Origin of the sequence: Microbacterium sp. J1-1, from assembly GCF_024498615.1 — a bacterium.
In the GTDB taxonomy this organism is placed as follows: Bacteria; Actinomycetota; Actinomycetes; order Actinomycetales; family Microbacteriaceae; genus Microbacterium; species Microbacterium aurugineum.
Map to the genome: position 1 here is coordinate 1,640,936 of NZ_CP089590.1, position 56,821 is coordinate 1,697,756.

Here is a 56,821-nt window from a genome sequence, read left to right on the forward strand (position 1 = left end):
TCGACGACAAGGCGTTCGTCGACGCGTCCACGTGGTACGCCGAGCTCGTGACGGAGAAGAAGGTCGCCGCCCCCGTGGCATCCGCTTCCGACACCGGCTGGGGTGAGAACCAGTACACGGGTGGCAACGCCGCCATGGCGGTCGACGGCACGTGGAACGCCGTCAGCTACCTGAACAACGAGTCCGGCTTCGCGGCCGGTATGGTCCCGCTGCCCGCTGGTGTCGACGGCAACCCCGGCCCGATCCTCGGCTCCGGCTACGGCATCTCGGCGAACTGCGAGAACCCGGAGGCGGCGCTCAAGGTCATGGGCTCGCTGCTCGGCGAGGACGCTCAGGACTACATCGCATCGTCCGGCCGCTCGTACCCGGCACGCACGTCGTCGCAGCCGCTGTACTTCGAGTCCATCGATGAGGAGTACCGCGAGCAGGTGCAGTCGGTCTTCGAGGCGGCCTTCGATGACACCGTCCCGCTGTACATGACCAAGAACTGGCAGAAGCTCGACAGCTACATCCAGCCCAACCTCGTCAGCGTCTACAACGGCCAGATGACGATGGACGAGCTGCTGTCGAACGCCCAGGCCCAGTTCGGCGAGTGATCCGGCTTCGGCCGTCAGTGGTGACAAAGAAAGAAATATGAGATGACGATCACGACGAGACGTCGACGATCGCTCGCCAAGGTCGAGGCCGGTCAGGCGCTGGGGTTCGCAAGCCCCGCCCTGATCGGGCTCGCCCTGTTCACGATCGTGCCCGTGGGCCTTTCGATCGTGATGAGCGTCTTCGACTGGCCGACCTTCGGCGAGCGGAACTTCAACGGGGTGGACAACTACGTCAAGCTGTTCACCAGCAGCCCGGACTTCTGGCCTGCGCTGCGCAACTCGGCGGTGTACACGCTGCTGTATGTGCCGTTGAGTGTCGCTCTCTCGCTCGTGCTCGCTCTCGGCCTCGGGTCTCGGATCCGCGGGCGAGGTGCCCTGCGCGTCCTCTTCTTCATCCCGGTCGTGACCCCGATGGTCGCGAACGTGCTGGTGTGGAAGATGATGCTGCAGCCACAGGGGCTCTTCAACGGCCTCTCGCAGACGTGGTTCGGCATCGAGCTGCCGAACTTCCTGGCCGACCCGGCGTGGGCGATGATCATGGTCGTCGTGATGAGCGTCTGGCAAGGGCTCGGCTACAACATGCTGATCTTCTCGGCCGCACTCGAGCAGCTCCCCGAGAGTGTGCTGGAGGCGGCGAGCATCGACGGCGCCCGAGGACTCCGACGGGTGTGGAGCATCATCATCCCGATGATCTCGCCCTCGATCTTCTTCGCCACCATCATGACGATGATCACGTCCCTGCAGGTGTTCGTACAGCCGCAGATGCTCACGGGCGGCGGCCCCGGCAACGCCACCAAGCCGCTCGTCATGTACATCTGGGAGCAGGGATTCACCTTCGGCGACCTCGGCCTCGCCGCCGCGGCAGCCTGGATACTCTTCGCGATCATCATCGCGATCACCGGTCTCCAGTTCGCCGCGCAGAAGAAGTGGGTGCACTATGAGCACTGAGACCCTCGTCCGCCCGACAGGCCGCGCCGGCCGCTCGGACCGCGAGCGCGCACGTGGTGCCGCGACCACACCGGCGTCGCGTGTGCGGCTGATCCTCGCGCACGTCGCGATCTACGTCGCCGCGCTGATCTTCATCTCCCCGCTCGTCTACGCGTTCTTCTCGGCGCTCAAGCCGAATTCGGAGATGTTCTCCATGCCGCCGACCCTGGTCGGGTCGGAGCTTCGCTGGAGCAACTTCGTCGACGTCTTCGCGTACGGCCCGTTCCTCACTTACATCATGAACTCGTTCATCGTCGCGATCCTCGGCACGCTCGTCGTGCTGATCGTGTCGACCACGGCCGGGTACGCCTTCGGGCGGTTGCGCTGGAAGGGACGGGACGCCGTGTTCGTGCTGTTCCTCGCGACCCTCATGGTGCCCGCCGAGGTGCTCGTGATCCCGATGTTCCAGGTGATGCAGTGGTTCAACTGGGTCGACACCTATCAGGCGCTCGTGCTCCCGTTCGCGTTCGGTGCGTTCGGCACGTTCCTGATGCGGCAGTTCTTCCGTGGCATCCCGTATGAGCTGGAGGAGGCCGCGCGCGTCGACGGCGCCGGGCCCGTGCGCTCGTTCCTGCAGATCATCCTGCCGCTGTCGAAGTCGGCGGTCGCGGTGCTCGCTGTGTTCACCTTCCTGTCCTTCTGGAACAGCTACCTGTGGCCGCTCATCGTGACGGTCGACTACAACGCGCACGGCACCCTCCCCGTTGGTCTCGCGAGCTTCGCCGGACTCACCGGGACGCGCTGGGACCTGCAGATGGCTGCGGCGATCATCTCGATGGTGCCGACGACGATTCTCGTGATCGCGCTGCAGAAGCACCTGGTCAAGGGCATCGCGATGGCAGGACTGGGCGGCCGCTGAGCATGATCGGTCAGGAACAGGGGACCACCATGCCCGTCACGCGTTCGAGCCCATCCGGATCGGGAGTCGTCGGTATCGACATCGGAGGCACCAAGATCGCTGCGCTCCTCGTGAGCAGCGAGGGGACGGTGCTGGCGCGGGGGAGCGTCGGCGCCCCCGCAGCGCAGGGCGGTGCGGCGATGGCCGATGCAGCCGCGGGTCTCGCCGCCTCTCTCGCCGCCGAGGCCGGTGTCTCGCTCGCGGCAGCCGGTGTCGGCGCTGCCGGCGTGATCGACCACGAGAGCGGCACGATCCGCGCAGCCTCGGCGACCTTCGTCGGGTGGGCGGGCTTCCCGCTCGCCGAGGAGCTGGAAGCGCGACTGGGGGTGCCGGTGCGTGTGGAGAACGACGTCAACGCGTTCCTCCTGGGCGAAGCCGCCGCCGCCGGCCGCGAGGACCGCGACGTGCTGGGTGTGATGCTCGGCACCGGGGTCGGAGGCGCGCTCCTCATCGACGGTGAGCTCCACCACGGACCGCACGGTGCCGCGGGAGAGATCGGGCACACACCCGGCTACAGCGAGCTGGTCTGCACCTGCGGGCAGGTCGGGCACCTCGAGACACTGGCGTCCGGTACGTCGATCGCGATGCGGTACCAGGAGCGCACCGGCGACATCGTCCGCGACGCGAGAGTCGTCGCGGATCGCGCACGAGCGGGTGATGTGCAGGCGATCGCGGTGTTCGACGCCGCCGGCCGCGCACTCGCCCTCGCCTGCGCCAGCGCAGCGACGATCCTCGACCTGCCGTGCGCCATCGTCGGAGGAGGCGTGACGTCGGCCTGGGATCTTCTGGAGCCCGCGATCACGCGTACTCTGCACACGGATTCCCCGGTGTCCGGGATCCCTCTGCGCATCGTCCCCGCCGTCCTCGGTTCCGATGCCGTCGCTCTCGGCGCCATCGAGACCGCCCGCCGGGCTCTGGTCCCGGCGGGAGCACACTGAGCCCGACCTCCCGCACCGACAAGGAGCACATCACGTGACCGTACGTCCCGAAGCCCACGAGATCTGGATGGGTCCGCTTCCGACCGTCGCCGACGGGGGGCTCGCGCAGCCCCGGATCGGTATCGCCGGGATCTCCATCGAGTCGAGCACGTTCTCCCCGCACATCTCCGGCGACGAAGCCTTCACGGTTCGCACCGGTAACGCTCTGCGCAGCTACTACCCGTTCCTCGACGACGGGCGCGAGCTCGCTGCGGCCGCCGAGTGGGTGCCCCTCACCCATGGTCGCTCGCTGCCCGGTGGTGCCGTCGCGCCCGAGACCTACCGTCGGATGAAAGACGCCATCGTCGAGGGCATCCGCGAGCAGGGCCCCTTCGACGGCTTCTTCTTCGACATCCACGGAGCGATGAGCGTCGTCGGGCTCGACGACGCCGAAGGCGACCTCGCGCTCGCGGTGCGGGCGGCACTGGGGCCGGACACGCTCGTCTCGACATCGATGGATCTGCACGGCAACGTCTCCGAGGTGCTGCGCGACGCCGTCGACCTGCTCACGTGCTACCGGATGGCACCGCACGAGGACTGGATGAACACCAAGGAACGGGCGGTGTGGAACCTCCTCGCCCGGCTGCGGGGGCCGCACGGCGCCGACCCGCTGGGCCGTCGGCCGTTCGTGGCGTGGGTGCCGGTCCCGGTCCTGCTCCCCGGCGAGAAGACCAGCACCCGGCTCGAGCCCGCACGCAGCATCTATGCCGAGCTGCCCGAGATCGAGGCTCTTCCGGGCGTCGTCGATGCCTCGGTCTGGATCGGCTACGCCTGGGCCGACGAACCCCGTTGCCAGGCGTACGTCGTGGTCACCGGCGACGATCGAGAGCTGATCGCGCGTGAGGCCGAGCGGGTGGCGCGCATGTTCTGGGAGGCTCGCGAGGACTTCGTGTTCGTCGCTGAGACGGGCACGCTCGATGAGGCGCTCGAGAAGGCACTCGCGCCGGGAGCGCCCCACCCCTACTTGATCTCGGACTCGGGTGACAATCCGACGGCGGGCGGGGCGGGCGATGTGACGTGGACCCTTGCGCACCTCCTCGAGCGTTCCGAACTCACCGGACCCGACCGCACGACCCTGGTGGCGTCGATCTTCGATCCCGAGGCGGTCGCGCAGGCGGTCGAAGCGGGCGTCGGGGCGACGATCACGATCGTGGCGGGTGCCCGGGTCGACGATGGCCCGCACGGCCCTGTGACGATCACCGGGACCGTCTTCTCGACCACCGACGGAGATCCGGACGCAGGCACGCAGGTCGTGGTCGCGGCGGGTGGACTCCACGCCATCATCACGGAGCGTCGCAAGCCGTTCCATCACCTCTCCGACTTCCGGATGCTGGGCCTCGAGCCGACCACCGCGGACATCGTGGTGGTGAAGATCGGCTATCTCGAACCCGAGCTGTACGAACTCGCCGCGGGCTGGACTCTCGCGTTGACTCCCGGAGGTGTCGACCAGGACCTCCTCCGTCTCGGTCACCACCGTCTACGCCCCGGTGTCTACCCCTTCGACCCCGAGGGAAACCCCGATCTGAAAGCCGTGGTCGTCCGCCGCGGCGTCGCAGAGGAGCCGACCGCATGATGAACTTCGAGAAGCGCACCGGGCCGGACCTCGGCGCGGACGCTCCGACATACCCGACGCAGAGCGTGCCCGACTGGTACCGCGACGCGAAGCTCGGCTTCTTCGTGCACTGGGGGCTCTACTCGGTGCCGGCGTGGGCCGTGCAGCACGGCGAGGGCGTGAACATCCCGACCGAAGATGCGTACGCCTGGCATCAGTACGCCGAGTGGTACGGCAACACCGTGCGGATCGCGGGGAGTCCGACCTGGGAGCGTCATCAGCAGCTGTTCGGGCCGGGGACCTCCTACGAGGACCTCGCCGATCGGTGGGACGCCGAGGCGTTCGACGCGGATGCCTTCGTCGGCGAGCTCGTCGGCGCCGGGGCCAGGTACATCATCCCGACCACGAAGCACCACGAGGGCTTCTGTCTGTGGGGCACCGAGACCACCGGCTTCAACGCAGTCGCGCGCGGGCCGCGCCGTGACCTGATCTCCGAGTTCCACGATGCCACCCGGCGCGCGGGCGCGAAGTTCGGCGTGTACTACTCGGGCGCGCTCGACTGGCATGTGAGCGACTTCCCGCCGATCGAGTCCGACACCGATCTGTTCCGGTTCCGCCGCAACGACGCCCATTTCGCGCGGTACTCGGCAGCTCAGCTCGACGAGTTGGTCACGCGCTTCTCACCCGACGTGCTGTGGAACGACATCGAGTGGCCCGACGGCGGCAAGGGGCGCGACGAGTATGCGGTCGCCGCGCTGCTGGAGCGATACTTCGAGGCCGTTCCGGATGGCGTCGTCAACGACCGGTGGGGCGTGCCGTATCACGGCTTCCTCACGCGGGAGTACACGGACATTCCGGAGATCATCCCGGAGCCGTGGGAGTCGACTCGAGGCCTGGGTTACTCCTTCGGGTTCAACCAGGCGGAGGATGAGCGTCATTCGCTGTCGGGAGCCGCCTTGATCCGGCTGCTCGTCGACGTCGTCGCCAAGAACGGCAACCTGCTGATCAACGTGGGTCCCGCCGCCGACGGGTCGATCCCGGAACTTCAGCGGCGCGCGATGCGCGAGCTGGGCGCGTGGCTCGAGACGAACGGCGAGGCGATCTACGGCACCCGTCCGTGGGTTCGGATGGGCGAGCGGACCGGAGCGCCACGGCGGTACACGACCACGGGCGCGACCGTGCATGTGCATGCGCTCGACCCGAGCGTCGGCACGCTGGAGCTGCCCGCGGAGCTCCTGGGCTCCGACCTGCGTTGGGCCGACGGTTCCGTCGCCGAGCGATCCACGGACGACCGCACGGTCGCTGTGATCCCGGCCGGTCTGCGCGAGGAAGCTGTCGCCGTCCTGTCCGCTGGCTGAGACGGACCGGATCGCGACCACGCGAGGGCCCTCCCGATGTCGATTCGGGAGGGCCCTCGCTGTGTGCACCGGGTGTCAGGGCCGGGTGAGCTCCTCGAGGACTTCGATCACGTGGCGGTACGGCCGGCCGGTGGCGCGCGTCATCCCGATCTCGCAGGTACGGTTCGCCGACACGAACGCGTCGAAGTCACCGCGCGTGTTCTCGGCTTCGGCGATCTCCGCGGACTCCTGGGCGGTCGCGCTGGCCGTGAGTTCCGGGTGCAGCATGCCGCGGTCGCCCGCGAAGGCGCAGCAGCCCCATCCCTCGGGGACGAACACGTCGTCGGCGACGGCCGCGGCGATCGCGGTCAGTGCTCCGGTCGCGCCGAGCGCGGTCGTGGAACAAGTCGGATGCACGGCCACCGTGGGGAGCTTGGCCGGCACCGAGACCTTCGGCAGCACCTCGCGTGCCACGAACGTCGTGGCGTCCTCGATCCGCAGGCCTGCGTAGCGCGGGTTCTTCGCGACCGACTGCGCGAGCATCACGTCCAGGCCCTCAGTGCACGACGCCGCGTCGCACACCACCGGAAGCTCCCCGTGCCTGCTGGCTTCCCACAGCGACTCCAGCACCCGGGACGACATCAGGGCGTAACCGTCCAGGTGACCCTTCGACTTCCACGGTGTGCCGCAGCACAGGCCTCCGTTCTCCTCGGGGATCACGACGGCGATACCCGCACGGTCCAGCAGGGCCCGGAGTGCGTCTCGAGAGCCTTCGCCGTCGCCTTCCGCGCCGAACATCGTCCCGATGCAGGCACCGAAGAAGACGGCCTGCGCATCGGCCGGGAACTCCGGGCGCGGCGGCTTCGAACCGCCGTGCGGGAGCCCGCCGTCGTACAGAGGCACGGTGTCGGCACCGAGGACGGCGCGACCGAGATGCGTCACCCCGCGCACGAGCGGCGCAGGGAGGGCATCGGCGACGGTGAGCGCGACTCCACCGGCGCGCGTGACCGTGCCCCAGTGCTTGGCTGCGGTGCCCCACACCGCGCCTTCGACGGAGTTCGACTGCTCCGCTCGAAGCCGACGTACGAGGTCACCGGTGTTGATGTCGACCGGGCAGGCCACACCGCACATGCCGTCGACCGCGCAGGTCTGGACGCCGTCGTAGTCGTAGTCCTTCTGCAGGTCGCGCAGCAGCTCGGTGTCGCCCTGCTCCTGGGCCCACGCCATGTCGCGGCGGATCACGATGCGCTGGCGTGGCGTGAGCGTGATGCTCTTGCTCGGGCAGGTCGGTTCGCAGTAGCCGCACTCGACGCAGCGGTCGACCTCGTTCTCGACCGTCGGCACCCGCTTGAGGTCGTGCAGGTACGAGTCAGGGTCATCGGAGAGGACGACTCCGGGATTCAGGATGCGGTCGGGGTCGAACAGCGCCTTGATCTCCCACATCATGTCGGTGAGCTCATCGCCGTATTGGCGACGCACGAACGGCGCCATGATGCGGCCGGTGCCGTGTTCGGCCTTGAGCGATCCCTGCTGCGCCAGGACGAGTTCGACCAGGTCGTCCGTGAACCGCCGATAGCGCGCGACGCTGTCGGGGTCGTCGAACCGTTCGTTGAGGAGGAAGTGGACGTTGCCGTCCTTGGCGTGCCCGAAGATGACCGAGCCTTCGTAGCCGTGCTCGGCGAACAGCTCGATCAGGCGTTCGCAGGTGGCGAGGAGCCGGGGGACGGGTACCACGATGTCTTCCAGCAGCGCCGTCGTACCGGACGGGCGCGCACCGGCGACCGCGGTGTAGAGCCCCTTGCGCACGTGCCACAGAGCGGCGCGCTCACTCGCATCCGTGGTGAGGCGCGGGGGCACGGCCAGCGGGAGCTGCTCGAAGTGCGACTGCGCCTTCGTGCGCGCCGCGGTGAGAGCGTCCGCGTCGGCGGCATGGACCTCGACCAGGAGAGCGGCGTGACCCTGGACCTCGATCTCGGCGATCGCAGAGGGGACATCGCTCAGTCCCTGAGCGACCCGCAGGGATGCGGCGTCCAGGAGCTCGATGGTGGCCAGACCGAGCCGGGTCAGGTCGGGGAGCGCCGTCATCGCCGTCGAGAGCGTCTCGAACACGAGAAGTCCCGTCGCGATCGACGGTCGCACTTCGATCGTGCGGAATCGAGCCTCCGCGACGAACGCGAGCGTGCCCTCGGACCCGATGATGAGATGCTCCAGGATGCGCACCGGGTCGTCGAAGTCCAGCAGCGCGTTGAGCCCGTAGCCCATGGTGTTCTTCATCGAGAACTGCTGGCGGAGGAAGGCGACGTGCTCGGGGGCGGCGAGCAGGCGTGCTCTCAGGTCGAGCAGGCCCGCGACGATCTCGGGCTCCGCCGCGCGCAGCACCTCGCCGGCATCCGGGCGGCCGGTGTCGAGGATCGTCCCGCTCGGGAGCACGACGGTCATCGACTCGATCGTCTGATACGAGTTCTCGGTGATCCCGCAGGCCATTCCGCTGGAGTTGTTCGCGACGACGCCACCGATCGTGCACGCGATCTCGCTCGCGGGGTCGGGGCCGAGCTTGCGGCGGTAGCGCGACAGGCGTGTGTTGACCTGACGTACGGTGGCACCCGGGCCCACCCGCACCGAGGCCCCGTCGTCCTCCACCCGGATGTCTCGGAAGTTGCTGCGCGTGTCGACGAGGATGTCGCCGCTCACGCTCTGCCCCGAGAGGCTGGTGCCTCCGGACCGGAACGTCATCGTCCGCCCGGCGGCGCGGACTGCTCCGAAGGCGCGTGCCACGCCCTCGGCGTCTGCAGGGGAGAGGACGGCATCCGGGATGAGCAGATAGTGGGACGCGTCGTGGGCCCGTGCGAAGCGGTCGATGGAGCGGGAATGGACCTGCGTCCTGGAACCCAGCAGAGCGGGGTCCAGGGGTTCGGCGAGGGTGGTCGGCACGGTGCTCCTCTGCTCCGTCGAAAGATTGTCAGACAAGTGTACCGATACGTGGATGCTTAGATAGGCTGACCCGCATGACCACCGCTTCGGACGCAACGCTGGGGATCGTCGGCGTCGTGGATGCCGTCACCGCTCAGTTGCGCGGCCGTATCCTCCGTGCCGAGATCCGTTCCGGGGATCCGATCACGGAAGCGGCTGTGTCGCAGTCCTTCGGAGTGGCCCGTCCCAGCGCGAAGGCGGCGATCGAGCAGCTCGTCGCGAGCGGACTCCTGGTGCGCACGGCGCATCGCAGCGCGCGCGTCGTCGGGATCGATTCTGCGACGGTGCGGGATGTCTATCGCACCAGGACGCGGCTCGAGAGCGCCGCCCTTCGCGACCTCGCGGTGACGCGGACGGTGCCACGCGCGGCCGTCGAGGCGAACGCGGAGCTCCTCGCGATGCCGCCGGGGCCGGACCCGGCGACCGTCGCGCCCGACCTGCGATTCCACACCGCTCTCATCGAGGCGCTCGACAGTGAACGCACCGCTCGGATGTACCGCAGCGTCCTCGACGAAGTGCGCTTGTGCATGGCGCAGGTGCAGGGTCGACGATTGCTCGACGCGGCGGTGATCGCGGCGCAGCACAGCGACATCCTGGCTGCGGTCGCCTCAGGAGACGGGGAGCGAGCAGCAGTCCTCCTCGACGCTCACCTGTCATCGGCCGAGGAGCGGCTGGTCGAGGCGCTCGACGCGGACTAGCGTCGCGCCCGTCGTCACTCCGCCGGCGCTTCCTCCACGACGATCGGCGCCTCGGAGGGGTCGGTCCATTCCGGGGCGGGGAGCACGGTGTCGGTCTGGCCGGCCTGGATCGCGCGCAGTGCCTCGGTGATCTCCTCGTCGTTCTCGGGAACGGGGAGTCCGCACGCCCGGAGCTCGGACGTGAACTGGAGCGTCAGCCGGATCTTCCCCGCTTCGACCGCCTGCGCCGTCGTGCCCGTGCGGATCTCGCTCCCGGTCTGGATCGCCGACACCTCATCGCACACGTGGTACACCTTGCCGCCATCGACCCAGACGACCTCGTCCTTGCCGAGGAGCAGGATCACGGCGGACTGGTCGGCCGTGTACTGCTCGACGGACGGCGGATCGAAGTCGACGCCGATGAACACGGCCAGGGCCGCGAGAGCCACGCCGACGATGCCGGCCGTGGTCTTCTGTCCCTTGTCCATGTCCTTGTTGAGGAAGATCAGGATGACCAAGGGCAGGAACGCGACCACCGCGATGATCGCGCCGAGCTGGTTCTGCACGAAGAAACGCGTCTTGTCGGACTTGCGTGCCGGGTCGAGGCGGTTCGCCTTCTTCCACAGCACCGATCCGGTGATGGACAGCGCCGCGATGACGACCAGCAGCACCAGCAGGGCGATGAACGCCCACTGCGGGAACGTCGCGGTGACGCCCTGTTCCTCCAACAGGCCGGTGTCGGGATCGCGGAGCAGAGTGCCGTCCTCGCCGACGAACTCGCGCTGGCGGAGGAGCCAGAAGATGCCGACACCCTCGCCGATGATCGCGACCGCCCAGAGGACCGCGGCGATCCACCGGAAGCGTGTGGCCCTGGCCTTTGCTTCCGCAGTGGGAGTCCAGCCGGAGGGCGGCTCCGGAGTCGCGTTCGTCGCGGACGGTTCGATCCGCGCGTCGGTGTCGTCACTCTCGGCCACGGTGCTCCCTTTCCCCTCCGATGCCCGCCGTTCCGGCTCAAGGCAACCCTGAGCATAGTGGACCGGGTGTCCTACGCTAGAGGGCATGACTTCCGACTCCGACGACGCCCTCACCTGGGATGGCGACGAGGCTTCCGCGCCGAAGGATCCCGCGTTGCCCCCTGGGTGGAACGCCGTCGGGAAAGGCAGTCGCGACGTCGGCACGATCGAGGGGGACGGAACGATCACTCCCGCCCGGTCGGATGAACAGGCCGGCCTGAGCACGCCGATGCTGCTGATCCTCGGCATCGTCGGCGGCGTGTATCTCCTCTACACGGTCGGATGGATTGTCGGCGGGCTACGTCTGCGGCCACTGGCGTCGTTCCTGGTCGCCGATGCGATGTTCCTGCCCTGGTTCGTCCTGGCGATCGCTGCGCCGGCGCTCTGGTTCCTCGCGAGCTGGGTCCTGACCAGGGGGAGGGCTTCGTGGATCCGCGTCGCCGTGCTGCTCGCAGGAGTCGTCCTGCTGGTTCCCTGGCCCTTCGTCACCGTGGGGGTGGTCGGATCATGAGCGCATCCTCGACCACGGAGCCGGTGTCCGCCGGTTCGCCGCGATGGCTCGTCGGCCTGGTCGTCGGCCTGGCCGGACTGTTCTACGCATACGCGGTGTGGAACGCCGTCGCGCATCTGATCACGATGGCGCAGACGGGACTGACCGCCGGCGGGTGGGCGACCTTGCTCTTCGGCGTCGCGTTCCCCGCGATCGTCTTCGTCTTCGCGTACCTGATCGGCCGTCGTCGGCGGGTGGGGGAGCTCCTCCTCGTCTTCCTGGCCGGACTCGGTGTCGTCGCGGTGTTCTGGATGAGCCTGATCGCGCTCAGCCTGACGATGCCGAGCGCCTGAGTCGCGGGCGTCACACGGCACGGAGCGCCCCGAGCCCTCGGGTAGAGTTGACGCGATCGCGCCCCCATGGTGTGCGGCGCATCGGCCCCTCCCGCCTGCCGCGCTGCCCCGAAGGATCCACTGTGCCGAAGCCCGTCGTGCTCATCGCCGAAGTTCTCTCTCCCGCCACGATCGAGGCCCTCGGCCCCGACTTCGACGTCCGCGACGTCGACGGTACCGATCGCGAGGCGCTCTTCGCGGCACTCGCCGACGCTGACGCCGTGCTGGTGCGTTCGGCGACGCGCATCGACGAGGAGGCGCTGGCGCACGCGCCGAAGCTCAAGGTCGTGGCCCGTGCGGGCGTCGGTCTCGACAACGTCGACATCAAGGCAGCCACCGCAGCGGGCGTCATGGTCGTGAACGCGCCGACGTCCAACATCGTCTCCGCGGCGGAACTCACGGTCGGCCACATCCTGAGCCTCGCCCGCCGCATCCCCGCCGCACATGCCTCGCTCTCCGGCGGCGCGTGGAAGCGCAGCTCCTTCACCGGCGCCGAGCTGTTCGAGAAGACGGTCGGCATCGTCGGCCTGGGCCGGATCGGTGCCCTCGTCGCCGCGCGCCTCGCGGCCTTCGACATGCGTGTCGTCGCCTACGACCCCTACGTCACGTCCGCCCGCGCGCAGCAGCTCGGCGTGCAGCTCCTCTCCCTCGACGAGCTCGTGGCCGAGTCGGACTTCCTGACGATCCACATGCCGAAGACGCCGGAGACCACCGGCATGATCGGTGCCGCGCAGTTCCAGGCCATGAAGCCGACGGCGTTCGTGGTCAACGTCGCTCGCGGCGGACTGATCGATGAGGAAGCGCTCCACGCGGCGCTCGTCGCAGGCGAGATCGCCGGCGCCGGGCTCGATGTCTTCACGACCGAGCCTCCCGTGGAAGGCGGAACCGCGCGCCCGCTGCTCGACCTGCCCAACGTGGTCGTCACGCCGCACCTCGGCGCGAGCACCGAGGAGGCGCAGGAGAAGGCAGGCGTCTCGGTCGCCCGCTCGGTGCGTCTCGCACTCGGCGGAGACCTGGTGCCGGACGCGGTGAACGTCGCGGGTGGCGTGATCGACCCGTACGTGCGCCCCGGCATCTCCTTGGTCGAGAAGCTCGGCCAGATCTTCGCCTCGCTGGCGACCTCGCCTCTCACGAGTCTCGACGTCGAGGTGCACGGCGAGCTCAACGACTACGACGTGAGCGTTCTCAAGCTCGCCGCGCTCAAGGGCGTGTTCACGAACATCGTGAGTGAGACCGTCTCGTACGTGAACGCCCCGCTCCTCGCCGAACAGCGCGGGATCGCCGTGCGTCTGATCAAGGACGACGTGAGCGACGAGTACCGCAACGTGATCACGCTCACGGGCGCACTGTCCGACGGGACCCAGCTGTCGGTCTCGGGAACCCTGACGGGGCCGAAGCAGACGGAGAAGCTGGTCGGCATCAACGATCACGCGCTCGAACTGCCGATCGAGCAGCACCACGTCGTGATGCTCTACACCGACCGCCCCGGCATCGTCGCGGTGTACGGGCAGAAGTTCGGCGAAGCAGGCATCAACATCGCCGGCATGCAGATCGCGCGTCAGGCGGCGGGCGCGCAGGCGCTCAGCGTGCTGACGCTCGACTCGCCGGTCTCGGAGGAGCTGCTCGAAGACGTGAGCGCAGCGATCGACGCCGACCTCTTTCGGCAGATCGAGATCACCGAAGTCTGATCACTCGACGCGACAGACGGGAGAGGGCGGGAGCGAGATGCTCCCGCCCTCTCCCGTCTCTCTGACCGTCAGGCCGTGGCTCGGAGCACCAGCGCGATCAGGTCCTTGAGCTCGTCACTTCGGGGAACCAGGCGTTCGGGGCCGTGCACGTCGAGGGAGTTGTTGAAGTACAGGCCGTCGCTGACGAGCATCACGAGGTCGAGGCTCGCGTTGTCGCGCACGTGCGGACGGATCGTCTCAGCCCAACGTCGCCGTGTTTCGCGGAGCATGTCGGCCGCAGCGACCGAGCCGCCCTGCGCGAGCCTCGTCGTCGCGATCAGGACACGGTCGAGGGCGTCGTCTTCCATCACCGAGGTGCGCACATAGTAAGCGACGGGCCCTTCCTCGGCCGCCGTCATCCGCTCGAGGTCCGCTGTCGTGAGGCGGTCGAGGCGCTCGACCAGGCCGATCTCCAACTCTTCCTTCGAACCGAAGTGGTACAGCAGACCGCCCTTGGAGACCCCCGCCGCCTTGGCGGTCGCGTCGAGGGTCGCGGCACGCTCGCCGTCTTCGATGAGGATCGCTTCGAAGGCGTCGAGCACCTTCTCGCGAGCGAGGGGAGGTCGGGGCATCGTGGGTCCTCTGCACAGGGGGAGCGGTCGGAATTCTGTTACTATACCAGCCGGACGGTTCACTAACCGTCGATAAAGATCCTGAGAGGTGTTCCATGACCCGTACTGCGTCGATCCCGACGACAGAGACGGATGCTCCCCGTGTCGGAGCCCGTGGCTGGGCGGCGCTCGTCGTCCTCATGCTGCCGGTGCTTCTGGTGTCGGTGGACAACACGGTGCTGAGCTTCGCGCTCCCCGAGATCTCCATCGCGCTCGCGCCCACCGGTGCGGAGCAGCTGTGGATCATCGATGTGTACCCGCTGGTGCTCGCGGGACTCCTCGTGACGATGGGTACCCTGGGTGACCGGTTCGGACGTCGGAAGATGCTGCTGATCGGGGCGACCGGCTTCGCCGCCGTATCCGCACTCGCCGCCTTCGCGCCCACGGCCGGCTTGCTGATCGCCGCCCGTGCGCTCCTGGGTCTCTTCGGCGCCATGCTGATGCCGTCGACGCTCTCCCTCCTCCGCTCGATCTTCCGCAACCGTGATCAGCGCCGCATGGCGATCGCGGTCTGGGCATCGGCGTTCTCCGCCGGGTCGGCGTTGGGTCCGATCGTGGGCGGCATCCTGCTCGAGCATTTCGCCTGGGGATCGGTCTTCCTGATCGCCGTCCCGGTGCTCATCCCCCTGCTCATCGCCGCACCGCTGCTGGTGCCGGAGAGTCGCGATCCGAACCCGGGTCGCATCGATCTGATCAGCATCGCGCTGTCGATGGCGACCATGATCCCGGTGGTCTACGCGATCAAGTCCCTCGCGGTGGACGGCCCGAGCCTCACCGCCGGCGCCTGGGCTCTGCTCGGCTTCGGCATGGGCTACCTGTTCGTCCGTCGTCAGCTGCGGGCCAAGAGCCCGATGCTCGACATGGCGCTGTTCCGGCGCGGTTCCTTCTCCGGGGCGATCCTGGTGAACCTGCTCAGCGTGGTCGCACTGGTGGGCTTCCTGTACTTCGTGTCGCAGCACCTGCAGCTCGTCCTCGGCCTGTCGCCGATGATGGCCGGCATCGCACTAGTCCCCGGCATGCTCGCGATGATCGTGGCGGGGCTCTCCGTCGTGCCGGTCTCGCGCCGCGTGCCGCCGCACATCGTGGTCCCCGCCGGGCTCGCGTTCTCGGTGGCCGGCTACCTCATCGTGGCGTTCACGACGCATGAGCACGGCGTCCTGCCGCTCGTGGTGGCGTTCGTGGTGCTGGGCATCGGCATCGGCGCGGCGGAGACGATCTCCAACGAGCTGATCCTCTCGAGCGCTCCGGCGGCCAAGGCAGGCGCGGCGAGTGCGGTCTCGGAGACGGCGTACGAGCTCGGGGCGGTGCTCGGCACCGCGGTGCTCGGTGGCATCATCACGGCGTTCTATCGCGGCGCTCTCGTGCTTCCGGCAGGTCTGCCCGCCGATGTCGCCCACGCGGCGGAGGAGACCCTCGCCGGCGCCTACACCGCAGCGCAGGAGCTCCCGGCGCAGCTGGGGACGGCCCTGTGGGACGCGGCGGCCGACGCATTCGGTTCCGGTGTGACGGTGACGTCGCTGATCGGTGCCGGGCTCGTCGTGGTCGCCGGGGTGATCGCCGCCGTCACACTGCGCAAAGCCCCCTCGCACTGACCAGTACGCTGGGAGGATCGGCCCGCCCCGCCCTGCGGCAGGTCTGGGCCGGTCCATCCCCGTGCAGTGCGCAAGGAGTGTCATGTCGCGTGTCGTGAAGCTGGCCGTCATCCCCGGTGACGGCATCGGTCCCGAGGTCATCGCCGAGGCGGAGAAGGTGCTCGACGCCGTGACCGCGGCGAGCGACGTCGTGTTCGAGAAGACCCGCTTCTCGCTCGGCGCCGGCCGCTTCCTGGAGACCGGCGACACGCTCACCGATGACGACCTCGCCGCCATCGCCGCCCACGACGCGATCCTGCTGGGCGCCGTCGGCGGAACGCCGGGGGACCCGCGACTGAAAGACGCGAACATCGAGCGGGGACTCCTGCTCCGGTTGCGCTTCTCGCTCGACCACTACGTGAACCTGCGTCCCTCCAAGCTCTTCGTCGGAGCTCCCGGACCGCTGGCCGCGCCGGGGGAGATCGACTTCGTCGTGGTCCGCGAGGGGACCGAGGGGCCGTACGTCGGCAACGGCGGGGCGATCCGCAAGGGCACCCCGCAGGAGGTCGCGAACGAGACCTCCGTGAACACCGCATTCGGTGTCGAGCGGGTCGTGCGCTACGCCTTCGAGCTCGCGGAGCGTCGCCGCAAGAAGCTCACGCTCGTCCACAAGACCAATGTGCTCGTCCACGCCGGAGCCATCTGGCAGCGCATCGTGAACGAGATCGCGGCCGAGCACCCCGAGGTCACGGTGGACTACCTGCACGTCGACGCGGCCACGATCTTCCTGGTGACCGACCCCTCGCGCTTCGACGTCATCGTCACCGACAACCTGTTCGGCGACATCCTGACCGACCTCGCCGGAGCGGTCACGGGCGGCATCGGCCTCGCCGCCTCGGGCAACATCAATCCCGATGGCGCTTTCCCCTCGATGTTCGAGCCCGTGCACGGCTCCGCCCCCGACATCGCCGGTCAGCAGAAGGCCGACCCGACGGCGGCGATCCTCTCGATCGCGCTGCTGCTCGACCACCTCGGCCTCTCCACCGAATCCGGGCGGGTGAGCGCCGCGGTGGAGGCCGACATCGCCGCCCGGAGCGCGGCGCGCACGACCGCGGAGATCGGCTCTGCGATCACCGCACGACTCTGACCGCAGGCGTAGGCTGAACGGGCGCGAGGATGCGCCCACCCACGAGGAATGGATGATGAGATGACGACCATCGATGCCGAGGCGACCGTGGCTCCCCTGGAGTTCGCCGTCACGAAGAACCTGACCGCCGCGTCGCCCGCACGGCTGGCCGAGGTGCTGGAGAACCCGGGCTTCGGCGTGGTCTTCACCGACCACATGGTCGACATCTGCTGGTCGGTCAAGGGCGGCTGGCACCGGCCCCGCGTGCAGCCGTACGGACCGATCCCGCTCGACCCCGCGGCGTCCGTCCTGCACTACGCACAGGAGATCTTCGAGGGCATCAAGGCCTACCGCCACGCCGACGGCTCGATCCACACCTTCCGCCCCGACCGCAATGCCGCGCGCCTCCAGGCCAGCGCCCGCCGCCTCGCGCTGCCCGAGCTTCCGACCGAATACTTCATCCAGTCGCTGCGCGAGCTGATCGCGGTCGACGGTCGCTGGGTACCCAGCGGGGCCGACCAGAGCCTCTACCTGCGTCCGTTCATGTTCGCCAAGGAGGCCTTCCTCGGCGTCCGCGCCGCGCAGAAGGTCGCCTACTACGTCATCGCCAGCCCCGCGGGCGCCTATTTCTCCGGCGGTGTGAAGCCGGTGCGCATCTGGCTCTCGGAGGAGTACGCCCGTGCGGGCAAGGGCGGCACCGGCAAGGCCAAGACCGGCGGCAACTACGCGTCAAGCCTGCTCGCACAGAGCGAGGCGAGTGCTCAGGGCTGCGACCAGGTCGTGTTCCTGAACGAGAAGCGCGACGTCGAAGAGCTCGGTGGCATGAACGTGGTCTTCGTGTTCAAGGACGGCCGCGTCGTCACCCCCGAGTCGGACAGCATCCTCGAGGGCATCACCCGTGACTCGCTGCTGCAGCTCGCGGAGGACCGCGGATACACGGTCGAGAAGCGTCCGATCTCGATCGACGAGTGGCGTGAAGGCGTGGCCTCCGGTGACATCGTCGAGGTGTTCGCGTGCGGCACGGCCGCCGTCGTCACCCCGATCGGCGCGCTCGTGGGCGACGGCTTCGACGAGCCGCAGCCGCTGGGAGAACTCGCTCTCTCGTTGCGCGAGGAGTTGACCGACATCCAGTACGGACGCCGTGAGGACAAGCACGGCTGGCTCCTGCGCCTCGACGCCTGACGCCGGACACCCGACGCCGAGACCCCGTCCTCTCGCCGAGACCCCGTCGTCTCGGCGCATGCAGGACGGGGTCTCGGCGGCGTTGGGGGGTCTCGGTGCAAGGTGCCGCGCTCGCTAGGCTGGACACCATGAAGATCGCCCGGTTCAGCCACGACGAAGCCATCATGTACGGGATCATCGACGAGCGCGAGCTCGTCGTCCTCGCGGGGGATCCGATGTTCACCGGGTACGAGACGACCGGCGCTCGTGTGCCCCTCGCCGACGCCGCGCTGCTCGCTCCGGTGATCCCGCGGTCGAAGGTCGTCTGCGTCGGGAAGAACTATCACGATCACGCCGCCGAGATGGGGGGAGTGGCCCCGGAGGAACCGCTGCTGTTCCTGAAGCCGAACACGTCCGTGATCGGACCGGGTGATGCGATCGTGCGTCCCTCGCTCTCGGAGCGCACCGAGTATGAGGGTGAGCTCGTCGTGGTGATCGGGAAGATCGCGAAGAACGTGAAGGCCGAGAACGCGCTCGACTACGTGCTCGGATACACGATCGGCAATGACGTGACCGCGCGGGACCTGCAGCGCAAGGACGGCCAGTGGTCGCGGGCCAAGGGATTCGACACCTTCTGCCCGCTGGGACCGGTGATCGAGACGGACTTCGATCTGGCCAACGCGACGATCGAGACGCGGGTGAACGGCGAGGTGCGCCAGCACGCCCCACTCACCGACATGATCCACTCGGTGCCGGCGATCATCGAGTTCGCCACCGCCGTCTTCACCCTGCTCCCCGGCGATGTGATCATGACGGGCACGCCGGCCGGGGTCGGCACGTTCGAGGCGGGTGACGTCGTCGAGGTCGAGATCTCCGGACTCGGCATCCTTCGCAACACCGCGCGCGACGCCGTTCCCGTGCCATGACGACCGTCGCCCTGACGGCGGCGCAGCAGACGGCTGTCCAGCGGCGAACCGTCCTGGTGTTGTCGCTCGGACAGGTCCTTGGCGGCATCGCATTCGGTGCGACGGTCTCCCTCGGCGCGCTCCTGGCCGCGGACATCTCGGGCAACGATGCGCTCTCCGGGCTGGCCACGGCTTCCGTGACGCTCGGAGCGGCCGCGTGCGCGATCCCGCTCGCCCGGCTCGCCGCGCACGTCGGACGGCGTCGGGCGCTCACCCTCGGCAACCTCTTCGCGCTCGTCGGTATCGCGGTCGTCATCCTCGCCGCCTCCCTGCGCGTCTTCCCGCTGCTCCTCGTCGGGATCCTGCTGATCGGGGCGGGCAACGCGGGGAACCTGCAGTCGCGGTTCGCCGCCACCGATCTCGCCGCACCGCAGCATCGTGGTCGTGACCTGTCGATCGTCGTCTGGTCGACGACCATCGGCGGTGTCGCCGGCCCGCTGTTGCTCGGACCGGGCGAGATCGTCGGGCAGGCGGTCGGGATGCCTCCGCAGACGGGCTCCTATCTGTTCTCGTTCGTGGCGCAGTGCGCGGCGCTCGTGCTCTACATCGTCGCGCTGCGGCCCGATCCTCTGCTGGCCGCTCAGCGTCTCGCGAAGGCGTCCGCCGCCGTCGCCGGAACCGTGGTCGCGGACCGGCCTCGGGTCGCGCGCTATGCGATCTTCGCGATCGCGGGGTCTCACGTGGTCATGGCATCGGTCATGGCGATGACCCCCGTTCACTTGTCTCACATGGCGCATGGCGCCGGCGGGATGGCGCCGAGCCCGGCGGATGTCTCCGCGCTGGTCGGTATCACGATCGCGCTCCATGTCGGCGGCATGTACGCGTTGTCGCCCGTCTTCGGGGTGCTCGCCGACAGGTGGGGCCGGCTCCAGGTCGTCCTCCTCGGTCAGGCGCTCCTCGCGGGGGCGCTGGGTTTCGCGGTCTTCACGGGCACCGAGGCCTGGGGCGTGATGGTCGCCCTCATCCTGCTCGGTCTGGGGTGGAGTGCCGCGACGGTGGCCGGTGCCGCGCTCCTCACCGAGGCGTCCGCGCCTGAGCTCCGCACACGCAGGCAGGGTCGCAGCGACTCGTTGATGAGCCTGTCCGCTGCGGCGGGTTCGGTGCTCGCGGGAGTGGTGCTGGCGAACTTCCAGTACGCGGGGCTCGGGGTCGCCGCCTTCGTGCTGGTCATCGCGATCGTGGCGCTGGCTCCGCTGGCGCGTTCCGGAGCACGGTGAAGGACTGGTCCGGCGTCGGCGACGCGTATTCGGCTTCCTACGCTGCGCTCTGCGCGGGAACCTTCTCCGCGATGCGGGAGGTGCTGGGCGAAGGGAACGGTCGCACTCTGGTCGACGTCGGTGCGGGGGACGGCACGCTCGCAGCGAGGTGGGCGGCCGACGGATGGACGGTGACGGCATGTGAGCCGGAACCCACCATGCGCGCGGCGTCCCGCCGGTTGCACCCCCGGATCGAGACGATCGACGGCGCCCTGCCCTCGCTGCCGTTCACGGAGGGAGAGTTCGACGTGGCCGTCGCGAACTTCGTGCTCAATCACGTCGATTCTCCGCGCTCAGCCGCCGCGGAATTGCGACGTGTCACCAGAAGTGCCGTCGTCGCGACGGTCTGGACGCTCTCGCCTTCCTGGCTCTGGGCCGAGATCACCGAGCGTGCCGGGATCGCTCCGTTCGTCGGCGCACGCCTCTCGGATGCGGAGGACTTCAAGCGGACGGCTGACGGATTCGGGCGGATGCTGCAGGAGGCGGGACTCCCGCACCTTGCGGTCACCGAGATCGACTGGATCTGGAACGCGGACCCGGATTCGCTCTGGCTCTCGGTCGACGGGGGAGTGGCCGGTGCGGGTGCTCTCTACGCCGGTCTCGACCAGGCCGAGCGGCAGCGCTTCCGAACCGCGTTCGACACCGTCGTGGAGGAGCGGAGCGTGCGCGGATCGCTGCCGCTGGAACATCGTGCGGCGATCGCGGTGAGCGCCGGTCGCTGAGCGCCGCGACCCGCCGACGGCGCCCAGCCCTGTCCCCGTAGAATCGAAGGGCTATGGCTACCCCTCACCCCCTCACCACGACTGTCAGTGGTGCCGACGTCCGCGTCCGCTTCTGCCCCTCACCGACCGGTCTGCCGCATGTCGGCATGGTCCGCACGGCTCTCTACAACTGGGCCTATGCCCGTCACAACGGCGGGAAGATGGTGTTCCGCATCGAGGACACCGATGCCGCGCGTGACAGCGAGGAGAGCTTCCGCCAGCTGGTCGACGCGCTGACCTGGCTCAAGATCGACTGGGATGAGGGCGTCGAGGTCGGCGGTCCGCATGCGCCCTACCGGCAGTCGGAGCGTCACGACATCTATCGTGAGGTGATCGACAAGCTCATCGCCACGGGAGCCCTCTACGAGAGCTACTCCACGGCGGAGGAGATCGATGCGCGCAACGAGGCCGCCGGTCGCGCCAAGCAGCTCGGCTACGACAACTTCGACCGCGACCTCACCGATGAGCAGAAGGAGGCGTTCCGCGCCGAGGGCCGTCAGCCCGCTCTGCGCCTGCGTGTTCCGGATGAGGACCTCACGTACGTCGACCTGATCCGCGGCGAGGTCACCTTCCCCGCCGGTTCGTTCCCCGACTTCGTGGTCGTGCGTCCGAACGGCGTGCCGCTGTACACGTTCGTGAACCCGGTCGACGATGCGCTGATGGGCATCACCCACGTTCTGCGTGGCGAAGACCTCATGCCCTCGACCGCGCGCCAGCTCTCGCTGTACGCGGCACTGATCGATGCGGGTGTGACGACCTTCGTGCCGCGCTTCGCGCACATGCCCCTGGTGCTGGGGGAGACCGGCAACAAGAAGCTCTCCAAGCGCGACCCGCAGGCGGACCTGTTCCTGCACCGGGAGCGCGGGTTCATCCCCGAGGGGCTGCTCAACTATCTGGCTCTGCTCGGCTGGTCGATCGGTCCCGACCGCGACGTCTTCTCGCTCGATGAGTTCACCGCCGCGTTCGACATCACCGACGTGAACCCCAACCCGGCGCGCTTCGATCAGAAGAAGGCCGAGTCGATCAACGGCGATCACATCCGGATGCTGGGGGAGAAGGACTTCGCCGAGCGGACCGTGCCGTACCTCGCCGCCGCGGGTCTGTTCGATGAGCCCACGCATGAGCAACTGGTGATGGCGTTCCGCGTCGCGCCCCTCGTGCAGGAGCGTGTGCAGTTGCTGGGTGAGGTGCCGGGGATGGTCGGCTTCCTCTTCACGGATGAGGTCTCGTATGCCGAGGACGCGCTCAAGGGCCTTCCGGCGAATGCGGCCGAGGTGCTCGACGCCTGCGTCACCGCGCTCGAACCGGTGACGGATTTCACGCCGGAGAAGATCCAGGAGGCCCTCGCCGCCGAACTCGTCGAGAAGCTCGAGCTCAAGCCGCGCATCGCCTACGGCCCGCCGCGGGTGGCCATCACCGGCCGCCGGGTCTCGCCACCGCTGTTCGAGTCGATGGAGCTGCTGGGCAAGGAGGAGTCCCTGCGTCGCCTGCGGTCGCTCTCCACGTTCCTCGCGGGCTGAACCGCGACGCGCCCGGGCGGCGGCACAGGGCACCGGTTTTGGTGTTCCGCCGCCGCTCGGGTAGGCTTGATTCTCGGTGCGAGGCCCTGGTTTCGCCCTTGGGGTATGGTGTAATTGGCAACACGACGGTTTCTGGTTCCGTTATTCTTGGTTCGAGTCCAGGTACCCCAGCAAGATCAAAACCCCCGCTCAGACGGGGGTTTCTTCGTGTTCGGGCGGTTGTGCTCAGCTGGCCGGTCGTCGCGCGGCATACTCCCGCGTCGCGTCCGAGGAAGACCGACGTCGCGACTAATGTGAATGTGTGACAGGAACACGAGCGGAATCGGCATACTCCCGCGCTGTCACCGCCTTCCGCACTCCGACGCTCGATCTGCTCCACGGTCGGTACGCTCCCTTCGTCGTCGCCTCGCTTTCTCTGCTGTTCACGGCTGACCGGCCGTCGATCCCGATCGCGGATGCCCATGCCGAGCTCTCCGAGATCCTCGAGGAGCTGAGGGGCGCGGACGACGATGACGATGAGCGGCGGACACCGGCGGGGACCGGACGCGATGTCTCGAGGAACTGGGTGCGCCTGGGCTGGCTGGTCCAGCAGATCGATGACGACGTCGAGGTGTATCGGCTCTCCGCGCATGCGGTGGAGGCGCTGGAGATCGCGGGCCGGACGGGCGGTGGACGCACACGCGTCTCGAACTCCCGCGTGCGCACGCTCCTCGAGGCCGTGGAGCACTTGGCGGACAGCGCGGAGGCCGATCCGGAGCGGCGACTCACGCGCCTTCGCGAGGAGCGGACGGCACTCGACGCGGAGATCGCCCGGATCGAGGAATCGGGCAAGGCGGATCCTCTCGATGATGAAGAGCTCTTCGAAGAGGCGGAGAACGTGCTGCATCTGGCTCGCGAGCTCCCGGCGGACTTCACGCGCGTCGCCGAGTCCCTGAAGGTCATGCAGCGCGATGTCGTCGCCCACCTGCGTCGCGACGAGCGTCCGACGGGCGAGGTCCTCCGTGAGTATCTGCAGCGCGCGCAGGACGTCATGAACTCCACCCCCGAAGGGCGCGCGTTCGCCGGGGCGCTGCGGTTGATCGGTGACCCGGAGCGCATCGACGCGCTGTCCGAGCAACTCCACGGCCTGCTCCGGCAGCCGTTCGCACGCAAGCTCGACAGCAACCAGCGCGCCGATCTCGATGCCATCGGACGCCGGGTCGAACTCGGCGTCGAGGAGGTCTTGGCCGCGCAGCGCCGCGCATCGCACGTCATCACCGGGCAGGTGAAGACGCACGATCCGCTGCGGGACCGTCAGATCGACGACCTGCTCCGCGATGTGATCGCCGCCCTCCACGTCTGGGACGGCACGGGCGCGAGCGCAGCGCCGGTGCGCAGCCTCCCGCTCGTCGACCTCGGACACCTCCGCCAAACGGTGAGCAGTATCCGCCCTCCCGCCGCCCCCGCTCCCCTCGCGGACGCCGACGACGTCGAGTTCCTCGACGTCGACAGTCGCGCCTGGGGAGGCCCGAGATACACCGAACTCGAAGAACACGTCTCCGCTCTCGGTGAGGAGTTCGACCTCGCCGCGGCGTTCACGACAGCCGCGGACGACACGCGCCGCCCCGTCGACCTTCTCGGTCTGCTCGAGATCGCACACCGCAACGGCATGACCGAGAGCGACGAGGTGTCGGTGGTCGAAGCCCTGCGTCCGGACGGCTCGACACGACGTTTCGCGTTCGGCGCCGTCACGGCGCGCAACCCGAAGGAAGATGCACATGCCTGAACAGAGCCTCGCGACCGACGCGCCGCTCGATGAGCCGTTCATCGCGCCGGTCCCGATGGAAGACGACATCGAGGAGCACTTCGCAGGTGATCGGGGAACGCTCGATCCGGAGATCCGACGTGTTCTGGTGCACATCCTTCAGCGCCGGTTCATCGCTGCGGAGCGCAACCGTCGGGAGTGGACCCTGCTGCTGGACCATCAGCAGGTGATCGAGTCGCGCTTGAACGACCTGTACCTCCGCCTGGTCATCGATCACGGCCGGGGGTTCGCGTACAAGCAGCAACTCCGCTCCGACGAGATCGACATGCCCGTTCTCCTCAAGGATGCGCCGTACACACGTGCGGAGACACTGGTGCTCGTGCACCTGCGCACCGTCTACCAGCGGGAGTCCGCCGCCGGTGAGGCCTCCGTCCGTATCGACATCGAAGATCTCGAGCAGACGGTGCTGAGCTACTTCACGGATGTCGACGGAGGGACCGCGCGACAGCAGAAGGCGATTCGCAACGCGATGGACCGCCTCGACCGTGAGGGCATCATCCAGGAGGAGACGAGTGGTCGCTATCGGATCACGGCGCTCGTCGAAGTGGTGCTGAGCGCGGAGACGCTCAAGGAGCTCCGGGATTGGCTGCGGTCGCAGGAAGTGGTGCAACGATGACGATGGTCGACACGCTGTTCGGACTCATTCCCTCGGGGTCCCGAGGACAGCAGTGGGTGGCGGAGGAGCTGCAGCTGATCAACTGGGGCGGCTATGACGGCGGCCCTCACCGCGTGCGTTTCTCCCCGGATGCGACCCTGCTCTGCGGCGGTTCGGGGTCGGGGAAGTCCACGCTGATGGACGCGTACATCGCGCTCATGATGCCGCACACGACACCGTTCAACGGCGCGTCCAACGGTGGCGTGACCGGGCGCCCCCGGGGCGAGGAGCAGCGGAACATCCTCTCCTACGGGCGGGGGAAGATCGACGAGTCCCGAACCGAGGACGGCACCAAACTGCGCGTGCTGCGTGGTGACGGTGAGGACACCTGGAGCGCGATCGCCACGACGTGGCTGGATCACGACGGGTCACGGTTCACCGCGGTACGTGCGTGGTACATCCCGGCGGACGCGCGCACTCTGGAAGACACCACCCGGGTGCGGGCGACGGTCGGCGGCGCCTTCGACCTGGGACTGTTGGAGCAGGCAGCCGCGCAGCGCCTGTCCGATGCGGCGGTGCGTGGGACCGGGCTGGAGACGCTCGCCACCGACCGTGAGTTCTCGGCGCGGCTGCAGGCCGTGCTCGGGATCGGTGCCGCGGGCTCCGGCTCGAAGGCCATCAGCCTGCTGGCGCGCATCCAGGCAGGACAGCAGATCACGACGGTCGACGATCTCTACAAGAAGCTCGTCCTGGAAGAGCCCGAGACCATGGCCACCGCAGACGCCGTCGTCGCGCACTTCGACGAGCTCGAGAGCACGCGCACCCGGATGCTGACCGCCAAGCAGCAGGTGAGCGCTCTCGAACCGATCCGGGCGATCAAGGAGCGGATCGCCGCGGCTGCCGAGCGCGTCAGGGTGATCGACGAGGTCGGCGTCTTCACGGATCCGTCCTCGCTCGCCGCTCTATGGAACGCGCAGCGACGTCTGGATCTGCTCCGCGAGGTGGAGGTCGAACTGGGCGACCGTGCGCGTGCCCTGAGCCTCGCCGTCCGCGAGAAGCGTGCGCTCGTCGACGCGGCCGACCTCGAGCGCGAAGGACTCCTCGATGTCCTCCGTCAGTCCGGCGGCGATCGCCTCGAGACCGCGCAGCGCGAGCTCCGCGTCGCCGAACGCCGGCTCGAGGACGTGCGCCGGGAACGGGCGAAGTTCGACGCCATCGTCCGCGAGTTCGGCGCAGAGGTCGAAACCGCGGCGCAGTTCGACGCGTTCGTCTCCCAGGCTCGCGGTGCGTCGGCGAAGTCCGACAACCGCGGGGCACGCGCTGCGTTCGCCGACGCGGAGACGACTCGGAGAGCCGCGGAGACGGAGATGCGCGGTGTTCGGGAGGAACGCGAGCGGACGAGCCGCGTGCGGGGCAGCATCCCGGCGCGTCTCGACGAGTCGCGGGCTCTGCTCGCCGAGGCGGTGGGTCTCTCCCCGTCGGAGCTCCCCTTCGTAGCGGAGCTCATCGAGCTGCGGACCGAGTTCGAGCCCTGGCGTGAGGCTTTCAACCTCGCTCTCGGCGGTTTCGCCCGGACGCTGCTGATCGATGCCGAGCACTTGGCGACGTTCCGCTCCGCCATCAACGCGGTCCGCACTCCCGAGCGCCTGAACTACGAAGGCGTGCACGTCGGACTGTCCGAGATGCGCCCTGCCGATCCGAAGTCGCTTCCCGCCCGGCTCGACTACCTGCCATCGCCCTTCACCGGCTGGTTGCAGCAGAGACTGCAGGAGCGTTACGGGTACGTCTGCGTGGATTCCCCCTCGCAGCTGAGCGAACACCAGAAGGCGCTCACGATCAGCGGTCAGGTATCTCAGGGAAGCCGCGGCGGTCACGGCGGTCAGGGCCGTGCCAATGTGCTCGGCTTCACCAACGAACGCCGGTTGCGGGAACTCGACGAGCAACTCCGCCGACTTGCCGAGCGATACGAGGACGCCGCCGCGGCGGCGCAGGAGGCCGAGGCCGCGCTCGACCGGATCGAGACGACGTCCACCGCGCTCGCGAAGATCGAGGACCTCACCTGGGAGCAGATCGATGTCGTCGCCGTGGAAGCGGAGAAGGAGCGCTGGCTCGCGGTCGAAGCCGAGGTGACGACGGCCAGCCCCGAGATCGCGCCGCTGAAGAGCCAGGCCGAGGAGTTGAGGGCCCGTGCGGGTCGCCTCCGCGACGACGAGGCGCGGCTGGGCAATGAGCTCGCCCAGACGCAGGAGCGGTGGGGGCAGGTGACCGATGACGTCGACGCCTGCCAGACCGTGATCGATGCGGCAGCGTCGTCGGGGACCGTCTTGGAGGAGGGGCACGCGGCCTTCCTGGACGGGCGATTCCTGCATGCGGAGACCGGGGACACACCGGCGGCGGCTCAGAGACTGTCGCATCTCGACACAGCGCTCCGGACCGCCGCGCAGCGCCTCCTCGAGGAGCGCCGCGAAGCCGCCGACGCCCACGAGCAGCAGCGGGAGAGCATGCGTCGACTCATGACCGGGTTCCTCGAACGCTGGGACAGTCTGACGATCCTCCCCGATCCGGATGCCTCGGTCGGCGAGTTCGAGAGCATCCTCGAAGCGCTCCAGACCAACGGGCTGCATGAGCTCGAGACCGAGTGGCGCGACAGTCTCCTCAAGCTGTCCGGAAACGATCTGACGAGCCTCGACTCGACGCTCAGCCGCTCCCTCCGAGAGATCAAGGATCGGATCGATCCCATCAACAGGATCATGGAGGAGCTCCCGTTCTACGACGATGACCATAGGCTGCAGATCACCCCGCGGGAGAACCAGACGGAGGCGCGCAAGCGGTTCCGCAGGGAGCTCCGTGAGGTCCGCGGACTCATCGATGCGGCGTCGACGGATGCAGAGCGTGAGACCGTCTATCGCAAGATGAGCCGGCTGATCGCACGCATGCGTCGCACGGCCCCCGATTTCGCGGAGCTGATCGACGTGAGGAACCATGTGCGGGTGAGTGCGGAGAGAGTGGACGCCGCCACGCGTTCGCATGTCGCGCTCTACGATCACATCGGCGAGAAGTCCGGAGGGGAGTCGCAGGAGCTCGTCGCGTTCATCGTCGGCGCCGCTCTTCGGTACCAGCTCGGAGACGCGGGCGCGGCTCGACCGCGCTACGCCCCGGTCTTCATGGACGAGGCTCTGATCAAGGCGGATGCGCATTTCACGAAGCGCGCGATCGGTGCGTGGAGAGGTCTCGGCTTCCAGTTGGTGATCGGCGCCCCGAACGACAAGTACAGCGCGATCGAGCCTCACGTCGATGTCGAGTACGACATCCTCAAGGACACGCATGGGCGGTCGTGGGCGAAGGCGAAGGTGGGCCTGCCGGACGACGCCGCGATTCGCAACGCCTAGGCTCCAGACATGGCTTTGGAACCCCTCTTCCTCCGTCTCGATCGGATCGCGGGCGGCCGCCACGCCGGCGTCGCCATCAGCGAGGCCGATCGCACCCACCCCCGGACGGTGCGCGCCTTCGCGTGGATCCTCTGGCTTCTCGTCGTCGAGCTCGTGATCGGTGTCGGGGCGGTCGTCGTGGCGCTGGTGCTCGCGGTCGACGGAGAGCCCGTTTCATTCGCGGTGTGGATGCGGACGCTCGTGGTCCTCGCGATGACCGTCACGCTGTTCTACTTCGCGTGGCGAGCGCGGCGCGGGTGGCGCTGGGCGTATCAGCGCCTGCGCCTGTTCGCGCAGATCTTCCCGATCATCACGCTCGTGATGGCCGCCATCCCCGGCCTGTATCCGCTGTGGATGGTCTCCGAGCAGATCATCTTCAGCCTCATCATGATCGGTATCGCCGACTTCCTGACGAGCGACCACATGCGTCGTGCGTTCGCCGCACCTCCCCCCGACGACGAATAGCACGCACGGGGCCGCGACGCCACTCCCTATCGCCGGCCGTGACGAGGCGGCATCCTCGTCTGAGGCGAGAGGGTCGAGGAGGGAGAGCGGATGGCGAGACTGAACCGCGTGGTTCCGGGGGAGGACCCCGGGTTCCGCAGGCGGCGATCCGGATCAGGGTTCCGGTATGCGGGTCCCGGGGGAGAGACCGCCCCGGAAGCTGATCGGCAACGCATCGACGATCTGGTGATTCCGCCGGCCTGGCGCGACGTCTGGATCGCTGCGGATCCGTTGGCGCACATCCAAGCGGTCGGGGTCGACGAGGCGGGCCGCAAACAGTACCTCTACCACCCGCTGTGGCGCGTCAGCCGCGACCGCAAGAAGTTCGTCCGCGCTCTCGAACTCGCCGCTGCGCTTCCCGGTGCCAGAGCACGCGTGACACGGGCTCTCCGCGAGGATGGACAGACGAAGGAGCGCGCGCTGGCGATCGCCTTCCGCCTGCTCGACGATGCGGCACTCCGGATCGGCTCGGAGCGGTACCTGGTGCGTCACGGCAGCCGTGGTCTCACGACCCTGCGGCGTCGTGATGTGCGCGTGTCCGGGAGCGAGGTGGCGTTGTCGTTCCCCGCCAAGAGCGGGCGCACCGCATCGATAGAGATCACCGATGAGGCGCTCGCGGACGCCCTGACCGATTTCGCCGCGGGGAAGTCCGGAGCCTTCCTGCTGGCCTATCGGCGCGGCCGCCGCCGTGTGCGCATCAGCCCGGCCGAAGTGAACGCGTATCTGCGCGAGGTCACCGGCTCCTCCTTCTCAGCGAAGGATTTCCGGACTCTGCACGGGACGATCATCGCCGCCGACGCCCTGGCCCGGATCGGCGAACTCGATCGTCGCAGCGAGCGCAAGCAGGCCGAGCGGCTCGCGGTGCAGGCCGCGGCGACCGCACTCGGCAACACCACCGCCGTCGCACGCGGCAGCTACATCGATCCGAGGGTGTTCACGCAGTATGCGCGGGGGCGCACCCTCGACCTCTCCGTGTCGCCCGAGACGGCCATCCGCCGACTGCTGGGCGGACCGGCGACGTCGCGGAAGAGGACGCGGCGATCCGGATGACAGGATGGATACATGGATACAGCCAACCTCACCCGCGAGGAGACCGCAGCGCGATCCGCAGCGGTCACCGTGCACCGCATTCGCGTCGAGCTCGACCTGACCGGCGCCCCCGAGCGGGCTCGCACCGGGTTCCCGACGGTGACGACGCTCGAATTCGACGCGTCCACCGAGGCGACCTGGCTCGACTTCATCGGTGAGGCAGTCACCCGCGTCGTCCTGAACGGTGTCGAGCAGGAGGTCGTGTACGACGGCGCACGGATCTCCCTCGTCGGGCTGGGCACGTCCAACGTCGTCCGGGTCGAAGCGGTCGGCGCCTATAGCCGTTCGGGCGAAGGACTGCACCGTTTCCACGATCCCGCCGACGACGAGACGTATCTGTACACGCAGTACGAGCCCGCCGACTCGCGCCGGGTCATGGCGTGCTTCGAGCAGCCGGACATGAAGGCGTCCTACATCTTCGTGGTCGACGCGCCGTCCGGGTGGGAGGTGCTCTCGAACCAGTCACCGACGCACACGGACCTCGGCGTCGGCGTGCAGCGCGTCGAGTTCGCCCCGACTCTCCCGATCTCGAGCTACATCACCTCGGTCGCCGCCGGCCCCTATACCCGGGTGGACGGCGAGTGGCAGCGCGGCGAGGAACAGGTCGCCCTCGGAGTCTTCGCCCGCCGCTCCCTGGCCCCGTATCTGGAATCCGAGGAGATCCTCGAGGTGACCCGGCAGGGGCTGGACTTCTTCGCGGAAGCGTTCGCCTACCCGTATCCCTGGGGCAAGTACGACCAGATCTTCGTCCCCGAGTACAACCTCGGAGCGATGGAGAACCCGGGGCTCGTGACGTTCACCGAGGCATACCTGTCCCGAGGGGCGGCCACCGAGGCGCAGCGAGCCGCGCGTGCAAACACGATCCTCCACGAGATGGCCCACATGTGGTTCGGCGACCTCGTGACCATGACTTGGTGGGACGATCTGTGGCTCAAGGAGTCCTTCGCCGACTACATGGGCGCACACGCGTCCGCGGTCGCGACGCGTTTTCATGACGCGTGGGTCAAGTTCGCCGCGAGTCGGAAGGCGTGGGCCTACCAGCAGGATCAGTTGCCGACGACGCACCCGATCGTCGCGGATATCACCGATCTCGAAGCCGCGAAGCTCAACTTCGACGGCATCACCTATGCCAAGGGCGCTGCGGTGCTGAAGCAGCTCGTCGCGTTCGTCGGGGACGAGGCGTTCTTCGAGGGCGCCCGTCGCTACTTCGCGGCGAATGCCTTCGGGAACACGACTCTGGACGACTTCCTCGTGCAACTCAGTGCCGTGTCCGGACGTGACATGAGCGACTGGTCGGCGTCGTGGTTGCAGACCTCCGGCGTGTCGACGATCCGGCTGGAGACCGACGACGACGGGCGCCGTTTCCTCGTACAGACGGATCCGCGCCCGCACCGGCTCCGCATCGGGCTCTACGGGCGCGAGGACGGCCGCATCGTCCGGAAGGACCAGCAGGAACTCGATCTGCTCGGTGAACGGACCGAGGTGGAGCTCGCTGACGCCGATCTGGTGCTGCTCAACGACGACGATCTCACCTATGCGAAGGCGCGACTGGACGGGGCCTCGCTGCGCACCGTCGAGGAGTCCCTCTCGTCGATCGAAGACCCGCTGGCCCGCGCGCTGGTGTGGTCGTCGCTGTGGAACGCCACCCGCGACGGCGAGCTCAGCGCGACACGCTACCTCGCGATCGTGCGCACGCATGCTCCGGCGGAGTCGAACAGCGGACTCCTGTCCAGCGTCCTCGCCAATGCGGTCCACACGATCCGGCACTACGTCGCACCCGCCCGGCGCGACGACGAGCAGCGCACCTGGACCGCAGCCGTGTGGAATGCGCTTCAGGCCGCGGACGCGGGGAGCGATGCGCAGCTCTCGTGGGCGCGGGCTCTGGCGACGGCCTCCGCGTTCGACGATGTGCACAGCGAACGGGTGCGCGCCCTGCTCGACGGGGACGTTCCCGAGGGTCTCGTCGTCGATCCTGACCTGCGCTGGCAGCTCCTCACGGCACTCGTCGCGACGGGGCATGCCGACCTCGCAGACATCGCGGCCGAGGAGGAAGGCGACGACACGGGGAGTGGACGCACGGCGGCGCGGCGCGCACGTGCCTCGCGCCCGGAAACCGCCGTGCGACGCGGCGCGTGGGAGTCGGCGTGGAATGACGAATCGCTCAGCAACGACCACTTGGATGCCGAGATCGACGGCTTCCGCGCCGGGGGACGCCGAGACCTCATCGCGAGCTTCGATGAGGAGTATTTCCGCCGTATCGGTGCGGCATGGAGCGGACGCAGCATCGAGATCGCTCGAAGGCTGGTCCTCGGGTTCTTCCCTGCGAGCGACACCCTCGGCCCCGTCGACGCCTGGCTTGCGGACAACGATGCCGCGCCGGCCGCACTTCGTCGCCTGGTCGTCGAGCAGCGGGATCACCTGCAACGCGACCTCCGGGTACGCGCCGCACAGGACGCGTCCGCCGAGGGCTAAGCCGGGGCGACCTGCATGCCCATGACCGTACGTACGATCCACGGGTGGGCGCGGTCGTCGTCGATGTGCGTCATGCCGAGGTTCTCGGCGACCCCGCGCGACGCGGTGTTGGCGGGGTGGATGATCGCCGTCAGCAGGGTGGGGGCGAGTTCGCGGGCGACGAGTTCGACGCATGCCCTCGCGGCTTCCGTCGCGTAGCCTCGGCGCTGACTCGCGCGACGGACGTGATAGCCGACCTCCAGCACCGGAGCGTCGTTCGCGGACTGCCAGGTCAGACCGCAGTCCCCGATGAACTCACCGTCGTGCGTCTCGATCACCCATAGCCCGTGCCCGTGTTCCCGGTAGCGCTCCTGCATCCGCGCGATCCATTCGGCGCTCTCCGCGCGCGTCTTCACGGCCGGGTAGAAGGCCATGACCTCCGGATCGCCGAGCATCTCGGCGATCTGATCGAGGTCGTCCTCCCTCATCTCGCGGAAGCGGAGGCGGGCGGTCGGCGAGGGGAGAAGGCGGCGTGCTGCGCCGGTCACAGGTCGAGGGTGTCGCCGGGCTCCAGCACGAAGAACTCGCCACCGCCCTGCTCGGTGGCCCATTGCAGGCGCTGTCGGTGCATGTTCTTGCCGATGACCGACAGCGTCATGTCGTGGGTGCCGAAGGCGCGGCGTGGCGCGACGGCGAGCACGTAGTCCATCGCTTCGCCGATCTTCAACCAGGGCGCGCCGAGCGGCGCGGCGAGAGTGCCCACCGAGATGCCTTCGGGGACGGCGTAGGAGTCGCCGGGGTAGTAGAGCTCGTCGTTGACGAGGACGCCGACGTTTTCCACGGTGGGCAGAGATGAGTGGATGACCTCGTGCGTGCCGCCGAAGAAACGCAGAGTGAAACCGCCGACCTCGACGGTGTCACCGGGGGAGACCACGGTGATGTCGTAGCCCTCTGCCGCGCGCGCGACGCCGGCGGGCGCGAAGATCGGGGTGCCGGGCGCCGTGCGCAGCAGACGGTCGAAGTGCTCAGGGGTCCAGTGGTCGGGATGCTCGTGCGTGATCACGATCCCGACGAGATCGCTGAGATCGTTCACGGGTGCCGTGAAGGACCCCGGATCGATCAGGAGGGTCCTGTCGTTCGCATCGAGACGGAGAGCAGCATGTTCGAACTTGGTGACGCGCATGAGATGAGTCAACTCCTTCGTCTGCTCCACGGCAAACGGATTCCGCGCGCCACGCCCGGGGGTCACGAGGAGGCGGCCTCGATTTTGCGGACGGAGAAACGCCGTGGCATACTTGAACGGTTGTCGCGCGACGGAAACGTTTCGCCAGACGGCCCCATCGTATAGCGGCCTAGTACGCTGCCCTCTCACGGCGGTAACGCGGGTTCGAATCCCGCTGGGGTCACACAACACGAGAAAGCCTCCGGTTCGCCGGAGGCTTTCTTGCTTTTCAGAGGCCGTTATTCCGCCGGCCCCGAGCGAAGCGCCATCGTGCGGAATGTCCTGTTGCTCAACGGCAGGATCATCAGCGCCATCATCGCGCCGCCGAACAGGGTGAAGGGCACCCACAGGCTCGTGAGTGAGGCGAGCGCGCCGAACCCCGCCATCGCCAACGGCATCAGGCAGTCGTCTCCCAACCGGGTCAGCGATCCCATCCGGCCGAGATAGGCGGTGTCGACGGTGGCTGAGAAGGTCGCGCTCAGCAGGACCGAGGCGTATCCGGCTGTCGCTCCGATCACGAAGGCGGCCGTCGCCACGGTCCAGGCCGGCCCGAACCCGAGGGCGACGATCCCTGCCCCTTGGACCACCAGGGCCCAGAAGCCACCGCGCGCTTCGTGGCGGGGTCGCCACTTCGCGACCGAGACGGCTCCGATCGCCGCGCCCAGACCGAGGAGGGCTTCGAAGAGGCCGACCGCCTGCGCGCCCCAGCCTTCGGCGTGTGCGCGCAACGCGAGGCCGATCCCGACAGCGGGCCCCACGGCGAGGTTCAGACCCGACAGCGCGATCACGAGGGTGCGCGTGGTCGGATTCGCGGAGAGGTGCGCGAATCCTCGCGCGATGCCGCGCAGCGCCGACTCCTTCTCGGCCCGGGCGAGTCGGAACCGCGGTCGCAACCAGATCGCGATGAAGGCGGCGACGAGCGCGAACGTCAGCGCATTCAGTGAAGCACTGCCGACGAGGCCGGCGTGCGCCACGATGATCCCGCCGATCGCCGCGCCACCCATGGTGCCGAGTCGTGACGCGGTCTGCGCGGCCGCCCCGTACGACGGTAGATCCGTCGGTCGGACCAGCTGTCGCGCGATGGTGCCCGCCGACGGCTCGTAGAACGCGTCGCACACCCCGAACGCGATTGCGGCGAACAGCAGGATCGCCACGGAAGGGGGCGTTGTGAGGACCCACACGGCCACGGCGACGAGCACGCCCACGCGGAGGATGGTGAAGAAGAGCATGATCCGCCGCGCATCGGCACGGTCGGCGATCACGCCGCCGAACAGCAGGATCGCCGCCCGGGGGATGGTCCCGGCTGCGACGATCAGGCCGGCGACGGCCGGCGACGCGATCTGCACGGCTGTCCAGGCGAGTGCGATCGTCCAGAGTGCATCCCCCGCGTCGGAGAGGGCCTTGACGCCGATCCATGCGTGCACGCGGTGATCGCGTCGGAACTCCGGGGGAGTGAGGAGCACCGTCGGCTCGCTGAGGGTGGCCATCACGGCACCGTCGGGAAGGCGTGGGCGAACACGAAGATGGGCGTGCGTGACTGGTCGTCCGCGAGATCGATGCCGTCCTGCCACTCGCGGATCGTCGCCAGGAGTCGAGCGGAAAGATCTCGCAACTCATCGGGAGAAGCCCAGGTCGTGGTCTCGGTGTTGGAGCCGTCGTACCCGACGTAGGCAGGATCGTGTCGGTGCCTGTGCCACTGCTGGAGTCGCTCGATCTGCATCCGGATGCCCTGGCGTTGCGCCTCTCGGGCGAGAAGGGCGTCGGAGGGGGAGTCCGCGTAGTCGTCGGTCGACCAGGTCAACCCTCTCCGTGCGACAGCCCACCAGCTGGTCCGCTTGTCACCGTCCGGGTCGGGAACGCGCTCGACGACCCCCGCTCGCTCGAGCATGCGCAGGTGGTGGCTGATGCTGCCGACCTGGTTCTCGAGTGCGCGGGCAAGCGTCGTCACCTGAGACGTCCCGTACAGGAGGAGGTAGTCGTAGATGCGGCGGCGCAACGGATGGTGCACGGCGGTGATCACGGAGATGTCTTCCACGGGAAAGACGCTAATCCCGCCCGTGCAGACGCACAAGCCTTCTTGTATACCCCGAAAAATCAGGCTTCTTCGGCGTCCGTACGGTCTCCGGCTGCCGCGTGCGCGGCGCGACGGGACCGGTGTGACCGGCGGACCAGCCACACGATCAGGATGACGACTCCGGCGATCGCCAGCCACGGGAGGATGAATCCGACCGCGATCACGAGCGCATTCAGCGAGACCACGAGGCCGTTCCATCCGGCGAGGAGGCCGTCGCTGAATCCCGCGGGGTCAGCAGTGGTGGGAGAGTTCTCCCGTGTCAGCTGCACCTGCAGGGATGACATCGCCACCTGGTCCTGCAGTGCCTCGAGCTGCTGCTCGTACGACTCGAGCTGTGCTTGCCGATCGGTCAGCGCAACTTCCGCCTCGATCAACTCGGAGACGCTGCCCGACTGCGACATCAACTCGGTGAGACGATCGACCGATGCTCTGGTCGAGTCGATCCGCGCCTGCAGATCGATGGAGATCGAGGTCACATCCTGCTTCGACGTCGATGAGGAGAGGACGTCCCCGACGTCGCCGAGCGCGGCGATCACCTCCGGCAGGTCATCGGACGGCACTCGGATGCTGATCCACCCGTACGCGGAGTCGGCCGGCGCCGGCTCGGAGGTACCGTCCATCGCGGCCGCCTTGCCGATCTCCGTGCTCTCCACGTATCCGCCGTTGTCGGCGGCGAGTGCGGCGATGGTCGTCGCGGCTTCGGGAATGCTCGGTACCTGAACCGTGGCCTGTGCGGTGGCGATGATCTCCCGATCACTGTCGACAGCGCCATCGACGGCACCTTCGACGGCACCGCCCGCATCAGCGGTCCCTTCGGCGAGCATCTCCGGAACGCTCTCGGCCATGCGGTCGGGCGCGGAGGAGGAAGCGTCGGTGGCGGCATCCCCGGACATGCTCCACCCGCCCGCGGTGACCGAGGTGGAGCCGCCGACCGCGCCGAGGATCGGGGGAGTCACGAGCACGCCGATGACGAAGGCTGCGGCGATGCCGCCGCCTGTCAGCCAGCGCCGTCGTCGCGTGCGTGCGCGGGCCGCAGCCAGGTTCACCGGCGCACGCTCGGCGGCGATCTCGGCGAACACCGACTCCTCGATGCGGGCGATGGTCTCGTCCGACACGACCGGCAACTCGCCGTGGGGGTTCTGATCGTTCATGCGTCTCTCGCTTCCTGGACGGTACCGCGCAGTCGGGTGCGCACTCGGGAGAGACGGTTTCGGACGACAGCGTGGGTGATGCCCAACTCTTCGGCGGCCGCGTGGTAGGCGTAGCCCTCGGACGCGCAGAGTCGGAAGATCTCCCGGTCGAGCTCGTTCAGGGTGCCCACCTCGGCGGCGATCCGTGCGGCGAGCTCAGCCGTGATGACCTGCTCCTCCACACTGATCGTGTCCGGCAACAGCGTCGCATCCACGGCTTCGGCGGTGTGTGCCTGATCACGTCGCTGCTGGCGGAGCCGGTTCGCGGCCTGGAATCGGCAGATCGTCGCCAACCACGGCAGGATCGATTCGCCCTGGAGGTCGAGGGCGGGGAGCTTCCGCCAGGCGACGACGAACGTCTCCTGCGTGACATCCTCCGCATCCGCGGCCGATGCGAGTATCCCTCGGGCGATCCAGTAGACCGGCCGGACATGCGCGCGGTACAGCTCGCGGAAGGCGCTCTCGTCGCCTGCCGCGGCCTGGGCCGCCCATTTCTGATCACTCGTCTGCACGGGCATCCTGATTCCGTTCGGTGTCTCTCACCCGGGAAGTGTCGACGGAGTCCTCATCGTCTCAGATCCTGTTCCGTCGATGTCCGCCGCGTGGGCGGTTCCCCACGCTCCCAGCACTCCGGTAGCATTGCCCGAGCGAGAGGGAGTATCCCGGATCCGCGCGTAACGTCATCACGAGCACCGTCATCGTTGCTCCGGGCGCGCGACGCACCACTGTGCGGGGGAGAGACTTTCGAGTCATTCCCGACCCTTCGCGAAAGGTGCAGTGCGCCGTTGGAAATCCCTGTCTGGTTCGAGATCACGTCGATGGTCGTCCTCACGATCATCCTGATCGCCGATCTGCTGCTCATCCGGCTGCGGCCGCACATCCCTTCCACGAAGGAGTCCACCCTCTGGGTGGTGTTCTACGTCGGCCTCGCGCTCCTCTTCGCTGTGCTCCTCGGCAACGTCGGCGGCTGGCAGAATGCGGGTGACTTCATCACCGGCTGGGCACTGGAATACAGCCTGTCGATCGACAACCTGTTCGTGTTCGTGCTGATCATGGCCCAGTTCGCGGTGCCGCGACGTCTCCAGCAGCAGGTGCTGATGGTCGGCATCATCATCGCCCTCATCCTGCGTGGCCTGTTCATCCTCGCGGGCGTCGCGATCGTCGAGAACTTCTCGCCGATCTTCTACCTCTTCGGAGCGTTCCTCATCTGGACGGCGATCCGTCAGGCCATGCCGGACGGAGACCACGAGGGTGAGGTGCAGCGCGAGAACTTCGTCGTCCGTCTGCTGCGGCGTCGGATCGACATCAGCGAGACGTACGACGGGTCCAAGATCCGCACCTCGGTGGACGGCAAGCGCATGTGGACCCCGATGATCATCGTCTTCATCACCATCGGAGTGACGGACCTGATCTTCGCGATCGACTCCATCCCCGCGATCTTCGAGATCACGACCAACGGATTCCTCGTCTTCGCGGCCAACATCTTCGCGCTCATGGGTCTTCGTCAGCTCTACTTCTTGCTCGGCGACCTGCTCGACCGTCTCCGCTACCTGCACTACGGCATCGCCGTCATCCTGGGCTTCATCGGTGTCAAGCTGATCCTCCACGCCCTGCACGTCAACGAGCTGCCGTTCATCAACGGCGGCGAGCACGTCGAATGGGTGCCCGACATCAGCAACATGGTCTCGCTCGGGGTGATCCTGGCGTCGATGACCATCGCGACGGTCGCGAGCCTGATCGCCTCCTCGCGGGAGAAGCGAGCGGCGAGGGTCGCGACGCCGGCGGAGTGAGCTCCCTCAGCGTCGGTGACGTCTCACTCGTCTGACCACAGAACCTCGGCTTCGAGCGTGAGGTCGATGATCTGACGGAGCAGTGCCCCGACCGTGGCGGACTGCAAGAGGGCGTATCTGTCGTACTCGCCGAGAGGTGCGATCGCCGCGAGCTGCCATGCCGCGGCGATCGGATCGTCCGAGAGCTCCGTGCCGGAATCCCACGGGGCCTCGGGCGCGCGCGCGAGGGTGCGCCGCACGATGGCCTCGGCTTCCGTGCGCATCGGGGTGAGCTGGTCGTTCCAGTCGAGCTCCGGCAGCGGCGTGACCTCGGCTCGGGGGTACGGCTCGTCAGCCAGCCACTCGTCGACCGAGAACCGCTCGGTGCCGACGGCGACGGCGACCAGCGCGTCAGCGCCGGTGGAGATGCTGACCAGCCGCGCGGTCGTCCCGATGCGACGGCGCTGGTCGCCCCCACCGACCTCCTGGCCGCGTTCGATGAGAACGACACCGAATCGCGGGTCATCCTCATCCAGAAGCCGCCCGATCAAGGTGAGATAGCGCGGCTCGAACACGCGGAGCGGAAGCGGGGTGTACGGGAACAGCACCGAGCCGAGCGGGAACATCGGGAGGGCGGTCATGGCACCAGTCAACACCGAGAGACGTACAGTGAACAGATGCGCAGACCTCGCCCCGAAATCCCCGCCGCCGGTCAGGAGTCCGTCTGGGACTACCCGAGGCCGCCGCGCGTCGAGTCCGTCGGCGAGCGCATCACCATCCGCCTTGCGGGGAACCTGATCGCTGACACCCGCGATGCCATGCGTGTGCTGGAGACGAGCCACCCTCCGGTGTATTACCTTCCGATGGCCGACTTCGTCCCCGGCGCACTGGTCGAGGCCTCGGGCTCGTCGTTCTGCGAGTTCAAGGGGGCCGCTCGCTACTTCGACGTACACAGCGGAGACACCCAGCGCCAGGGGGCGGCCTGGAACTACCCGCATCCCTCTCCGGGCTTCGAGATGCTGGCCGATCGGGTCGCCGTCTACGCCGCACCGATGGACGAGTGCACGGTCGGCGGCGAAGTCGTGGTGCCGCAACCCGGCGGTTTCTACGGCGGGTGGGTCACGTCGTCCGTGGTCGGCCCCTTCAAAGGCGGGCCGGGCTCGCTGGGCTGGTGACGGTCGCCTGACGGCCGGTCAGAACGCGTGCAGGTTCGCCTGCAGGCTCCCGTGCGCGTACTCCCGGCGGAGGATGCCGCGACGGCGCAGGATCGGCACGAGCTCGTCGAGCGTGCGATGCAGCGTGACCGGATGGAAGTCTCCCCACAGCAACACGCCATCGTTGCCCCATTCGCCGAGCTCTTCGATCAGGTCGGCGAACTCGTCCGCGGTTCCGACGAAGCCCGTTCGATCGCTGATCCGTCCGGTCCGGGCGAGCGCCGTCAGGTGCGCGCGCAAGGGGGCGTCCTCTCCACGGTCGCCGATCAGACGCTGAATGCTGCCGCGCGAGACGTGGGAGCCGAAGAGTGAGGGAGGCAGGGGTTCGTCGAGATCGAGGGAGGTCAGATCGGTCTCGAGATCGCTGGACTGCTTGCGGGCGATCTGCAGGAGTGCTCCGTGGTCGGGGTGCGCGGAGGCCGCCACGACGCGATCCGCCTCTTCGCGCGACGGCGTGATCACGGGTTGGATGGCGAACAGGACCTTGACGTCCTCGGGGCGTCGTCCTTCGGCGACGGCAGCCGCGTGCACCCTGGAGCGGTAGTCGCGCACCGACTTCTCGTTCAGCGGTGCGAGGGCGAGTTGCACATCGGAGTTCGCGCCCGCGAACCCGAGCCCGCGACCGGAACCTCCGGGGGAGACGATCGCAGGGTCGCCGTCGGTGAAGGGGAGGGCGTTGAGCGGGCCGTCGAAGGCGAAGTGCTTCCCGCGGTGCTCGACAGCGCGTAGTCGCGAGCCGTCTGCGAACACGTCGGTCGCGCGATCGGCGATGAGGGCGCCGTCCTCCCAGCTGTGCCACAGGGCGCGGATCCCGGCGAGCCATTCCTCGGCGCGGTCGTACGCCTCGTCGTGGCCGAGCTGCGGGGCGTCGGAGAAGTGACGCGCGCTGCCGGTGTCGGTGACCACGTTGAGTCCCAGCCGATGTCCGCTCGCGTGCTGCAGGGTCGCGAACTGGCGCGCCGCTGTATAGGGGAGGTACGCAGCGGGGTTCACGGTCGGCACCACACCGAGATGCCTCGTCGCCTGGAAGAGGTAGGGGGCCAACAGCAGCGGATCGTGCTTCGGCCCGCCGAACGCGTGGCGCACGCGCAGGTCGATCGTCGAGGGCGAACCCAGCGACGGCGCGTCCTCGATGATGACCAGGTCGAACCCCGCCTGCTCGAGCGTCCGTGCCGCCTCCTGATAGACCTCGGGACGCGTCCAGTCGTAATCCCAGTCGAGGGACGGGTACCCCCAGCCCTGCGGCCCGAAGCCGCGGGCGAGGAACCAGCCGAAGTGCTGAAGGCGGCTCATGCCACCGTCTCCCGCACGCCCTCGAGCACCTGTGCCAGATCGGAGAGGAGGTCGTCGAGGTCCTCGATGCCCACCGAGAGCCGGAGCGTGCCCGGACGCACGCCGAGCCCCTCGCGCTCCTGCTCGGTGCGCTGAGCATGGCTCGTCGTCCCGGGGTGCAGGACCAGCGAACGCACATCGCCGAGGTGGGTCATGTGCGTGAACACCTGCACCTGCTCGACGAATCGACGTGCTGCCGGGAGGCCGCCCCGCAGCGTGAACGTGAAGACCGAACCGAATCCGCCTTCCAGGTACCGGTTCGCGGTCGCGTGGTCAGGGTGCGACGGCAGGCCGACGTAGTCGACGCTATCCACCTCCGGATGCGCTTCCAGCCAGCGGGCGATCTGCAGCGCGTTGCGGGACTGCCGCTCCACGCGCAGTCCGAGCGTCTCCACGCCCTGGCCGATCAGGAACGCATTGAACGGGGAGGGCGAGGCACCGAATCGCGGAGCCACCGACTCGCGGGCATAGGCGATGCGAGCACGGCCTCCGTGGCGCGCGAAGACGCTGGGAGCATCGCCGCGGCCGGGGAGCACGAGATGGGGCGCGTTGTGGCCTGCGCCTTCGGCGTCGAAGCGTCCGTCGTCGACGATCACGCCACCCAGCACCGAACCATGTCCGGCGAGGAACTTCGACGCCGAGTGGATCACGATCGCGGCGCCGTGTTCCAGAGGGCGCAGAATCGCCGGTGTCGCGAGGGTGTTGTCGACGATCAGCGGGATCGCGAACTCTTCCCCGACGGTGCTGACGGCGCGGATGTCGAGCACGTCGTTGCGGGCGTTCGCGATCGATTCGGCGAACAGCGCGCGGGTGTTCGGGCGGATCGCGCTCCGCCAGGCATCCGGGTCTGCGATGTCGTCGATGAACGTCGTCTCGATGTCGAGCCGCGCGAGGTTGTCGAGGAGCAGGCCCCGGGTGCCCTCGTAGATGTGCGTGGACGACACGATGTGGTCGCCGGCGGCCGCGACGGTGAGCAGGGCTGTGGCGACCGCCGCCTGGCCGCTGGCGACGAGCACGGCGTCCGCGCCCGACTCCAGCGCGGCGAGCTGGCGTTCCACGGCGCGGACGGTCGGGTTCCCGGTGCGGGTGTAGCCGAAGCCCGCTCCGGTGCGGAAGTGGTCGGCCGCGTGATCGAAGTCGTCGAACTCGAAGCCCGCCGTCAGGTAGATCGGTGTCGCGCGGGATGCGGCGGTCTCCCGGTCGCGCGCCGCATGGACCGCGCGGGTGGCGAAGCGGGGGCGTGCGACGGTCATGCGGTCCCTCTCGGTCGTTCGGTGCTCAACAGAGTGTCATGTCGGATCGGAGCACGGCCGAGCGGTGGTAATCTGACGTCATGCGGACCGTGCTCCTTCTTCTTATGGGCCGCGACGAGACCTCGATCTAGAGCCCCTCCTCGTCGCGGAGTCCATCGTGGGCCGAACCGTCAGCCACAGGAGACACGCAATGACCACCCCCGCACACAGTGCTGATCCGTCACGCCGCAGGACACTCGCTGAGAAGGTCTGGGACGACCACTTGGTCGTCAAAGGCGACAACGGCGAGCCCGACCTGATCTACATCGACCTGCACCTCGTGCACGAGGTGACGAGCCCCCAGGCCTTCGATGGGCTTCGCACCGAAGGACGACCGCTGCGCCGGCTCGACCTCACGATCGCGACCGAGGACCACAACACGCCGACCTGGGAGATCGACAAGCCGATCGCCGACCTCACCAGCCGCACGCAGATCGAGACCCTGCGACGCAACGCGGCGGAGTTCGGTGTGCGTCTGCATTCGCTCGGTGACGCGGAGCAGGGCATCGTGCACGTCGTCGGGCCGCAGCTCGGTCTGACCATGCCGGGGATCACGGTGGTCTGCGGAGATTCGCACACCTCGACTCACGGGGCGTTCGGCGCGATGGCGTTCGGCATCGGCACGAGCGAGGTCGAGCACGTCATGGCCACGCAGACGCTTCCGCTCAAGCCGTTCAAGACGATGGCGATCAACGTGGACGGGACACTGCGTCCCGGGGTCACGGCGAAGGACATCATCCTTGCGGTGATCGCGAAGATCGGCACGGGCGGCGGACAGGGCTACGTGCTCGAGTACCGCGGCAGCGCGATCCGCGCCCTTTCGATGGAGGGGCGCATGACGATCTGCAACATGTCGATCGAGGCCGGTGCGCGCGCAGGCATGGTCGCTCCCGACGAGACGACCTTCGCGTACCTCGAGGGGCGCCCGCACGCGCCCAAGGGCCAGGATTGGGAGGACGCGGTCGCCTACTGGCGCACGCTGCCGACCGACGAGGGCGCGACGTTCGACGCCGAGGTGTTCATCGACGCTGACGAGCTCGAACCGTTCGTGACCTGGGGGACCAATCCCGGTCAGGGAAGCTCGCTGTCCGCCTCCGTGCCGGACCCGGCGCAGATCGTCGATCCCAACGAACGTGCCGCAGCGGAGCGTGCGCTGGAGTACATGGACCTGACCCCCGGCACGCCGCTCAAGGAAGTGCCGGTGGATGCGGTCTTCATGGGGTCGTGCACGAACAGTCGCATCGAGGACCTGCGCGCCTTCGCCTCGGTCATCGAAGGCAAGAAGAAGGCCGACGGCGTCCGCGTCATGGTGGTCCCCGGATCCGCGCGGGTGCGCCTGGAGGCCGAGGCGGAGGGCTTGGACAAGGTCATCAAGGACTTCGGAGCGGAGTGGCGCTTCGCCGGCTGCTCGATGTGCTTGGGCATGAACCCCGACCAGCTCGCGCCGGGGGAGCGCTGCGCCTCCACGTCCAACCGCAACTTCGAGGGCCGTCAGGGCAAGGGAGGGCGCACACATCTCGTGTCGCCGCTCGTCGCCGCCGCCACCGCGATCCGTGGCACGCTGTCCAGCCCGAGCGATCTGACCGAAGGGTTCTGAATCATGGAGAAGTTCACCACTCACACCGGCATCGCGGCGCCGTTGAAGCGCTCGAACGTGGACACCGACCAGATCATCCCCGCCGTCTTCCTCAAGCGGGTCACGAAGACCGGCTTCGAGGATGCGCTGTTCCACGGATGGCGCCAGGACCCGGAGTTCGTCCTCAACCAGCCTGCGTTCCAGGGGGCGTCCGTGCTTCTCGCCGGACCCGACTTCGGCACCGGCTCCAGCCGTGAGCACGCGGTCTGGGCCCTGCGCGACTTCGGCTTCAAGGTCGTGCTCAGCCCTCGTTTCGCCGACATCTTCCGCGGTAATTCCGGCAAGCAGGGCCTCCTCGCGGCGACCATCTCCGAAGAGGATCTCGAGCGTTTCTGGGCCGAGATCGACCGGAATCCCGGGGTGTCGATGACCGTCGACCTCGAGGCGCGGACTGCGTCCATCGGCGACGTCCAGGCCGACATCGGGATCGACGATTACACTAGATGGCGGCTCCTCGAAGGGCTCGATGACATCGGGCTCACGCTGCGCAACGAAGACAAGATCGCGCAGTTCGAGGCCCGTCGCGAGTCGTGGCGGCCACGGACCCTTCCCGTTCAGTAGACGGTGGGGGCGGGGGAGCCAGGGGCAACCCGCCCCCGAAATCCGTAAATGAAGTGAGGCTCCGAATGACGACACCTGTGCGCGACGCTCTTCCGGACGGAGTCCCTGCACTCACCGGAGACGTCCTCGCCATTCGAGGCGGACGTCCACTCCGCGGCCGTGTCGACGTCAAGGGCGCGAAGAACCTGGCAACGAAGGCCATGGTCGCGTCCCTCCTCGGCGAGACGGTCAGCACGCTGCGCGACGTCCCCGCCATCAGCGATGTCGCCGTCGTGCGTTCGCTGCTCGAGGTGCACGGTGTCCGTGTATCCGAGGGCGACGAGCCCGGCTCGCTCGTGTTCGACCCGAGCGACGTGGAGTCCGCACACTTCGAGGAGATCGACGCGCACGCGGGGGCCTCCCGTATCCCGATCCTGTTCTGCGGCCCGTTGCTGCACCGTCTCGGACAGGCGTTCATCCCCGACCTCGGCGGGTGCCGCATCGGCGACCGCCCCATCGACTTCCACCTGGACGCACTGCGCAAGTTCGGCGCGATCGTCGAGAAGCTCCCCAGCGGCATCCGCCTCTCGACCGGGGGAACACGTCTGCACGGCGCCAACATCCACCTCCCGTACCCGAGCGTCGGTGCGACCGAGCAGGTTCTCCTCACGGCCGTCCGCGCCGAGGGCGTCACGGAGCTGCGCAACGCAGCCATCGAGCCCGAGATCATGGACCTGATCGCCGTGCTGCAGAAGATGGGCGCGATCATCTCCTACGAGCCGAACCGCGTCATCGTGATCGAGGGCGTCGAGAAGCTCCGCGGCTACGACCACCGGTCGATCTTCGACCGCAACGAGGCGGCATCCTGGGCCTCCGCCGCGCTGGCCACCGACGGCGAGATCTTCGTCGGCGGCGCCAAGCAGCAGGAGATGCTGACGTTCCTCAACGTCTTCCGCAAGGCGGGCGGCTGGTTCGACATCCAGGAAGACGGCATCCTGTTCCGTCGCGACGGCGAGATCAAGCCCGTCGTGATCGAGACCGATGTGCACCCCGGCTTCATGACCGACTGGCAGCAGCCGCTGGTCGTCGCGCTCACTCAGGCACACGGCCGCTCGGTCGTGCATGAGACCGTGTACGAGAACCGGATGGGCTTCACCGATGCGCTGGTCAAGATGGGCGCCGACATCGTCGTCCACCCCCGGGGTCTCCAGGACGGCCCGCGTCGGGTCCCGCGTCGCGACCTCGAGCAGGCCGCCGTCGTCACCGGCCCCACGCCGCTGCACGGCGCTGACATCGTGGTCCCCGACCTTCGCGGCGGCTACAGCCACGTCATCGCGGCGCTGACCGCCACCGGGGAGTCGAAGGTGTCCGGCGTCGACATCCTCAGCCGCGGCTACGAGAAGTTCCTCGCCAAGCTCGACGCGCTCGGCGCCGACTTCGACGTCATCCGGTGACCGAAGTGGCGTCCCGATCATCGGAGACGAAGCGCCCGAGCATCTTCTGGCCGCTCGCGGCGCTGGTGATCCCTCCGGTCTCCCTGATCGCGAAGATCCGTGTCCGCGGGGCCGAGAAGCTGCCGCGTGAGGGCTCGTTCGTGCTGGCCCCGAACCACTACTCGGAGTTCGATCCGCTCATCGTCGCCGTCGCCGTCTGGCGTGCCGGTCGTGCGCCGCGCTTCATGGCCAAGGAAAGCCTCTTCAGCGTGCCGGTGCTCGGCTGGTTCCTGCGCCGCACCGGGATGATCCCGGTCGCTCGTACGTCCTCGGCCGCGTCCGCTCGACAGACGATGAAGCAGTCGGAAGAGCTCGTCGAGCACGGTCGCGGTGTGATCGTGTACCCCGAGGGCACGCTCACACGTGATCCCGAGCTGTGGCCGATGCGCGGAAAGTCGGGCGCGGTGCGTCTGGCACTCGCCGACGGCATCCCGCTGATCCCGATGGCTCAGTGGGGGACCCAGGCGATCATGGGGCGTTATCAGAAGGGTCTCAGCCTCTGGCCGCTGCGCAAGCCGGTCCGCGTGCTCATCGGCGATCCGGTCGATGTCGCGGATCTGCGTGAACGTGCGGGCGAGCCTGCTGCCCTCAACGAGGCCACTGATCGACTCATGAACGCCATCACTGCTCTGCTCGAGGAGCTTCGAGACGAGAAGGCCCCGGCGGAGCGATGGAACCCCGCGAACCACGGCCAGAAGGAGACCGGGCGCCTTGACTCCTAAGAGAACCGTTCCGAGCGGACCGCGCGTCACGGTGATCGGCGCCGGCAGCTGGGGGACGACCTTCGGCAAGATCCTCGCCGACGGCGGCGCACACGTCACGATGTGGGCCCGGCGTGCAGAACTCGCGCAGGAGATCAACGAGGCCAAGCGCAATTCACGTTACCTCCCGGGCATCAACCTCCCGCGGACGATGGCGGCCACCCACGAACTCGCGACATCGCTCGACGGCGTGGAACAGGTGTATCTGTCGGTGCCGAGCCAGTCGCTCCGCGAGAACCTGAAGGCGCTGCGCCCGTTGCTCGCCGACAGCGACACCAAGGTCATCAGCCTCATGAAGGGCGTCGAACGCGGCACGGGTCTGCGCATGAGCCAGGTGATCCAGCAGGAACTCCGCTGCGATCCCGACCGCATCGCCGTGGCATCGGGGCCGAACCTCGCACTGGAGATCGCGCGTGAGCAGCCCACCGCAGCCGTGATCTCCTCCCGCAGTCAAGAGACGGCCGATGTCGTCGCGCGCGCGGCTCGCAATCAGTATTTCCGCACCTTCGTGAACACCGACGTGATCGGCACGGAGTTCGGCGGCGTCCTCAAGAACCTGATCGCGGTCGCCATCGGCATCGTCGACGGCGTCGGGTACGGGGAGAACACGAAGGCATCGATCATCACGCGCGGACTCGTCGAGATGACGGACTTCGCGGTGGCCAACGGTGCACATCCGGAGACGCTCCAGGGCCTGGCCGGGCTCGGCGACCTGATCGCCACGTGCCAGTCGCCGCTGAGCAGGAACAACACAGCGGGACGCCTGCTCGGCCAGGGGTACAGCTTCCAGGACGTCGTGAAGCAGATGCAGCAGACCGCGGAAGGTCTCGCCTCCGTCGCTCCGATCCTGCAGCTCGCGCGCGAAGCCGAGGTCGACATGCCCATCGTCGAGCAGGTGAAGATGGTGCTCGACGGCAAGATGGATCCGCGGGACATCGCACCCCACCTGACGACGGACGACGACACCCCGCAGGGTGAGAGGACCAACCATGGACAAGCAGACGGTGGTGGTGCTCTTCGGCGGGCGCTCCAGCGAGCATTCGATCAGTTCCGCAACGGCGGGGGGCGTGCTGGGAGCGATTGATCGCGACCGGTATGCCGTGATCCCGGTGGGCATCACCCGCGAGGGTGCATTCGTGCTGGAAGACGACGATCCCGCGAAGTTCCCGCTGGATGCGGCGCATCTCCCGGAGGTCGTCGACAACGGCACTCGTGTGCTGTGGCCTGAGCCGGGCGGTGACCGCACACTGCGCGTCGTGCAGGCGGACGGCTCGGTCGAAGGCTTCGGCGAGATCGATGTGGTGCTGCCCATCCTGCATGGACCGCACGGCGAAGACGGCACGATCCAGGGCTACTTCGATACCCTCGAGGTCCCGTATGCGGGCGGCGGCGTGCTCGACTCCGCGCTCTGCATGGACAAGCACTTCATGAAGATCGCCCTCCAGGCCGCGGGCATCGCCGTTGCTCCGTGGGTGACCGTGCGCCGCCGGGATTGGGACGGCGACGCCGCGGACGTGCGCCGCCGTGCCGCCGCGCTCGGCCTGCCGCTGTTCGTGAAGCCGGCGCGCGCCGGTTCGAGCGTGGGGGTGTCGAAGGTCGACACCGCGGACGAGCTCGACGCCGCGCTGGCCGTGGCCTTCGCGGAAGACGACAAGGTGCTGATCGAGACCGGCGTGAGCGGTCGCGAGATCGAAGTCGCCGTCCTCGAGGGCGCCGACGGGGTCCGGGCGTCTCTGCCGGGTGAGATCGTGCTGACGTCCCGTGGCTTCTACGACTTCGAGGGCAAGTACCTCGGCGGCGACGGCGTCGATGTCGTGTGCCCGGCGGAGCTGACCGATGCCGAGACCGCAGCGATCCAGCAGGCGGGTATCCGCGCGTTCGACGCGGTGGACGGACGGGGACTCGCCCGGGTCGACATGTTCCTGACCCCGACGGGCGAGTTGGTCGTCAACGAGCTGAACACGATGCCCGGCTTCACGCCGATCTCGATGTTCCCGAAATGCTGGGTCGCCTCGGGGCTGAGCTACGGCGAACTGATCACCGAGCTGGTCGAAGCGGGCCTGCGTCGCTGAGCATCGAGTTCCCCGTGGCGATCAGCTCGCGGGGAACTCGACGCGATCGGTGCACTTCGCCGTGGCCGGGGCGAGCCCGGACTGGATGCTCTGCGAGATCGAGTCCACGATCGACTGGAAGTCGATCTGCTCGCCGCGCCGGATGTTCAGCTCGACCGCGGGATCCCGGCCGTAGGTGACGAGGCGCTGACGTTCCTCCTCCTGCTCAAGGACCAGCCAATCGACGCCCCCCAGCGTGGTGCACACGAGGGCGGAGGGAGCCGGCGGCTCGACGCCGCAGCGCAGCGCGACCGCGGTGGGCTCACCCCACGCGCCGGTGGCCTGGGCATCCGTCCACACGCGGTCGAGACCGGCGACGTTGTCGGGCAGCAGGACCGACACCGAGGCGCATGCGGGATTGTTCGCATCGTCGGCGGGTTCGAGGTGCACGGTCGTCGCGCAACCGGAGAGGGCGGCGGAGAGGGTCACCGCGCCTGCGAGGGCAGCGAGGCGACGGGAACGAGGCATGCTTCCAGGCTACCGTTGACAGCATGCCCTCCCGACCCGACGCCGACGATCCACGCCTCGGCGATGTCTCCGAAGGACGCATCCTCCATGCGATCCTGAGCCGAACGTCTTCCGCCTCGCACGCCCTCATCGGCCCGGGGGACGACGCCGCGGTCGTCGCGACCCCCTCGGGCAGTGTGGTCGCGACGACCGATACCCTGGTGCACGGACCCGACTTCCGCCTTGCCTGGTCGAGCGGGTACGACCTCGGCTGGAAGGCCGCGGCCGTGAATCTGGCGGATGTCGCTGCGATGGGCGCACGTCCGACGGCACTCCTCGTCGCGTTGGCCGTTCCCGCCGATCTCCGACTCTCCTTCGTGGAAAGGCTCGCAGACGGCTTCCGGGACGCCTGTGACGCCCTCGCGCCCGGTTGCGCGGTCGTCGGAGGGGATCTGACGGTGTCGGATGTGCTGACGGTCGCTGTGACGGCGCTCGGAGATCTCGAAGGCAGGGCGCCGGTGACCCGCAGCGGGGCGCGTCCCGGCGACGTCGTCGCGGTGGCCGGAGAACTCGGTCACGCCGCTCACGGACTGGCGGTGCTGTTCGGACGCTTTCGTGACGGAGACGTGCCGGTGGCGGTCGACCCGGCGATGCTCGCCGCAGGGGAGAGCGCGGCGGTGGCCGCGCAATTGCGCCCCTCTCCGCCGATCGGACTCGGTGCGGTCGCAGCATCGGCCGGCGCCAGCGCGATGATGGATGTGTCGGACGGGCTCGCCCTCGACGCCCGACGGATGGCTGCGGCCTCCGAGGTCACCATCGCGCTCGACCGCGAGACGCTCGGTGATGACCCCGAGCGTGCGATCGCCGGTGGCGAGGACCATGCGCTGCTCGCGACTTTCTCCGCGGGTGCGCTTCCGCCGGGCTTCCGTGCGATCGGACGTGTGCTTCCGCGCGGCGAGGAGGACCTGCTGTGCGACGGTTCGCCGGTCGAGGTCAGCGGGTGGGACCCCTATCGCGACTGGGACTCGGTCTCGGGCTGAGTGTCGGACGTCTTCGGCTCGTCGTCCGCCCGGGGCTCGGCCCACCAGAGGGCGGTGTCGCCGTAGGTCTTCTCCCGGAACAGGTCGAGGCCGGCGGCGGGAAAGTCCGGTGGCGTGGATCGGCGTGCACGTTCGACCACGACGACGGCATCGGGGGACAGGAGCGGCGCGAGTGCGACGAGATCCGCTGTCATCGCGGCATCGTCGAGGTCGTACGGCGGATCGCTGAAGACCAGATCGAAGGGGCCGGTCGCCCGCTGCAGGAACGTGCGGACCGCGCCCTCGTGCACATGGCCCGGCGCCATGCCGCCGGCCTTCGCCACGGCCGCGGCGTTTCGGCGCACGATCGCCGCAGCCTGCCGTCCGCGCTCCACGAACTCCGCCGACGCCGCGCCCCGGCTCAGCGACTCGAGGCCGAGAGCACCGGATCCTGCATACAGGTCGAGGACCCGGGCTCCGTCGATGGCACTCAGTGACTCGAGTGCGCCGAAGAGCGACTCGCGCACACGGTCGCTGGTGGGGCGCGTTCCCGCACCGGGTACGTCGAGTCGAGTGCCCCTGGCTCTGCCCGCGATGATCCTCGTCACCCGTTCACGATACGACAGCAGCGGTGCGGCCGGTGTCGGTCGGGTTCCCTAGACTCGGAGCATGTCGCTCTCGCTCGTTTCCTCGCTGGAGGACGCGCTCGGCGCGGCGTCTGCCAAGACGCTCGGTCGTGCGTTCGCCATGCGGAGCGTCGGTGACCTCCTGGCGCACTACCCGCGCCGGTACGCCGACCCGGGTGAGCTGACCCCGATCCGCGATCTGCCGCTCGGGGAGACGGTGACCATCGTGGCAGAGGTGCTCTCCTCGAGCTTCCGGCGCATGCGCAACCGCCCGGGAGCCATGGTCGACGTGGTGATCGGAGACGGCATCGGACGCATGTCGCTCACGTTCTTCGCGAAGAACGTCGGGGCAGCGGAATGGCGCTCCAAAGATCTCGCCGTGGGACGACGGGGAGTGTTCTCCGGAAAGGTCGGAGAGTTCAACGGCGTGACGCAGTTCGCGCATCCGGAGTACGAGCTCTTCGACGATGAAGACTCCGCGCGGCGGAGCGCAGACGCGCGTGCGGCTGTTCCCATCCCGATCTATCCTGCCACCTCGACGATCCAGACCTGGCAGATCGCCCGGCTCATCGGACGGGTGCTGGACGACCTCGCCGAGGTGCCCGACCCGCTGACCAAGGACATCCGCGAGAGCGAAGAGCTGCTCACGGCCGGCGAGGCGCTCGAACGTATCCACCGCCCGCGGACGCGCAACGACATCGATCCGGCGGTCCGCACTCTCCGGATGCATGAGGCTCTCACATTGCAGACGGCGCTCCTGCAGCAGCGGGATGCTGTCCGGGCGCTCTCGGCGACGGCCCGTCCGGCCGGTCCCGGCGGACTCCTGGCGCGCTTCGACGCGGCGATGCCCTACACGCTGACGGCCGATCAGGAGACGGTCGGCGCGCAGATCGCGGCCGACCTGATGGGATCCTGGCCGATGAACCGGCTCGTCCAGGGTGAGGTCGGTTCAGGCAAGACCCTCGTCGCGTTGCGGGCGATGCTGCAGGTCGCCGAGAGCGGAGGCCAGGCCGCTCTGATCGCCCCCACCGAAGTTCTGGCCGGCCAGCATCTGCGTTCGATCGCGAAGATGCTGGGCCCGGAACTGGCACCGCTGCTGATGCCCACGCTCTTGACCGGGCAGCTTCCCGCTGCCGAGAGACGCAAGGCCGCTCTCCGGGTCGCCTCGGGTCAGGCGCTCATCGTGGTCGGCACGCACGCGCTGCTGGGGGAGAAGACCACCTTCGCCGATCTCGGCCTCGTGGTGGTGGATGAGCAGCACCGCTTCGGCGTCGAACAGCGTGAGGCACTTCGCGCCAAGGGGTCGAGTCCGCACGCACTGGTCCTCACGGCGACGCCGATCCCGCGAACGGTGGCGATGACGGTGTTCGGCGACCTCGACACCTCGGTCATCCGGACGATGCCGGCCGGCCGCGCAGGCATCGAGTCCTTCGTGGCACCGCTGGCCGAGCACCCGGGATGGTTCAACCGGGTCTGGGAGCGCGCGGCAGAGGAGATCGCGCAGGGCCGCCAGGTCTTCGCCGTGTGCGCCGCGATCGATACCGCCAAGAAGACCGCGGAGGCCGGTGAGCAGCCGCCTCTCGCCCCCGATGGGGCCTCCGGCCCCCGCTGGGGGGTGGTGCAGCTCGATGAGGCGCTGGCGACGCATCCGACGCTCGGCGGGATCCGTCGTGCCGTGCTCCACGGCCGGATGCCGTCGGAAGAGAAGGACGCGGTGATGCAGGCGTTCGCGCGCGGTGACATCGATCTGCTCCTGGCGACCACGGTCATCGAGGTCGGCGTCGATGTGCCGAATGCATCGACGATGATCGTGCTCGATGCCGACAGGTTCGGTGTGTCCCAGTTGCATCAGCTGCGAGGGCGCGTCGGCCGTGGCGGCGTGCCTGGTCTCTGCTTGCTGGTCACGGAAGCGGAATCCGGGTCCCTCGCGCGAGAACGCGTCGACGCGGTCGCGGCAACGCTCGACGGCTTCGCTCTGGCAGAGGTCGATCTGGAACTGCGCGGCGAGGGAGATGTGCTCGGCGCGGCACAAGCCGGCGTGCGTTCCTCGCTGAAGCTTCTCCGTGTCGTGAAGGATGCGGGTCTCATCACCCGAGCGCGTGAACTGGCCGAGGCGATCCTCGTGGCAGACCCTGCTCTCGAGGCGCATCCGGGCCTGCGTGAGGCCATCGCCCGCCGGGTGAGTGACGAGGACCGTGCGGCGCTCGCGAAGAACTGAGGTGTGCGCGAGGTGCCCTAGGCTGGTGGCATGAGCAGCAGGATCGCCGTCGTCCCGGGTTCCTTCGATCCGCCGACCCTGGGTCATCTCGATGTGATCCGTCGGGCCGCGGCCCTGTACGACGAGCTGCACGTGCTCGTGGTGCACAACCCGGGCAAGGAGGCGATGCTCCCGATCGCACAGCGTCTGTCGCTGCTGGAGCGTTCGATCGCCGAGGACGGGATGTCGGGGAACATCGTGATCGGGTCATGGACCATGGGTCTACTGGTCGACTATGCGCGCGATGTCGGCGCCGGTGTGCTCGTGAAGGGCATCCGCTCCCAGATCGACGTCGCGTACGAGTCTCCGATGGCGATCGTGAATCGGCACCTCGCCGGCATCGAGACCGTGTTCCTGCTGCCCGATCCCTCGCATGCGATGGTCTCGAGCTCCCTGGTGCGTCAGGTCGCTTCGCTTGGCGGCGACGTCGCACCGTTCGTTCCGCCGGCGGTTGCAGACTTCCTCGACACGGGGGCCCGCGGAATCTGACCGCCGTTCCTGAGTACGGGCTCGGCGCGACCCTGGGGCGACCCGGGTAGCATGGCGGAGTGCGCTCTCGAATGAACGGTCCCTTCGTGCTCCCCGTCCGCGACATCGTCCGGCGACCGGGGGAGATGCGTGAACACGAGTTCTCGGTGGCTCTCAAAGAGGCATGGGGAGAGGGCATCGTGACGTTCGAAGCCGGCTCCGAGATCGACCTCGACGTGCGGCTGGAGTCCGTTCACGAGGGGATTCTCGTGTCCGGAACCGCCGATGCAGAATACGTCGGCGTCTGCGGCAGATGCCTGATCGACATCGCCCGGCCCGTCGAAGTCGAGTTCCAGGAGCTTTTCGCGTATCCTGGTGAGGAAGAAACTGACTTCGAGGTTCAAGACGACCACGTGGATCTTGAAACTCTCGTCAGGGATGCGGCCGTATTGTCGCTTCCTTTTCAGCCGGTGTGTCAGCCGGATTGCCCGGGTCTCGACCCGAAAACGGGTGAGCGACTGGCCGTGAGCACCGGAACGGAGCAGGTGGCTCCCATCGATCCTCGATGGAGTGCGCTCCAGAACATCACAGACCAAGACGGCGCGGAAGAATCTCGCGCCGCCGAGAAAGAAGAGAGCTAGTCATGGCTGGTAACCCCCCGAAGCGCAAGGTTTCCCGTTCGAACACCCGCTCGCGCCGCGCGCAGTGGAAGGCGGCTCCCGTCGCCCTCGTCAAGACCATCGAAAACGGTCAGGTCGTCTACAGCCGTCCGCACCAGGCGAAGGTCGTCACGGACTCGCAGGGCACCGAGCTCTTCCTGGAGTACAAGGGCCGCAAGGTCGCCGACGTCTGAGTCGCGAACCGTGACGGAGGTCCCCGGGGGGACGAGACCTCTCCCAGATAAGCTCCGCGTCGAGATCGACGCGGAGCTTCTGGGGTTGGCCCTCACCCACCGCTCCTACGCGTATGAGCACGGCGGGATTCCGCACAACGAGCGCCTGGAGTTCCTCGGCGACTCGGTGCTCGGGCAGGCGGTGACCGTCATGCTGTTCACCACGCACCCGGACCTCGACGAGGGCGAGCTGGCGAAGAGACGTGCGAGCGTCGTCTCGACGGTCGCACTTGCAGAGGTGGCGCGGGGGATCGATCTCGGCAGTCACCTGTTGCTCGGACGCGGAGAAGAGCAGACCGGTGGCCGCGATAAGGATTCGATCCTCGCCGACACCATGGAAGCGGTGATCGGGGCCACCTATCTCTCCGCAGGACCGGAGGCGGCCACGGAACTCGTCCTGCGTCTCACGAAGCCACTGCTCGCCGACCCGGAGCGCTATGGCGCGGCGATGGATCCCAAGACGAGTCTGCAGGAACTCGCCGCCCGCGTCGGTGCGACGCCGCCCCAGTACTCGATCGAGGCGAGCGGTCCCGATCATGACCGTCGTTTCACGGCGACCGTCGTCGTCGGTGACGTGACCATGACGGGCACCGGCAGCAGCAAGAAGACCGCGGAGATGGCGGCCGCCCTCAGCGCCTGGCGCACGCTCAGCGCGCGTGCCTGAGCTCCCTGAAGTCGAGGTCGTCCGCGCCGGCCTCGCGCCGGCCGCTGTCGGATCCCTGATCACCTCGGTGAGCGTGTTCGATGAACGCGCGCTCACGCGGCACTCCGCCGGCGCCGAGGACTTCGTCGCCCGGCTCGAGGGGCGACGTTTCGCGGCGGCCTCTCGCCGGGGGAAGTTCCTCTGGCTTCCGCTCGATGATGACGACTCCGCGTTGATCGCGCACCTGGGGATGAGTGGGCAGATGCTCCTGCGCGCACCGGAGGCTACCGCGGAGCGACACGAACGTGTGCGCATCGGCATCGAGCATCCCGAACATGGCGAACTCGCGATCGTGTTCGCAGACCAACGCACCTTCGGCTCGCTCGCGGTCGACGCCCTGGTAGACGACGGCGGCTCGAGGATTCCGACCCAAGTCGTCCACATCGCCCGCGACCCGCTCGATCGCCGCTTCGATGACGACGCCTTCCGCGCGGCGCTCGCCCGGCGTGGCAGCGCGATCAAGCGGGTCCTCCTCGATCAGGGCGTGGTGAGCGGTATCGGCAACATCTACGCCGACGAGTCCCTCTGGGCGGCGCGCATCCACCCCGAGACCCCCGCGGCCCGCCTGTCGACGCCGTCGGTGCGCAGACTGCTGGCCGAAGTGCGCAGCGTGCTGGAGAAGGCACTTGCCGAGGGCGGGACGAGTTTCGACGCCCAGTACGTCAACGTCAACGGGCAGGCGGGTTACTTTGCTCACTCCCTCAACGCCTACGGGCGACAGGGAGAACCCTGCGCACGATGCGGCACGAGTATCCGTCGTGTGTCGTTCATGAACCGCTCGTCGCACTTCTGCCCGTCCTGCCAGCGTCGGCGCTGAACTCTTCGCGTCACGCGGTCCGGAACGCCTTTCGCAGAAGCGGACGGGTCGCCCAGGTGCTGGCCCACACGAGGGCGATGCCGACACCGACCACAACGCTGATCGTCAGCACCGACACGGGCGCCGTGATCACCGCGATCCCCACGAGCGGGAACACCAGGAGTGCCGCGATCAGAGCCGAGCCGAGCGCCGTGACGAGCAGGGGAGACATGATCGCGCGACGGCGGGCACGATCCACCGTCTCCACCGGCATGCCCAGGTGATGGAGGCTGCGATGCAGCTCCCGCTGGTCGAGCACGTCCGATGCCTGATTGACTCCGACGGAGGCGGCGACCATGAGGAATGAGCCGATCAACGTGATGATGAGACCCGTGCGGATATCACGGGCGAGGGCGAAGTCGGCGGCGGATGCATCCGCGCTCGTCATCACATTCATCAGCGCGACGCCGGTGCCTGCGAACACGGCCATGAAGCTCGCCATCGCGATGCCGCCGACCTGA

At 68.3% G+C, this 56,821-nt stretch carries 53 protein-coding genes and 2 tRNA genes (2 of these 55 cut by a window edge); 40 read left to right on the top strand and 15 right to left on the bottom strand.

Features of this window, described 5'->3' with window-relative positions; all coding sequences use genetic code 11:
• The 6 genes from LRQ07_RS07750 to LRQ07_RS07775 form a co-directional block, all read left to right on the top strand.
• Positions 1–596 carry the 3' end of an ABC transporter substrate-binding protein gene (locus LRQ07_RS07750; RefSeq protein WP_256536320.1) on the top strand. The gene continues 664 nt to the left of window position 1, outside the view, so 596 of the gene's 1,260 nt are visible here — the last part of the coding sequence; its start codon lies off the left edge, out of view; its stop codon occupies positions 594–596.
• A 42-nt stretch (positions 597–638) separates the two neighbouring features.
• Positions 639–1,544: a carbohydrate ABC transporter permease gene (locus LRQ07_RS07755; protein ID WP_256536321.1), complete on the top strand. Its 906-nt coding sequence runs from the start codon at positions 639–641 to the stop codon at positions 1,542–1,544.
• Complete coding sequence (locus tag LRQ07_RS07760) at positions 1,534–2,442, top strand: carbohydrate ABC transporter permease (RefSeq protein WP_232761975.1); 909 nt, start codon at positions 1,534–1,536, stop codon at positions 2,440–2,442. Before LRQ07_RS07755 ends, LRQ07_RS07760 begins: the two co-directional genes overlap by 11 nt.
• A 29-nt stretch (positions 2,443–2,471) precedes the next feature.
• A complete protein-coding gene (locus LRQ07_RS07765) occupies positions 2,472–3,419 on the top strand; it encodes an ROK family protein (protein WP_244093652.1) in 948 nt (315 codons plus the stop codon).
• Positions 3,420–3,486: 67 nt separating this feature from the next.
• A complete protein-coding gene (locus tag LRQ07_RS07770) occupies positions 3,487–5,031 on the top strand; it encodes a M81 family metallopeptidase (protein ID WP_319944142.1) in 1,545 nt (514 codons plus the stop codon).
• The gene (locus tag LRQ07_RS07775; RefSeq protein WP_131490894.1) at positions 5,028–6,368 is read left to right on the top strand and encodes an alpha-L-fucosidase; all 1,341 of its coding nucleotides are present in this window, start codon (positions 5,028–5,030) and stop codon (positions 6,366–6,368) included. The genes LRQ07_RS07770 and LRQ07_RS07775 overlap by 4 nt, the downstream gene beginning before the upstream one ends.
• Before the next feature lie 75 nt (positions 6,369–6,443).
• Here LRQ07_RS07775 and LRQ07_RS07780 read toward each other — a convergent pair whose 3' ends face one another.
• Positions 6,444–9,278: an FAD-binding and (Fe-S)-binding domain-containing protein gene (locus tag LRQ07_RS07780; protein WP_256536323.1), complete on the bottom strand. Its 2,835-nt coding sequence runs from the start codon at positions 9,276–9,278 to the stop codon at positions 6,444–6,446.
• A 74-nt stretch (positions 9,279–9,352) separates the two neighbouring features.
• Between LRQ07_RS07780 and LRQ07_RS07785 the strand changes: the two genes are divergently transcribed.
• Complete coding sequence (locus LRQ07_RS07785) at positions 9,353–10,015, top strand: GntR family transcriptional regulator (RefSeq protein WP_256536324.1); 663 nt, start codon at positions 9,353–9,355, stop codon at positions 10,013–10,015.
• Positions 10,016–10,029: 14 nt separating this feature from the next.
• Here the strand turns inward: LRQ07_RS07785 and LRQ07_RS07790 are convergent, their stop codons facing one another.
• Entirely contained in the window at positions 10,030–10,968 is a 939-nt protein-coding gene (locus tag LRQ07_RS07790) for a hypothetical protein (RefSeq protein WP_134353613.1), read from the bottom strand.
• Positions 10,969–11,053: 85 nt separating this feature from the next.
• On the opposite strand from LRQ07_RS07790, the gene LRQ07_RS07795 reads away from it, so the two are divergent.
• The 3 genes from LRQ07_RS07795 (at position 11,054) to serA (ending at position 13,577) form a co-directional block, all read left to right on the top strand.
• Entirely contained in the window at positions 11,054–11,518 is a 465-nt protein-coding gene (locus LRQ07_RS07795) for a hypothetical protein (protein WP_131490898.1), read from the top strand.
• Positions 11,515–11,850 (top strand): hypothetical protein, encoded by a 336-nt coding sequence (locus tag LRQ07_RS07800; protein ID WP_232761968.1) that lies wholly within the window; start codon positions 11,515–11,517, stop codon positions 11,848–11,850. The genes LRQ07_RS07795 and LRQ07_RS07800 overlap by 4 nt, the downstream gene beginning before the upstream one ends.
• A gap of 122 nt (positions 11,851–11,972) precedes the next feature.
• Positions 11,973–13,577, top strand: a complete 1,605-nt coding sequence (serA, locus tag LRQ07_RS07805) for a phosphoglycerate dehydrogenase (RefSeq protein ID WP_131490899.1) — start codon at positions 11,973–11,975, stop codon at positions 13,575–13,577.
• A 68-nt stretch (positions 13,578–13,645) separates the two neighbouring features.
• On the opposite strand, the gene LRQ07_RS07810 is transcribed toward serA, so the two are convergent.
• Positions 13,646–14,188, bottom strand: coding sequence for a TetR/AcrR family transcriptional regulator (locus tag LRQ07_RS07810; RefSeq protein WP_047523923.1), 543 nt, complete (start codon positions 14,186–14,188; stop codon positions 13,646–13,648).
• Positions 14,189–14,283: 95 nt separating this feature from the next.
• Between LRQ07_RS07810 and LRQ07_RS07815 the strand changes: the two genes are divergently transcribed.
• The 14 genes from LRQ07_RS07815 to pepN all read left to right on the top strand — a co-directional run bounded on the left by LRQ07_RS07815 (position 14,284) and on the right by pepN (position 32,479).
• Positions 14,284–15,819: an MFS transporter gene (locus LRQ07_RS07815; RefSeq protein WP_131490901.1), complete on the top strand. Its 1,536-nt coding sequence runs from the start codon at positions 14,284–14,286 to the stop codon at positions 15,817–15,819.
• Positions 15,820–15,901: 82 nt separating this feature from the next.
• Positions 15,902–16,945, top strand: coding sequence for a 3-isopropylmalate dehydrogenase (locus tag LRQ07_RS07820; RefSeq protein WP_256536325.1), 1,044 nt, complete (start codon positions 15,902–15,904; stop codon positions 16,943–16,945).
• A 60-nt stretch (positions 16,946–17,005) separates the two neighbouring features.
• Positions 17,006–18,106: a branched-chain amino acid aminotransferase gene (locus LRQ07_RS07825; protein ID WP_134353616.1), complete on the top strand. Its 1,101-nt coding sequence runs from the start codon at positions 17,006–17,008 to the stop codon at positions 18,104–18,106.
• A 128-nt stretch (positions 18,107–18,234) separates the two neighbouring features.
• Positions 18,235–19,011: a fumarylacetoacetate hydrolase family protein gene (locus LRQ07_RS07830; RefSeq protein WP_256536326.1), complete on the top strand. Its 777-nt coding sequence runs from the start codon at positions 18,235–18,237 to the stop codon at positions 19,009–19,011.
• On the top strand, positions 19,008–20,267 hold the full coding sequence (locus LRQ07_RS07835) for an MFS transporter (protein ID WP_256536327.1): 1,260 nt from the start codon (positions 19,008–19,010) through the stop codon (positions 20,265–20,267). Before LRQ07_RS07830 ends, LRQ07_RS07835 begins: the two co-directional genes overlap by 4 nt.
• Entirely contained in the window at positions 20,264–21,028 is a 765-nt protein-coding gene (locus LRQ07_RS07840; protein WP_256536328.1) for a class I SAM-dependent methyltransferase, read from the top strand. Before LRQ07_RS07835 ends, LRQ07_RS07840 begins: the two co-directional genes overlap by 4 nt.
• Positions 21,029–21,081: 53 nt before the next feature.
• Positions 21,082–22,587, top strand: coding sequence for a glutamate--tRNA ligase (gene gltX / locus LRQ07_RS07845; RefSeq protein WP_248540326.1), 1,506 nt, complete (start codon positions 21,082–21,084; stop codon positions 22,585–22,587).
• A gap of 99 nt (positions 22,588–22,686) precedes the next feature.
• A tRNA-Gln gene (locus LRQ07_RS07850) sits at positions 22,687–22,758 on the top strand.
• 130 nt (positions 22,759–22,888) lie between these two features.
• The gene (locus tag LRQ07_RS07855) at positions 22,889–24,352 is read left to right on the top strand and encodes a DUF3375 domain-containing protein (protein WP_232761961.1); all 1,464 of its coding nucleotides are present in this window, start codon (positions 22,889–22,891) and stop codon (positions 24,350–24,352) included.
• Positions 24,345–25,007, top strand: a complete 663-nt coding sequence (locus tag LRQ07_RS07860) for a DUF4194 domain-containing protein (RefSeq protein WP_232761960.1) — start codon at positions 24,345–24,347, stop codon at positions 25,005–25,007. The genes LRQ07_RS07855 and LRQ07_RS07860 overlap by 8 nt, the downstream gene beginning before the upstream one ends.
• The gene (locus tag LRQ07_RS07865; RefSeq protein WP_256536329.1) at positions 25,004–28,375 is read left to right on the top strand and encodes an ATP-binding protein; all 3,372 of its coding nucleotides are present in this window, start codon (positions 25,004–25,006) and stop codon (positions 28,373–28,375) included. Before LRQ07_RS07860 ends, LRQ07_RS07865 begins: the two co-directional genes overlap by 4 nt.
• A 9-nt stretch (positions 28,376–28,384) precedes the next feature.
• Positions 28,385–28,879 (top strand): hypothetical protein, encoded by a 495-nt coding sequence (locus LRQ07_RS07870; RefSeq protein WP_256536330.1) that lies wholly within the window; start codon positions 28,385–28,387, stop codon positions 28,877–28,879.
• 90 nt (positions 28,880–28,969) lie between these two features.
• On the top strand, positions 28,970–29,968 hold the full coding sequence (locus tag LRQ07_RS07875) for a DNA topoisomerase IB (RefSeq protein ID WP_248540330.1): 999 nt from the start codon (positions 28,970–28,972) through the stop codon (positions 29,966–29,968).
• A 12-nt stretch (positions 29,969–29,980) separates the two neighbouring features.
• A complete protein-coding gene (pepN, locus tag LRQ07_RS07880) occupies positions 29,981–32,479 on the top strand; it encodes an aminopeptidase N (protein WP_256536331.1) in 2,499 nt (832 codons plus the stop codon).
• Here pepN and LRQ07_RS07885 read toward each other — a convergent pair.
• Together LRQ07_RS07885 and LRQ07_RS07890 are read right to left on the bottom strand one after the other, a co-directional pair.
• The gene (locus LRQ07_RS07885; protein WP_227991616.1) at positions 32,476–33,006 is read right to left on the bottom strand and encodes a GNAT family N-acetyltransferase; all 531 of its coding nucleotides are present in this window, start codon (positions 33,004–33,006) and stop codon (positions 32,476–32,478) included. The two genes, pepN and LRQ07_RS07885, sit on opposite strands and share 4 nt — an antisense overlap.
• Complete coding sequence (locus tag LRQ07_RS07890) at positions 33,003–33,641, bottom strand: MBL fold metallo-hydrolase (protein WP_047523962.1); 639 nt, start codon at positions 33,639–33,641, stop codon at positions 33,003–33,005. The genes LRQ07_RS07885 and LRQ07_RS07890 overlap by 4 nt, the downstream gene beginning before the upstream one ends.
• A 150-nt stretch (positions 33,642–33,791) precedes the next feature.
• On the opposite strand from LRQ07_RS07890, the gene LRQ07_RS07895 reads away from it, so the two are divergent.
• Positions 33,792–33,864: transfer RNA gene (locus LRQ07_RS07895), tRNA-Glu, on the top strand.
• A 55-nt stretch (positions 33,865–33,919) separates the two neighbouring features.
• Here LRQ07_RS07895 and LRQ07_RS07900 read toward each other — a convergent pair.
• The 4 genes from LRQ07_RS07900 to LRQ07_RS07915 are packed head-to-tail and all read right to left on the bottom strand — an operon-like array spanning position 33,920 to position 37,462.
• Entirely contained in the window at positions 33,920–35,167 is a 1,248-nt protein-coding gene (locus tag LRQ07_RS07900) for an MFS transporter (RefSeq protein WP_256536332.1), read from the bottom strand.
• Positions 35,167–35,715, bottom strand: a complete 549-nt coding sequence (locus tag LRQ07_RS07905) for a winged helix-turn-helix domain-containing protein (protein ID WP_256536333.1) — start codon at positions 35,713–35,715, stop codon at positions 35,167–35,169. The genes LRQ07_RS07900 and LRQ07_RS07905 overlap by 1 nt, the downstream gene beginning before the upstream one ends.
• A gap of 59 nt (positions 35,716–35,774) precedes the next feature.
• The gene (locus LRQ07_RS07910) at positions 35,775–36,905 is read right to left on the bottom strand and encodes a DUF4349 domain-containing protein (protein WP_256536334.1); all 1,131 of its coding nucleotides are present in this window, start codon (positions 36,903–36,905) and stop codon (positions 35,775–35,777) included.
• Positions 36,902–37,462, bottom strand: coding sequence for an RNA polymerase sigma factor (locus LRQ07_RS07915; RefSeq protein WP_047523939.1), 561 nt, complete (start codon positions 37,460–37,462; stop codon positions 36,902–36,904). Before LRQ07_RS07915 ends, LRQ07_RS07910 begins: the two co-directional genes overlap by 4 nt.
• Positions 37,463–37,729: 267 nt before the next feature.
• On the opposite strand from LRQ07_RS07915, the gene LRQ07_RS07920 reads away from it, so the two are divergent.
• On the top strand, positions 37,730–38,734 hold the full coding sequence (locus LRQ07_RS07920) for a TerC/Alx family metal homeostasis membrane protein (RefSeq protein ID WP_256536335.1): 1,005 nt from the start codon (positions 37,730–37,732) through the stop codon (positions 38,732–38,734).
• A gap of 23 nt (positions 38,735–38,757) precedes the next feature.
• On the opposite strand, the gene LRQ07_RS07925 is transcribed toward LRQ07_RS07920, so the two are convergent.
• Positions 38,758–39,354, bottom strand: coding sequence for an LON peptidase substrate-binding domain-containing protein (locus tag LRQ07_RS07925; protein WP_256536336.1), 597 nt, complete (start codon positions 39,352–39,354; stop codon positions 38,758–38,760).
• Positions 39,355–39,390: 36 nt separating this feature from the next.
• On the opposite strand from LRQ07_RS07925, the gene LRQ07_RS07930 reads away from it, so the two are divergent.
• Positions 39,391–39,888 (top strand): DUF427 domain-containing protein, encoded by a 498-nt coding sequence (locus tag LRQ07_RS07930; RefSeq protein ID WP_256536337.1) that lies wholly within the window; start codon positions 39,391–39,393, stop codon positions 39,886–39,888.
• A gap of 18 nt (positions 39,889–39,906) precedes the next feature.
• Here the strand turns inward: LRQ07_RS07930 and LRQ07_RS07935 are convergent, their stop codons facing one another.
• Both LRQ07_RS07935 and LRQ07_RS07940 read right to left on the bottom strand, forming a co-directional pair.
• Entirely contained in the window at positions 39,907–41,220 is a 1,314-nt protein-coding gene (locus tag LRQ07_RS07935) for an LLM class flavin-dependent oxidoreductase (RefSeq protein ID WP_256536338.1), read from the bottom strand.
• Positions 41,217–42,512: an O-acetylhomoserine aminocarboxypropyltransferase/cysteine synthase family protein gene (locus LRQ07_RS07940; protein ID WP_256536339.1), complete on the bottom strand. Its 1,296-nt coding sequence runs from the start codon at positions 42,510–42,512 to the stop codon at positions 41,217–41,219. The genes LRQ07_RS07935 and LRQ07_RS07940 overlap by 4 nt, the downstream gene beginning before the upstream one ends.
• Before the next feature lie 190 nt (positions 42,513–42,702).
• Here LRQ07_RS07940 and leuC point away from each other — a divergent pair, with 190 nt between their 5' ends.
• From leuC to LRQ07_RS07970, 6 genes are all read left to right on the top strand, one after another.
• Positions 42,703–44,148: a 3-isopropylmalate dehydratase large subunit gene (gene leuC / locus LRQ07_RS07945; protein WP_047523945.1), complete on the top strand. Its 1,446-nt coding sequence runs from the start codon at positions 42,703–42,705 to the stop codon at positions 44,146–44,148.
• Between the two features lie 3 nt (positions 44,149–44,151).
• Positions 44,152–44,748 carry a 3-isopropylmalate dehydratase small subunit gene (gene leuD, locus LRQ07_RS07950; protein WP_047523946.1) on the top strand — a complete coding sequence of 199 codons (597 nt, stop codon included), beginning with the start codon at positions 44,152–44,154 and terminating at the stop codon, positions 44,746–44,748.
• Between the two features lie 65 nt (positions 44,749–44,813).
• Positions 44,814–46,181 (top strand): UDP-N-acetylglucosamine 1-carboxyvinyltransferase, encoded by a 1,368-nt coding sequence (murA, locus tag LRQ07_RS07955; RefSeq protein ID WP_131490919.1) that lies wholly within the window; start codon positions 44,814–44,816, stop codon positions 46,179–46,181.
• Positions 46,178–46,942, top strand: coding sequence for a lysophospholipid acyltransferase family protein (locus LRQ07_RS07960; protein WP_232761948.1), 765 nt, complete (start codon positions 46,178–46,180; stop codon positions 46,940–46,942). The genes murA and LRQ07_RS07960 overlap by 4 nt, the downstream gene beginning before the upstream one ends.
• Positions 46,932–48,065, top strand: a complete 1,134-nt coding sequence (locus LRQ07_RS07965; RefSeq protein ID WP_047523949.1) for an NAD(P)H-dependent glycerol-3-phosphate dehydrogenase — start codon at positions 46,932–46,934, stop codon at positions 48,063–48,065. The genes LRQ07_RS07960 and LRQ07_RS07965 overlap by 11 nt, the downstream gene beginning before the upstream one ends.
• A complete protein-coding gene (locus tag LRQ07_RS07970; protein WP_256536340.1) occupies positions 47,971–49,053 on the top strand; it encodes a D-alanine--D-alanine ligase family protein in 1,083 nt (360 codons plus the stop codon). Before LRQ07_RS07965 ends, LRQ07_RS07970 begins: the two co-directional genes overlap by 95 nt.
• A gap of 21 nt (positions 49,054–49,074) precedes the next feature.
• Here the strand turns inward: LRQ07_RS07970 and LRQ07_RS07975 are convergent, their stop codons facing one another.
• Entirely contained in the window at positions 49,075–49,560 is a 486-nt protein-coding gene (locus LRQ07_RS07975) for a DUF3515 family protein (RefSeq protein WP_134353636.1), read from the bottom strand.
• 23 nt (positions 49,561–49,583) lie between these two features.
• Here LRQ07_RS07975 and thiL point away from each other — a divergent pair, with 23 nt between their 5' ends.
• Positions 49,584–50,579 (top strand): thiamine-phosphate kinase, encoded by a 996-nt coding sequence (gene thiL, locus LRQ07_RS07980; RefSeq protein ID WP_256536341.1) that lies wholly within the window; start codon positions 49,584–49,586, stop codon positions 50,577–50,579.
• Here the strand turns inward: thiL and rsmD are convergent.
• Positions 50,549–51,166, bottom strand: coding sequence for a 16S rRNA (guanine(966)-N(2))-methyltransferase RsmD (gene rsmD / locus LRQ07_RS07985; protein WP_256536342.1), 618 nt, complete (start codon positions 51,164–51,166; stop codon positions 50,549–50,551). The two genes, thiL and rsmD, sit on opposite strands and share 31 nt — an antisense overlap.
• A 61-nt stretch (positions 51,167–51,227) precedes the next feature.
• Here rsmD and LRQ07_RS07990 point away from each other — a divergent pair, with 61 nt between their 5' ends.
• The 6 genes from LRQ07_RS07990 (at position 51,228) to mutM (ending at position 56,321) form a co-directional block, all read left to right on the top strand.
• Positions 51,228–53,402: an ATP-dependent DNA helicase RecG gene (locus tag LRQ07_RS07990; RefSeq protein WP_256536343.1), complete on the top strand. Its 2,175-nt coding sequence runs from the start codon at positions 51,228–51,230 to the stop codon at positions 53,400–53,402.
• Positions 53,403–53,432: 30 nt separating this feature from the next.
• Positions 53,433–53,930, top strand: coding sequence for a pantetheine-phosphate adenylyltransferase (coaD, locus tag LRQ07_RS07995; RefSeq protein ID WP_232761942.1), 498 nt, complete (start codon positions 53,433–53,435; stop codon positions 53,928–53,930).
• A gap of 71 nt (positions 53,931–54,001) precedes the next feature.
• Positions 54,002–54,550 carry a YceD family protein gene (locus tag LRQ07_RS08000; protein ID WP_232761941.1) on the top strand — a complete coding sequence of 183 codons (549 nt, stop codon included), beginning with the start codon at positions 54,002–54,004 and terminating at the stop codon, positions 54,548–54,550.
• A 2-nt stretch (positions 54,551–54,552) separates the two neighbouring features.
• Positions 54,553–54,762, top strand: coding sequence for a 50S ribosomal protein L32 (rpmF, locus tag LRQ07_RS08005; protein ID WP_017830754.1), 210 nt, complete (start codon positions 54,553–54,555; stop codon positions 54,760–54,762).
• Between the two features lie 10 nt (positions 54,763–54,772).
• Entirely contained in the window at positions 54,773–55,465 is a 693-nt protein-coding gene (rnc, locus tag LRQ07_RS08010; RefSeq protein WP_232761940.1) for a ribonuclease III, read from the top strand.
• Positions 55,458–56,321, top strand: coding sequence for a bifunctional DNA-formamidopyrimidine glycosylase/DNA-(apurinic or apyrimidinic site) lyase (gene mutM, locus LRQ07_RS08015; RefSeq protein WP_047523958.1), 864 nt, complete (start codon positions 55,458–55,460; stop codon positions 56,319–56,321). Before rnc ends, mutM begins: the two co-directional genes overlap by 8 nt.
• A gap of 10 nt (positions 56,322–56,331) precedes the next feature.
• Here mutM and LRQ07_RS08020 read toward each other — a convergent pair whose 3' ends face one another.
• Positions 56,332–56,821, bottom strand: partial view of an FtsX-like permease family protein gene (locus tag LRQ07_RS08020; RefSeq protein ID WP_256536344.1) — the 3' portion only. The gene runs 833 nt beyond the window's last position; 490 of the gene's 1,323 nt are visible here — the last part of the coding sequence; its start codon lies off the right edge, out of view; the stop codon is at positions 56,332–56,334.

Bases quoted from the DNA above. Each gene is read 5' to 3' on its own strand.
- coaD (WP_232761942.1), top strand. From the start codon at position 53,433: ATGAGCAGCAGGATCGCCGTCGTCCCGGGTTCCTTCGATCCGCCGACC.
- thiL (WP_256536341.1), top strand. From the start codon at position 49,584: ATGCCCTCCCGACCCGACGCCGACGATCCACGCCTCGGCGATGTCTCC.
- LRQ07_RS07925 (WP_256536336.1), bottom strand. From the start codon at position 39,354: ATGACCGCCCTCCCGATGTTCCCGCTCGGCTCGGTGCTGTTCCCGTAC.
- murA (WP_131490919.1), top strand. From the start codon at position 44,814: ATGACGACACCTGTGCGCGACGCTCTTCCGGACGGAGTCCCTGCACTC.
- LRQ07_RS07930 (WP_256536337.1), top strand. From the start codon at position 39,391: ATGCGCAGACCTCGCCCCGAAATCCCCGCCGCCGGTCAGGAGTCCGTC.
- LRQ07_RS07935 (WP_256536338.1), bottom strand. From the start codon at position 41,220: ATGAGCCGCCTTCAGCACTTCGGCTGGTTCCTCGCCCGCGGCTTCGGG.
- LRQ07_RS07970 (WP_256536340.1), top strand. From the start codon at position 47,971: ATGGACAAGCAGACGGTGGTGGTGCTCTTCGGCGGGCGCTCCAGCGAG.
- LRQ07_RS07830 (WP_256536326.1), top strand. From the start codon at position 18,235: ATGAAGATCGCCCGGTTCAGCCACGACGAAGCCATCATGTACGGGATC.
- LRQ07_RS07975 (WP_134353636.1), bottom strand. From the start codon at position 49,560: ATGCCTCGTTCCCGTCGCCTCGCTGCCCTCGCAGGCGCGGTGACCCTC.
- LRQ07_RS07770 (WP_319944142.1), top strand. From the start codon at position 3,487: ATGGGTCCGCTTCCGACCGTCGCCGACGGGGGGCTCGCGCAGCCCCGG.
- pepN (WP_256536331.1), top strand. From the start codon at position 29,981: ATGGATACAGCCAACCTCACCCGCGAGGAGACCGCAGCGCGATCCGCA.
- LRQ07_RS07795 (WP_131490898.1), top strand. From the start codon at position 11,054: ATGACTTCCGACTCCGACGACGCCCTCACCTGGGATGGCGACGAGGCT.
- LRQ07_RS07765 (WP_244093652.1), top strand. From the start codon at position 2,472: ATGCCCGTCACGCGTTCGAGCCCATCCGGATCGGGAGTCGTCGGTATC.
- LRQ07_RS07815 (WP_131490901.1), top strand. From the start codon at position 14,284: ATGACCCGTACTGCGTCGATCCCGACGACAGAGACGGATGCTCCCCGT.
- LRQ07_RS07785 (WP_256536324.1), top strand. From the start codon at position 9,353: ATGACCACCGCTTCGGACGCAACGCTGGGGATCGTCGGCGTCGTGGAT.
- LRQ07_RS07940 (WP_256536339.1), bottom strand. From the start codon at position 42,512: ATGACCGTCGCACGCCCCCGCTTCGCCACCCGCGCGGTCCATGCGGCG.
- LRQ07_RS07825 (WP_134353616.1), top strand. From the start codon at position 17,006: ATGACGACCATCGATGCCGAGGCGACCGTGGCTCCCCTGGAGTTCGCC.
- LRQ07_RS07835 (WP_256536327.1), top strand. From the start codon at position 19,008: ATGACGACCGTCGCCCTGACGGCGGCGCAGCAGACGGCTGTCCAGCGG.
- LRQ07_RS07865 (WP_256536329.1), top strand. From the start codon at position 25,004: ATGACGATGGTCGACACGCTGTTCGGACTCATTCCCTCGGGGTCCCGA.
- leuD (WP_047523946.1), top strand. From the start codon at position 44,152: ATGGAGAAGTTCACCACTCACACCGGCATCGCGGCGCCGTTGAAGCGC.
- LRQ07_RS07760 (WP_232761975.1), top strand. From the start codon at position 1,534: ATGAGCACTGAGACCCTCGTCCGCCCGACAGGCCGCGCCGGCCGCTCG.
- LRQ07_RS07800 (WP_232761968.1), top strand. From the start codon at position 11,515: ATGAGCGCATCCTCGACCACGGAGCCGGTGTCCGCCGGTTCGCCGCGA.
- LRQ07_RS07860 (WP_232761960.1), top strand. From the start codon at position 24,345: ATGCCTGAACAGAGCCTCGCGACCGACGCGCCGCTCGATGAGCCGTTC.
- LRQ07_RS07875 (WP_248540330.1), top strand. From the start codon at position 28,970: ATGGCGAGACTGAACCGCGTGGTTCCGGGGGAGGACCCCGGGTTCCGC.
- LRQ07_RS07890 (WP_047523962.1), bottom strand. From the start codon at position 33,641: ATGCGCGTCACCAAGTTCGAACATGCTGCTCTCCGTCTCGATGCGAAC.
- LRQ07_RS07910 (WP_256536334.1), bottom strand. From the start codon at position 36,905: ATGAACGATCAGAACCCCCACGGCGAGTTGCCGGTCGTGTCGGACGAG.
- LRQ07_RS08000 (WP_232761941.1), top strand. From the start codon at position 54,002: ATGAACGGTCCCTTCGTGCTCCCCGTCCGCGACATCGTCCGGCGACCG.
- LRQ07_RS07870 (WP_256536330.1), top strand. From the start codon at position 28,385: ATGGCTTTGGAACCCCTCTTCCTCCGTCTCGATCGGATCGCGGGCGGC.
- gltX (WP_248540326.1), top strand. From the start codon at position 21,082: ATGGCTACCCCTCACCCCCTCACCACGACTGTCAGTGGTGCCGACGTC.
- LRQ07_RS07990 (WP_256536343.1), top strand. From the start codon at position 51,228: ATGTCGCTCTCGCTCGTTTCCTCGCTGGAGGACGCGCTCGGCGCGGCG.
- leuC (WP_047523945.1), top strand. From the start codon at position 42,703: ATGACCACCCCCGCACACAGTGCTGATCCGTCACGCCGCAGGACACTC.
- LRQ07_RS07810 (WP_047523923.1), bottom strand. From the start codon at position 14,188: ATGCCCCGACCTCCCCTCGCTCGCGAGAAGGTGCTCGACGCCTTCGAA.
- LRQ07_RS07775 (WP_131490894.1), top strand. From the start codon at position 5,028: ATGATGAACTTCGAGAAGCGCACCGGGCCGGACCTCGGCGCGGACGCT.
- rpmF (WP_017830754.1), top strand. From the start codon at position 54,553: ATGGCTGGTAACCCCCCGAAGCGCAAGGTTTCCCGTTCGAACACCCGC.
- LRQ07_RS07900 (WP_256536332.1), bottom strand. From the start codon at position 35,167: ATGGCCACCCTCAGCGAGCCGACGGTGCTCCTCACTCCCCCGGAGTTC.
- LRQ07_RS07915 (WP_047523939.1), bottom strand. From the start codon at position 37,462: ATGCCCGTGCAGACGAGTGATCAGAAATGGGCGGCCCAGGCCGCGGCA.
- LRQ07_RS07820 (WP_256536325.1), top strand. From the start codon at position 15,902: ATGTCGCGTGTCGTGAAGCTGGCCGTCATCCCCGGTGACGGCATCGGT.
- LRQ07_RS07755 (WP_256536321.1), top strand. From the start codon at position 639: ATGACGATCACGACGAGACGTCGACGATCGCTCGCCAAGGTCGAGGCC.